Origin of the sequence: Sporosarcina sp. YIM B06819 (assembly GCF_033485175.1) — a bacterium.
In the GTDB taxonomy this organism is placed as follows: domain Bacteria; phylum Bacillota; class Bacilli; order Bacillales_A; family Planococcaceae; genus Sporosarcina.
On record NZ_JAWLIQ010000011.1, the window covers coordinates 57,259 to 114,929 of the forward strand.

Here is a 57,671-nt window from a genome sequence, read left to right on the forward strand (position 1 = left end):
TTACCAGCTGGCTTTTTTAACGCCTGGAATTTGTCCCTTGTACGCTAGTTCGCGGAAACAAATACGGCAAAGCTTGAATTTACGATATACAGAATGCGGACGACCACAACGCTCGCAGCGTGTGTATGCCTGCACTGGGTGCTTCGGTGTACGTTGTTGTTTTGCGATCATTGATTTTTTAGCCACGTTTACGCCTCCCTCTTATTTACTTTTGGAACGGCATGCCGAACTGCGTTAATAACTCACGTGCTTCTTCGTCGGAGTTTGCAGTTGTAACGATGACGATATCCATACCGCGTATTTTAGAAACTTTATCGTAGTCAATTTCCGGGAAAATAAGTTGCTCTTTTACGCCGAGCGTATAGTTTCCGCGACCATCGAATGCTTTCTTGGAAACACCACGGAAGTCACGTACACGAGGTAACGAAACCGAGATTAGCTTATCAAGGAACTCATACATACGCTCACCGCGTAGTGTAACTTTCGTTCCGATAGGCATGCCTTCACGGAGACGGAATCCCGCGATTGATTTCTTCGCTTTTGTGATGACCGGTTTTTGACCAGCAATAATTGTTAAATCTTCTACCGCTGCGTCAAGTGCTTTCGTGTTTTGAACAGCATCACCAACACCCATGTTGATAACGATCTTGTCCACTTTTGGTACTTGCATTACTGATGTATATTCGAACTTGCTCATAAGAGCAGGTGTAACTTCACTTTTGAACTTTTCTTTTAGACGGCTCATCTGTTGGACCTCCTTTCATCCGTTACTTATTTGTCCAGTAGTTCACCGGATTTTTTAGCAACACGAACTTTTTTGCCATTTTCAATCTTATGTCCTACGCGAGTTGGCTCGCCTGTCTTAGGATCGATTACCATGACGTTTGATACGTGAATCGCTGCCTCTTGGCTAATGATTCCGCCTTGAGGATTTTCTTGGTTAGGTTTCGTGTGTTTTTTAACGATATTAATACCTTCAACAAGTACGCGATCTTTTTTAGGGAAAGCTGCTAGGATCACACCAGTTTTACCTTTGTCTTTACCAGTGATCACCATAACTTTATCGCCTTTTTTAACATGCATTCTGTCGCACCTCCTTGATTGGCACTGTCATGTGGATTAAAGAACTTCTGGAGCTAGGGAAATGATTTTCATGAAGTTACTGTCGCGCAGTTCGCGAGCAACTGGTCCGAAAATACGAGTTCCACGTGGGCTCTTGTCGTCGCGGATGATAACACATGCGTTTTCATCAAACGTAATGTATGAACCATCTTTACGACGTACACCGCTTTTCGTACGAACGATAACAGCTTTTACAACTTCACCTTTTTTAACAACGCCACCTGGTGTTGCTTTTTTAACCGTAACCACGACTACATCACCAATGTTTGCTACTTTACGGCCTGAACCACCTAAAACCTTAATTGTAAGTACTTCACGAGCGCCTGAGTTGTCAGCGACTTTCATACGACTTTCCTGTTGAATCATTGAGGCTACCTCCTCCCGGATTTTGATCTCCGAACGTTATTAGATAATGACCGCTTTTTCGACGATTTCTAGAACGCGGAAACGTTTTGTTGCTGATAATGGACGAGTTTCCATAATACGAACAACATCACCGATTTTCGCTTCATTCAATTCATCATGGGCCTTGAATTTCTTAGAATACTTTACACGTTTGCCGTATAAGCCGTGTTTCTTTTGCGTTTCGATCATTACAGTAACTGTTTTATCCATTTTGTCGGATACTACACGGCCTGTATATACTTTGCGTTGGTTACGCTCAGTCATGGCTGCAACCTCCTTCATCAGTTATTTGCACTGATTTCTCTTTGACGTATTACAGTTTTCATGCGCGCGATCGATTTACGAACTTCGCGGATGCGCGCAGTGTTTTCTAATTGACCTGTCGCTAGTTGGAAACGAAGGTTGAAAAGCTCTTCTTTCAGTGATTTCACTTTTTGCTCAATCTCTGCAGTTGTTAAGTCACGGATTTCATTAGCTTTCATTAGATTCACCACCAATTTCTTGACGTTTTACAAACTTACATTTGATAGGAAGCTTGTGAGATGCGAGGCGAAGTGCTTCACGTGCAACTTCTTCAGACACACCTGCGATTTCAAACATTACTCTGCCAGGTTTAACAACTGCTACCCAGCCTTCTACAGCACCTTTACCGGAACCCATCCGGACTTCAAGAGGCTTTTTCGTATATGATTTATGCGGGAATATGTTGATCCATACTTTACCGCCACGTTTCATATAACGTGTCATAGAAATACGTGCAGCTTCAATTTGACGGTTTGTGATCCATGCAGATTCCATAGCTTGAATACCGAATTCACCAAACTGAACTGTTGCTCCGCCTTTTGTTGCTCCGCGCATTTTACCACGGAATACACGACGGTATTTAGTGCGTTTAGGCATTAACATATTAGTTGCCTCCTTCCTCAGAGTTCTTCTTCTTCACTGGAAGGACTTCTCCACGATAAATCCACACTTTAACGCCAAGCTTACCATAAGTAGTATCAGCTTCTGCGTGTGCGTAATCAATATCTGCACGTAGAGTATGGAGAGGGACAGTACCTTCACTGTAATGTTCCGCACGAGCGATGTCAGCACCGCCAAGACGTCCAGAAACTTGTGTTTTGATTCCTTTAGCGCCAGAACGAATTGTACGTTGGATCGCTTGTTTTTGTGCACGACGGAATGATACACGACTTTCTAGTTGACGTGCAATTGATTCTGCAACTAGTTTCGCATCAAGATCAGCACGTTTGATTTCTACGATATTAATGTGAACACGCTTGCCTGAGATATCGTTAAGCTGTTTACGAAGTACTTCTACCTCGGCACCACCTTTACCAATTACCATACCTGGCTTCGCAGTGTGAATAGTAACGTTAACACGTTTTGCAGCACGTTCAATTTCCACTTTGGAAACAGATGCATCTACAAGACGTTTTTCAATGTAAGCACGGATTTTTAAATCTTCGTGTAGTAGAGTCGCATAGTCTTTTTCAGCATACCATTTTGACTCCCAATCACGGATGATACCAACCCGTAAACCGTTAGGATGTACTTTTTGACCCACGAATTACCCCTCCTTTTTTTCTGATACCACTACAGTGATGTGGCTTGTGCGTTTGTTGATTGCACTCGCACGTCCCTGTGCACGTGGACGGAAACGTTTCATTGTCGGACCTTCGTCTACGAATACTTCGCTGATGATTAGGTTTTCGACATTCATTTCGTAGTTATGTTCAGCGTTTGCAATCGCTGAGTGTAATACTTTTTCTACTACCGGAGAGGCCGCTTTCGGCGTCAGGCGTAGAATCGCGACAGCTTCACCGATTTTCTTGCCCCGGATAAGATCAACGACTAAACGGACTTTACGAGGAGCAATACGGACTGTGCGGGCAATAGCTTTTGCTTGTTGCATCAGATTAACCTCCTCTCAATTAACGTCTTGTTTTCTTATCGTCAGCGCCATGACCTTTGTATGTGCGCGTAGGTGCGAATTCACCTAGTTTATGACCTACCATATCTTCAGTCACATAGACAGGTACGTGTTTACGTCCGTCGTAGACAGCAATCGTCATTCCGATGAACGACGGGAAGATAGTTGAACGGCGTGACCAAGTTTTAATAACCTGTTTTTTCTCGGCATCCTTTTGTGCTTCAACCTTTTTAATAAGGTGATCGTCTACAAAAGGTCCTTTTTTCAAGCTGCGGCCCATGTCGGAACCTCCCTCCGTGTTTGTACTACGGTCCAATCATTGAACCGCAGTGCGCTCACATTATTTTTTACGACGACGAACAATGAATTTGTCAGACTTGTTGTTTTTCTTACGAGTCTTGAATCCAAGTGTCGGTTTGCCCCAAGGTGTAACTGGTGATTTCATACCAATACCAGTACGTCCTTCACCACCACCGTGTGGATGATCGTTAGGGTTCATTACAGATCCACGAACTGCTGGGCGTTTGCCTAACCAACGTGAACGACCTGCTTTACCAATATTAATAAGTTCGTGTTGCTCATTACCAACGTGACCAATTGTCGCGCGGCATGTAGAAAGGATCATGCGAACTTCTCCAGATTGAAGACGTACGATAACGTATTTATCTTCGCGGCCTAGTAGCTGAGCAGATGTACCTGCTGAACGTACAAGTTGACCACCTTTACCTGGTTTTAATTCGATGTTATGGATAGTTGAACCCATTGGGATGTTTTCAAGTGGAAGTGTGTTACCCACTTTGATATCCGCATCTGGACCTGACATTACTGTCATGCCAACTTCCAATCCTTTTGGTGCGAGGATATAACGTTTCTCCCCGTCTACATAATTAATTAAAGCGATGTTCGCAGAACGGTTTGGATCGTATTCGATCGTAGCAACGCGTCCTGGTATACCATCTTTCCGGCGTTGGAAATCGATGATACGGTATTGGCGCTTGTGGCCTCCACCTTGGTGACGAACAGTAGTCCTACCTGTATTGTTACGGCCGCCTTTCCGTTTAAGCGGTGCAAGCAATGATTTTTCTGGTTTATCTGTAGTAATCTCAGCAAAGTCAGAAGAAGTCATGTTACGACGTCCGTTGGAGGTAGGTTTGTATTTCTTAATCGCCATTGGTGTTCCCTCCTTTGTATAATTAACTGTCTAAGTGATTAAATTAGATATCAAAAAGTTCGATGTCTTTTGAGTCAGCAGCTAGTGTTACAATCGCTTTACGGCGTTTGTTAGTATAACCAGCATGTTTACCCATACGCTTGAACTTACCTTTGTAGTTCTGTACGTTGACTTTTTCGACCTTCACTCCAAAGATTTCTTCAACAGCTTGCTTCACATGTGTTTTGTTTGCGCGCGTGTCAACTTCGAAAGTGTATTTTTTGAATTCCATTTGTTCAGAAGAACGCTCGGTAATGACCGGACGTTTTAGAATATCACGTGCTTCCATTAACCAAGCACCTCCTCTACTTTTTGAACTGCCGCTTTCGTCATAACAAGTTTGTTATGTCCGATAAGGTCAAGAACGTTAATGCCAGATGCAGTTACAACACTGATACCAGGGATGTTACGTGCAGATAACGCTACTGTTTCATCTAGGTCTGCAGTTACGATCAAAGCTTTCTTGTCGATTGCAAGAGCAGATAATACCTTGATGAATTCTTTTGTTTTTGGTGCATCGAATGTTAGTCCTTCAAGAACGATCATGTCCTCTTCGCGCACTTTCTGAGAAAGAGCTGAAAGAAGAGCTAGTCTACGAACTTTTTTCGGTAGTTTGTAGCTATAGCTTCTTGGATTTGGACCGAATACGATACCGCCTCCACGCCATTGCGGTGAACGGATTGACCCTTGACGAGCACGACCTGTTCCTTTTTGGCGCCATGGTTTACGTCCACCACCAGCGACTTCCGCGCGTGTTTTTACTTTATGGTTACCTTGGCGCAATGACGCACGCTGTTGGACCAATGCTTCAAATAAGACAGCTTCGTTCGGCACGATTCCAAAAATCGCATCATTTAGTTCGATGTCGCCGACAGAAGAACCTGTCTGGTTTAGTACGGATACTTTAGGCATTCCTATTTCCTCCTTTCTTTAATGGTCAGTTCCCTTTGATTGCGCTACGCACTTGTAGAAGTGATTTGCGTGATCCAGGAACGTTACCTTTTACAAGTAGTAAGTTACGTTCTACGTCTACTCGTACGATTTCAAGATTTTGAATCGTTACTGTTTTGCCACCCATACGTCCAGGCATTTTCTTACCTTTAAATACACGTTGTGCGTCAACAGATCCGATTGAACCTGGTGCACGGTGGAAACGTGATCCGTGGCTCATAGGTCCTTGTGAGAAACCGTGGCGTTTAACAACACCTTGGAATCCTTTACCTTTTGTTGTTCCTGTAATGTCGACGATATCGCCTTCAGCGAAAGTATCAACTTTGACTTCCTGACCAACTTCGTACCCGTTCACGTCTAATTCGCGGAATTCGCGAATGAAGCGCTTAGGTGCCGTAGCAGCTTTAGCAACATGTCCTTTTTCAGGTTTGTTAGCTAGCTTTTCTCGTTTATCTTCAAAACCGATTTGGATTGATTCGTAGCCGTCCGTTTCTTTTGTCTTCTTTTGAAGAACAACGTTTTGTCCAGCTTCAATCACTGTTACCGGGATGAGATCGCCGTTTTCAGCAAATACTTGCGTCATACCGACTTTTCTTCCTAAGATTCCTTTGGTCATTTGTCACACCTCCTGAATTAGTTTAAGTTTTATTTGGTAGCAATTAAAGTTTGATTTCAATGTCTACGCCCGACGGTAAGTCGAGTTTCATTAACGCGTCAACAGTTTGTGGTGTTGGGTTAACGATGTCGATAAGACGTTTGTGTGTACGCATTTCGAACTGCTCGCGCGAATCTTTGTATTTATGCACCGCACGAAGAATCGTGTAAACAGATCTTTCAGTTGGAAGTGGAATCGGACCCGACACACTTGCACCTGAACGTTTTGCTGTTTCTACAATTTTCTCAGCTGATTGATCCAAAATTCTATGATCATATGCTTTCAAACGAATACGAATCTTTTGTTTTGCCATTATTTTCCCTCCTTTTCGCCTATTTTGTTATAGACATTCTCCACGAAAATTTCCCACACACATGCCATGGCAAAGCGGCCTGGTGTGTCGGCAACCTCTCGCTTCATCGCAGTCAAAGACTAACATTAAATATTATACATAAAGAAAAAGAATTCCGCAAGTCTTTTGTGGAATTTCTTTTCTCAACTTTATTATTATAATTCTATTCGATAGAAAATGCAACTGGTACGCTAATAGTCGTAACATTTAACCAAACATCATTACTGTCGCCCAACCAAAAATAATGAGTGGAATGTTGTAATGAATGAACGTTGGCACACATGTATCCCAAATATGATTATGCTGTCCATCCACGCCAAGTCCAGCGGTTGGTCCGAGCGTCGAATCGGATGCTGGAGACCCTGCATCCCCGAGTGCAGCAGCAGTTCCGATTAGTGCGATGATTGCCATGCCACCAAATCCAAACTCCATACTGAGTGGAACAAAGATGGAAGCGATAATCGGAATCGTCGCAAATGATGAACCTATGCCCATCGTTACAATTAAACCAACAAGCAACATAATGAAAGCAGCCATTCCTTTATTATCGCCAAGCATTGCACTCGCACTTTCAACAAGCGTTGTGATGTGACCTGTTGCTTGAAGCACGGATGCAAAACCGTTGGCCGAAATCATAACAAATCCGACGAACGCCATCATGCGCATACCTTCATTAATTAATCCATCAGCTTCTTTCCACTTAAGCGCACCTGTTATATACAGTATCGCAATACCTGTCACCGCTCCCGCAACCATTGATTGAGTAGGAATTTGGACGATTAGTGTTCCGATAAGAGCGGCAATCGTGAAATAGATATTTCTTTTCTTAACTTGCACCTTTTCTTCGAACATATCTGTTTGCCTATCTTCATATTCCCGAGGTTTGCGATAGGAAAAGAATACTGCAATTAACAAGCCAACAACTAAGCCTAGTACAGGAAGTGCCATCGCTTTTGGAATATCAGCCATGTCGATTGCTAGACCAGCTGCCTTCATCTGAATCGCAATAATCTCTTGAAAGATAAAACCATAGCCATATGGCAGCAATATATACGGGGCTGTCAATCCAAACGTCAATACTGATGCGACGAGACGTCGATCCACCTTCAACAAATTTAAAATATGTAGAACAGGTGGTACGAGTAGTGGGATAAAAGCAATATGGATAGGAATAAGATTCTGTGAAAATATCGCCATCGTTAGAAGAATTAGTACGATAAGTACCTTCCCAAGGCCCGCACGATCACTTTCTCCATCCTTTTTAACAATCCGTAGTATAGCAGAGACGAGTAGTTGCGGAATACCTGTTTTTGAAATGGCAACCGCAAATCCTCCTAGCAATGCATAACTGAGTGCAATTGTTGCACCTGCCCCAAGACCTTCTGTAAATGAAGAGATTGTCGCTTCAAACGACAAGCCACCTGTGAGCCCACCTATAATAGAGCCAGCAACAAGCGCCAATACTACGTTAACCCGCATCAAGCTCAATATCAACATAACAAGTACTGCTATAATAACCGCATTCATGCATATTCCTCCCGAGTAACAACTTTTACTTCATCCTAGTAAAGCAATGAAGTAGAATACTTAATCTATCAGAAGATACGCCACCTGTCAATAAATATTTAGTTTTTCTCTCTATTAAAATCTATTAACGAAAAAAATCCCGCCACAAGGGCGGGATTTTCAAGAAAAAAGAATTATTTAATGATTGTTGCTACAACGCCAGCGCCTACAGTACGTCCACCCTCACGGATAGAGAATTTCGTACCTTCTTCAAGAGCGATTGGAGCAATTAGTTCGATTGTCATTTCAATGTTATCTCCAGGCATAACCATTTCTACGCCTTCTGGAAGTGCGATAACGCCAGTCACGTCAGTTGTACGGAAGTAGAACTGTGGACGGTAGTTAGAGAAGAATGGAGTGTGACGTCCACCCTCTTCTTTTGAAAGAACATATACTTCTGAAGTGAACTTCGTGTGCGGAACGATTGTACCTGGTTTAGCAAGTACTTGTCCACGTTGGATATCGTCACGAGCTACACCACGAAGTAGAGCACCGATGTTGTCGCCTGCTTCTGCATAATCAAGAAGTTTACGGAACATCTCTACACCTGTAACAGTTGTAGATTTTGGTTCTTCAACGATACCGATGATGTCAATAACATCCCCAACTTTAACTACTCCACGCTCAACACGTCCAGTAGCAACAGTTCCACGTCCTGTAATTGAGAATACGTCCTCAACAGGCATCATGAATGGTTTTTCAGTATCACGTGGTGGTGTTGGGATATACTCGTCAACAGCAGCCATAAGTTCCATGATTTTTTCTTCGTATGCTTCGTCGCCTTCAAGTGCTTTAAGAGCAGAACCTTTGATGACAGGAATGTCATCGCCAGGGAAGTCATATTCAGAAAGAAGATCACGAATTTCCATTTCTACAAGCTCAAGAAGCTCTTCGTCATCAACCATATCACATTTGTTCATGAAGACAACTAGGTATGGAACACCAACTTGACGTGAAAGAAGGATGTGCTCACGTGTTTGTGGCATCGGGCCATCAGCTGCAGAAACAACTAGGATTCCGCCGTCCATTTGAGCAGCACCAGTGATCATGTTTTTAACATAGTCGGCGTGACCTGGGCAGTCAACGTGTGCGTAGTGACGAGTTGCAGTTTCGTACTCGATGTGTGAAGTATTGATTGTGATTCCACGCTCTTTTTCTTCTGGCGCGTTATCAACGTCAGCGTATGAACGAGCTGTACCACCTAATTTTTTAGAAAGAACTGTTGCGATTGCTGCAGTTAGAGTTGTTTTACCATGGTCAACGTGACCAATTGTTCCAACGTTAGCATGTGTTTTGGACCGATCGAATTTTTCTTTACCCATTTGGGAATTCCTCCTTAAAATATGAAAGTTTTTTGTTTTTATTTGTAATTACGGGTGTCGGAGGGGCCCCTCCAACTACCCATATCTTACAAGTTATTTATTATGGAAACAAGTTCAATTTATAAATTATTCGCCCTTGTTTTTCTTGATTATTTCTTCTGCAATTGATTTTGGCACTTCTTCGTAGTGATCAAATACCATTGAGAAGTTTCCGCGTCCTTGTGTGTTAGAACGAAGAGCTGTTGCATAGCCAAACATATTCGCAAGTGGAACCATTGCACGAACTACTTGTGCGTTACCACGTGCTTCCATTCCTTCTACACGACCACGACGTGATGTAACATCACCCATGATATCTCCCATGTATTCTTCAGGAATAATTACTTCAACTTTCATCATCGGCTCAAGAAGAACCGGGTTAACTTTTGATACAGCGTTTTTCAATGCCATAGATGCAGCAATTTTAAACGCCATTTCATTGGAGTCAACATCATGATAAGAACCGTCGAATAGACGAGCTTTAATGTCAATCAAAGGATAACCAGCGATTACACCATTATCAAGTGAATCACGGATACCTGCTTCAACTGCCGGAATATATTCACGTGGAACTGTTCCTCCGACAACGTTATTAATGAATTCGAATCCTTTTCCTTCTTCGTTAGGAGAGAATTCGATCCAAACGTGACCAAACTGTCCGCGTCCACCGGATTGACGCACGAATTTACCTTCAACTTCCGCTGAAGCACGGAATGTTTCACGGTAAGATACTTGCGGAGCACCGACGTTCGCTTCTACATTGAATTCACGACGCATACGGTCTACAAGAACGTCAAGATGCAATTCACCCATACCAGCAATGATTACTTCTCCTGTTTCTTGGTCTGTGTGCGCACGGAATGTTGGGTCTTCCTCTTGAAGCTTAGCAAGTGCCATACCCATTTTATCTTGGTCGGCTTTTGTTTTCGGCTCAACAGAAAGTGAAATTACTGGCTCTGGGAACTCCATTGATTCCAGAATTACAAGTGCTTTGTCGTCACAAAGTGTATCACCTGTACCTGTATCTTTAAGTCCAACTGCAGCAGCAATTTCCCCTGCATGTACTTCAGCGATTTCTTCACGGGAGTTCGCATGCATTTGTAGGATACGTCCTACGCGCTCACGCTTACCTTTAGAAGAGTTTTGTACGTATGATCCTGATTGAAGAACACCAGAATACACACGGAAGAATGTCAATTTACCTACATAAGGATCCGTCATAACTTTGAATGCAAGTGCCGAGAATGGCTCTTCGTCACTTGAGTGACGTTCTACTTCTTCGTCATTTTCAGGATTTGTTCCTTTCATAGCAGGAATATCTAGTGGTGATGGAAGGTAGTCAATAACTGCGTCTAGGACGAGTTGGACACCTTTGTTTTTGAATGCAGTTCCACATACAACTGGGTAGAATTCAACAGCTAATGTAGCATTACGAATAGCTGTTTTGATTTCTGCAATTGTAATTTCTTCTTCATCCAAGAACTTGTTCATTAGATCTTCGTCGAATTCAGCAACTGCTTCAACTAGTTTCTCACGGTATTCTGTAGCTTGTGCAAGATATTCTTCAGGAATATCTCTCACTTCTGTGTTCATACCTGTGTCGTCAGCATAGAAAGTTGCTTTCATTTCTACTAAATCGATAATACCGTGGAATGTATCTTCCGCACCCATCGGCAATTGAATTGGATGTGCATTAGCTCCAAGACGTTCATGAAGCGTACCGATAGAGTATAGGAAGTCTGCACCGGTTTTGTCCATTTTGTTGACGAAAACTAGACGTGGAACGCCGTAGTTTGTCGCTTGACGCCAAACTGTTTCAGTTTGTGGTTCAACGCCCGATTGAGCGTCAAGTACTGTTACAGCACCATCAAGAACACGAAGTGAACGTTCAACTTCAACAGTGAAGTCCACGTGACCTGGTGTATCGATGATGTTTACGCGGTGAGCTTTCCACTCTGCTGTTGTTGCAGCAGAAGTGATTGTGATTCCGCGTTCTTGTTCCTGTTCCATCCAGTCCATTTGAGATGCACCTTCATGCGTTTCCCCGATTTTGTGGATTTTACCAGTGTAGTAAAGAATACGCTCAGTCGTAGTTGTTTTACCAGCATCGATGTGAGCCATGATACCGATGTTACGTGTATTCTCTAAGGAGAATTTTCTAGCCATGTATTTGATCTCCTTCCGTCTCGGATTAGAGTACTAAAGAACTGCTTGATTTTACCAGCGGTAGTGAGCGAATGCTTTGTTCGCTTCTGCCATTTTGTGCATTTCTTCGCGTTTTTTCACAGATGCACCTGTGTTGTTAGAAGCGTCAAGGATTTCGTTCGCAAGACGTTCTTCCATTGTTTTTTCTCCGCGTGTGCGTGAGTAGTTAACAAGGTAACGAAGTCCAAGTGTTGTACGGCGATCAGGACGTACTTCAACTGGTACTTGATAGTTTGCTCCACCTACACGGCGTGCTTTTACTTCAAGAACTGGCATTACATTGTTAAGTGCCGCTTCAAATACTTCAAGTGGCTCCTTACCAGAACGTTCTTTTACAAGCTCGAACGCACCATAGAGGATTTTTTGAGATGTACCTTTTTTACCGTCAACCATCATTTTATTGATGAGACGTGAGACGAGCTTCGAATTATAAATCGGATCCGGAAGTACGTCACGTTTAGCAACAGGGCCTTTACGTGGCATGTTGTTATCCTCCTTTCAAGAAACTAATTTAGATTTTTTAGATTAAGATTTTTTAACTTTAGGTCTTTTAGCTCCGTATTTAGAACGGCTTTGCATACGTCCAGTAACTCCGGCAGTATCAAGTGCTCCACGAACAACATGGTAACGAACACCAGGTAAGTCTTTTACGCGTCCTCCACGAATAAGTACTACGCTGTGCTCTTGTAGGTTGTGACCTTCACCAGGAATGTACGCATTGACTTCCATAGAGTTTGTCAAACGAACACGTGCATATTTACGAAGTGCCGAGTTCGGCTTCTTCGGTGTCATTGTACCGACACGTGTACAAACACCCCGTTTTTGTGGTGAGTTCACGTTTGTCATTGACTTTTTGAAGCTGTTATAGCTTTTCCCGAGTGCTGGTGATTTAGAACTTTCCGAGTTAGGTTTACGCGGTTTACGAACTAATTGATTAATTGTAGGCATCGGTTTTTCCTCCTTCCGTACTTCTTTTTTAAGACCACACATCCAGGTGGTTCATTTTTGGGGTAAAAACAAAGTCTTTGTGCTTTTTTCACACAAAAACCATTATCCAGTAATCGCAACCACGGCTGCACCGACTTGAATTCCACATGCATTTCCGAGTCTATCTTTCGAATCAACATATGTCACTTGGATGCTATGAAGCTTGGCTTCCTCCATTACTGGAGCGATAACCCGTTCTTCTGCATCTTGCGCGATAATGACTGCAGTCACTATCCCTGCACGGATCGCTTTCACTGTCTGCTTTGTACCGATGATTGTCTTCTTTGCCCGCTCGACTTTTTCATAAGACATTTCCATATCCTCCAAAGTACAGACATTCAACTATCAACCTTTTGTATATTATCATCTAGCGAGAAAATTGTCAACACATAAAGGATAAAACGGGGAGAATTGAATTCCCCCGTTTCAGCATTGATTTATTCAGCGATAACTTTCTTAGCCGAATTCTTCTCTCCACCTTGTTCCATAACGATGTGACGGTAACGTTGCATTCCCGTTCCAGCTGGTACAAGTTTCCCGATAATAACGTTTTCCTTCAAACCAAGTAGTTCGTCGGTTTTCCCTTTGATAGCTGCATCCGTCAAGACACGAGTTGTTTCTTGGAATGATGCTGCCGACAAGAAGGATTCTGTTTCAAGTGATGCTTTTGTAATACCGAGAATGACAGGGCGACATGTCGCTGGAACTTTACCAACTTTAAGTACCACTGCATTCGCATCTGAGAATTGATGGATATCAAGTAGTGAGCCCGGCAATAGATCCGTGTCACCCGCTTCAATAACTCGCACTTTACGAAGCATTTGGCGAACCATTACTTCTACGTGCTTGTCACCAATTTCAACACCTTGCATACGGTATACTTTTTGAACTTCTTTCAAGAGGTAATTCTGAACAGTGGCAACGTCTTTTACAACAATCAATTCTTTCGGATCGATAGAACCTTCTGTAATGACTTCACCGCGGTCAATAGAATCGCCGACTTCAACTTTCAAGCGTGCATTGTATGGCGCAAGATACTTACGCGTTTCAACATCGCCTTGAATTGTAATTTCTTTCTGACCTTCACGGATTTCATCGATTTCAATGATGCTACCTTTGATTTCCGAAATAACCGCTTGCCCTTTCGGATTTCGCGATTCAAAGATCTCTTGGATACGAGGAAGACCTTGTGTAATATCATCCCCAGCAACTCCACCTGTATGGAACGTACGCATCGTAAGCTGTGTACCAGGCTCACCGATAGATTGTGCAGCGATAATACCAACCGCTTCACCAACCTCGACTGTTTCACCTGTTGCCAAGTTGATGCCGTAACATTTCTTACAGACGCCGTGTTTCGTATTACAAGTAAACGCCGAACGAATTGTCACAGTTTCAAGACCCGCATCAAGTATGTTACGTGCAGCATCCGCTGTGATTAAACCGTCTTTTTCAAGAATCAATTTACCTGTTTCAGGATGGTAAATTGTTTTCTTCGTGTGACGACCTTCAATACGTTCATCCAGCCCTTCAATCAATTCCGAGCCTTCCATCAATGCACTAATTTCCAGACCACGGTCTGTTCCACAGTCATCTTCACGAACAATAACGTCCTGTGCAACGTCGACAAGTCGGCGTGTTAAGTAACCCGAGTCAGCTGTCTTAAGTGCTGTATCCGCAAGTCCTTTACGCGCACCGTGTGTGGAGATGAAGTACTCAAGTACTGTCAACCCTTCACGGAATGAAGATTTGATTGGAAGTTCGATAATACGACCAGCCGGGTTGGCCATCAGACCACGCATACCCGCAAGCTGCGTGAAGTTGGACGCGTTACCCCGCGCACCAGAGTCACTCATCATATAAATCGGGTTCGAGTGATCAAGAGAATCCATTAGCTTAGCTTGGATAACATCCTTCGCATGACTCCAGTAAGAAATAACACGATCATATCGTTCTTCTTCTGTTATGAGACCGCGGCGGAATTGTTGTAGCACTTTATCCACTTTATCTTGCGCTTCTTGCAAAATGTCATCTTTGTTAGGTAATACAACGATATCAGAAATACCGATTGTAATTCCTGCACGTGTTGAATATTTGAATCCAAGGTTTTTCATACGGTCGAGCATTCTCGACGTTTCCGTAATGTGGAAACGCTTGAAGATTTCCGCAATAATATTCCCAAGAATCTTTTTCTTGAATGGCTCCACAAGTTCCATTTCTGCAAAGTGTTTTTTCACATCTACAGTACCTGAAACGAAATATTTGTCGGGCGTTTCAACTTCCAAGTTGGAATTTGTCGGCTCGTTAATATATGGGAACGACTCTGGTAGGATTTCGTTAAAAATAACCTTTCCGACTGTCGTCAAAAGGAGTTTTCCATTTTGTTCTTCAGTAAATGTCGGGTTATTCAATGAACCTGCCTGAATAGCAATTCGCGAATGAAGATGCACATGACCATTATGGTAAGCAATAAGCGCTTCGTCCGCATTGTAGAACACAGTTCCTTCACCTGTTGCACCTTTACGTTCCAACGTAATGTAATAGTTCCCTAATACCATATCCTGGGACGGTGTAACAACCGGCTTTCCGTCTTTCGGGTTCAAAATGTTTTGCGCAGCTAGCATGAGTAAACGTGCTTCTGCTTGCGCCTCCGCTGATAAAGGAACGTGAACAGCCATCTGGTCACCATCGAAGTCAGCGTTATAAGCTGTACAAACGAGTGGATGCAGTGTGATTGCGCGCCCTTCTACAAGAATCGGCTCAAACGCTTGAATTCCAAGACGGTGAAGAGTTGGTGCTCGGTTCAGAAGGACTGGATGCTCTCTAATGACATCTTCAAGAACGTCCCATACTTCCGAATGAAGGCGTTCAATTTTACGCTTAGCACTCTTAATATTATGTGCAAGTCCTCGTTCAACGAGTTCTTTCATCACAAATGGTTTAAACAATTCAATCGCCATTTCTTTCGGCAAACCACACTGATACATTTTCAAGTTAGGTCCTACGACGATAACGGAACGACCAGAATAGTCAACACGTTTTCCAAGTAAGTTTTGACGGAATCGTCCTTGCTTACCTTTCAACATATGAGAAAGAGATTTCAATGGACGGTTACCTGGTCCTGTAACAGGACGACCACGACGACCATTATCAACAAGTGCATCCACTGCTTCTTGCAGCATCCGCTTCTCGTTCTGAACGATGATGCCTGGAGCTCCAAGGTCAAGTAAACGTTTCAATCTGTTATTCCGGTTAATAACCCTCCGGTATAAATCATTCAAGTCAGAAGTTGCAAAACGTCCACCGTCAAGCTGTACCATCGGGCGTAGTTCTGGCGGAATAACCGGCAGTACTTCAAGTACCATCCATTCAGGTTTATTGCCTGAGTTACGGAATGATTCAACAACTTCAAGTCGTCTAATCGCACGCGTACGACGTTGTCCTTGAACAGTTTTCAATTCTTCTTTCAAGAATTCCATTTCTTTATCCAGATCGATTGCCATCAAAAGTCGTTCAATAGCTTCAGCACCCATAAGTGCTTGGAACTTAGAACCATACTTTTCACGGTAAATACGATATTCCCTTTCAGAAAGCAATTGCTTTCTTTCAAGTGGTGTATCTGCGGGATCTACAACAACATAAGATGCGAAGTAGATGATTTCTTCCAAAGCACGTGGTGTCATATCGAGAATAAGTCCCATACGACTTGGAATTCCTTTGAAATACCAAATATGTGTTACCGGAGCTGCAAGTTCAATATGCCCCATACGTTCACGGCGCACTTTTTGACGAGTTACTTCGACTCCACAACGATCACAAACGACGCCTTTATAGCGTACACGTTTATACTTACCGCAATGACATTCCCAATCTTTCGTAGGTCCGAAAATACGTTCACAGAACAGACCATCTTTTTCAGGTTTTAATGTACGGTAGTTGATTGTTTCTGGCTTTTTCACTTCACCATATGACCATGAACGAATCTTATCTGGTGAAGCGAGGCCGATTTTCATATACTCAAAATTGTTTACATCTATCAAGGAGCCTACCTCCCTTTAGTCTTATCGCTGCAATTGGCTTTTCCGAGCAAGCGCACACCTTTTATTATAAAAAAATATGAAGGGGGAACATCATATTCCCCCTAAAAAATCAGTTGTATCTTCACTAGGCAAATCAGACAGGCTGATCTTCTTTTATCAGATTCAGAGCGTCCGTTGGTTGCATATCATCATCTTCATCAAGATCACGTAACTCGATTTCTTCTAAGTCGAGTGACAACATCTTCACGTCCAGCCCAAGGCTTTGAAGTTCCTTAATAAGAACCTTGAATGATTCCGGAACACCTGGTTGAGGAACGCTTTCACCTTTGACAATCGCTTCATACGTTTTCACGCGTCCTACAACGTCATCGGATTTCACAGTTAGAATTTCTTGAAGCGTATAGGCTGCCCCGTATGCTTCAAGCGCCCAAACTTCCATCTCCCCGAAACGCTGTCCACCAAACTGAGCTTTACCACCCAGCGGCTGTTGCGTAACGAGTGAGTAAGGTCCTGTTGAACGAGCATGAAGCTTATCGTCAACCATATGCGCCAGTTTAATCAAGTACATGACACCGACTGATACACGGTTGTCGAACGCTTCACCAGAACGACCATCATACAGAATTGTTTTTCCGTCGCGATCCATTCCAGCCTCTTCCATCGTTTCCCAAACATCTTCTTCATTAGCTCCGTCAAATACAGGCGAAGCCATATGAATACCAAGACTACGAGAAGCCATACCTAAGTGCATTTCCAGAACTTGTCCGATATTCATACGTGATGGTACACCCAATGGGTTAAGCATGACATCGATCGGTGTGCCATCCGGTAAGTAAGGCATATCCGATTCAGGCAAGATACGAGAAATTACCCCTTTGTTTCCGTGACGCCCGGCCATTTTATCCCCGACAGAAATTTTACGTTTCTGGACGATATAAGCACGAACTAGCTGGTTAACGCCCGGTGGCAATTCGTCACCGTCTTCACGATTAAACACTTTCACATCAAGTACAATCCCACCTGCACCGTGTGGAACACGTAGGGATGTATCGCGAACTTCACGTGCTTTTTCGCCAAAGATTGCGTGTAGTAGTCTTTCTTCAGCTGTCAGCTCTGTAACACCTTTTGGAGTCACTTTACCAACAAGAATATCGCCATCACGAACTTCAGCACCAACACGGATAATTCCGCGGTCGTCAAGATTACGAAGCGCATCTTCACCAACGTTTGGAATATCACGCGTAATCTCTTCAGGTCCTAGCTTTGTATCTCGTGCTTCAGATTCGTACTCTTCGATATGAACCGAAGTGAATACATCATCCTTCACAAGACGTTCACTCATGATGATAGCATCTTCATAGTTGTAACCATCCCATGTCATAAACGCCATTAGAACGTTACGACCAAGAGCAAGCTCTCCTTGTTCCATTGAAGGTCCGTCCGCTAAAATTTCAAGCGGCTTGACACGATCTCCAACACTAACAATCGGACGTTGGTTATAACATGTTCCTTGGTTCGAACGGATAAAGTTTTCAAGACGATAAATTGTAAGATCACCTTGCACTTCTTTGCCATCCACCGTCTCAATACGTCGAACGCGAATTTCTTTCGCTTCAACATGCTCTACAATCCCATCGTATTTCGCAAGAACTGCGGCACCTGAGTCACGTGCTGATACGTGTTCCATACCCGTTCCGACGAAAGGCGCTTCTGGATTAAGTAAAGGTACTGCTTGACGTTGCATGTTCGCTCCCATTAGGGCACGGTTGGAGTCATCATTCTCAAGGAATGGAATACATGCCGTTGCCGCAGAAACAACCTGCTTTGGTGATACATCCATATAATCGATCTGTTCACGTTTAAATACAGTGTTATCCCCTTGGAAACGACCTACGACTCCCTCTTTGACGAAAGAACCATCTTCTGCAAGGATTGCATTTGCCTGTGCTACGACATAGTTATCTTCCACATCGGCAGTTAAATAATCGATTTGGGCAGTTACTTTACCTGTCGTAGGATCAACTTTTCGGTATGGTGTTTCAATGAATCCGAACTTGTTTACTTTTGCAAATGTTGAAAGTGAGTTAATCAGCCCGATATTTGGTCCCTCTGGCGTCTCAATCGGACACATACGTCCATAGTGAGAGTAGTGAACGTCTCGGACTTCCATCCCAGCACGTTCCCGTGTCAATCCACCGGGCCCAAGTGCAGATAGCCTACGTTTATGTGTCAGTTCCGCAAGCGGGTTCGTCTGATCCATGAACTGGGAAAGCTGCGAGCTTCCGAAAAACTCTTTAATCGACGCAATAACCGGACGAATATTAATCAGTTGCTGCGGTACGATTGATTGTGTGTCATTAATAGACATACGTTCTTTTACAACACGCTCCATACGAGAAAGTCCGATACGGAACTGATTTTGCAGAAGTTCTCCAACTGAACGAAGTCGACGATTACCAAGATGATCAATATCATCCGTGTTGCCCACGCCATGAAGGAGGTTGAAGAAATAACTAATGGATGCAACGATGTCCGCAGGCGTTACATGCTTAATAGACTCATCGACATATGCGTTGGAGATAACATTAATAACTTGTTTCTCTTCGCTTTTTGGAGAATATATTTTAATGGATTGAATTGTAATTTTCTCATCAAGCACTCCACTTGAATGGGTAATCTCTTCGAAACCAATTCCCTTTTCCAAATGCGGAAGAAGGCGGTCCAATGTACGACGATCAATGAGTTGATCTTTCTCCAGTAAAATTTCTCCTGTTTCAGGATCAACTAGCGTTTCTGCAACAGTTTGATTGAACAAACGGTTTTGCGCATGCAGTTTTTTGTTCATTTTATAACGCCCAACATTCGCTAGGTCATACCTTTTCGCATCGAAGAAACGAGAGAACAACAAGTTCTTCGCGCTATCAAGTGTTGGTGGTTCACCTGGACGAAGGCGCTCGTATATTTCAAGTAATGCCTTTTCAGAGCTTTCGGTATTATCTTTTTCAAGCGTGTTGCGTAAATACTCATTGTCACCGATTAACTCGATAATTTCCTGGTCGGATGAGAATCCGAGCGCACGAAGGAGTACAGTAACCGGCAGTTTTCGCGTTCGATCAATTCGAACGTGAACAACATCTTTTGCATCTGTTTCATATTCAAGCCAAGCACCACGGTTCGGAATGACAGTTGCGCCAAATCCGCGTTTCCCGTTTTTGTCGGTCTTATCGCTGTAATAAACGCTTGGTGAGCGAACAAGCTGCGAAACAATTACCCGTTCCGCACCGTTAATAACGAACGTCCCGTTTTCTGTCATGAGCGGGAAATCACCCATGAAGACATCTTGCTCTTTTACTTCTTCTGTTTCTTTGTTATGCAAGCGAACTTTTACGCGCAGCGGTGCTGCATACGTTACGTCACGCTCTTTCGATTCATCAACTGGATACTTAGGATCTCCTAGCTGATAGTCGATAAATTCCAACGAAAGATTTCCCGTAAAATCTTGAATCGGGGAAATATCGCGGAACATTTCGCGTAGCCCTTCTTCCATGAACCACTCATAAGATGCCGTCTGGATTTCAATCAGATTCGGCAGATCCAGCACTTCGCTGATCCGTGCGAAACTTCTACGCTGACGGTGTTGACCATACTGAACTAAATGACCTGTCAACTCTTTCACCCCTCATAAAACAATATTAGTCCTTTGCGAAACCATAAAAATAGTGTATGATATCGAAAAAAACAAAAAGAAAACGAGTTCCGGTAAGAGCTCATTTTCGGTTTGACAATCTTTTATACATCGCTAGTATACCTTTTGTTTCCATTTCTCATACAAATGGGCATACGAACGCACTATAATAATTTATGCATTTTACAACATTACCATATCATCACTCTGGAGTCAAGACTTTTTGACTCTCAAAATATAATAACCCCTCTTTTTTACGACTACCTCAACGTTACCGAAAAGTTCTTCCAAACGATCTATCGTCGAAGGCGCTCCTTGTTTCTTCTGGATGACTACCCACAGTTCGCCACCAACTACAAGTTTCAAAAAAGCTCCCTCATAAAAATTGAATACCGTCTCTTTTCCTGCACGGATTGGCGGATTCGTCAAAATCGCGGCAAACCCTTTTGTTGTGACCGCAGATAATGCATCGCTCGGATAAATTTCTGCATTCGCAATATCGTTTTGTCGCGCATTATGCACAGCAAGAGAGAGCGCTCGTTCATTCACATCAATCATGTGAATACTCCGTTCCGGAAAAGATGCGGCAATCGACAAACCAATTGGACCATAGCCACAACCGACGTCCAGAATAGCTCCTTCCGTTTCCGGCATAACAAAAGCTTCAGCGAGGAGTCGCGAACCAAAATCCACTTCACCTTTACTGAATACCCCAGCATCCGTCTTAAAACGTAGTGTTTTTCCACGCAACACCGCGGACCACTCTTTCGGATCACTTTTCACTTTCGGATCTCTCGAGTAATAATGTTCAGACATGTAAGTCCTCCTCTCGAATAATCACTTGCAGATAAAAAAACGAAGAAAAGCCCGTCCATATCCGACGAGCTTCCCTTCATTTATTCAAAAAAATTATTTAAGTTCGATTACTGCGCCAACTTCTTCAAGTTTAGCTTTCATTTCTTCTGCTTCTTCTTTAGAAGCGCCTTCTTTGATTGCTTTTGGAGCGTTATCAACTACTTCTTTCGCTTCTTTCAAGCCTAGGCCAGTAAGTTCACGAACAGCTTTGATAACTTTGATTTTTTGATCTCCAGCAGATGTAAGAACTACGTCGAATTCAGTTTGCTCAGCAGCAGCTTCTCCGCCACCAGCACCCATCATTGCAACTGGAGCTGCAGCTGTTACGCCGAACTCGTCTTCGATTGCTTTTACAAGGTCGTTTAGTTCAAGAACTGTCATTTCTTTGATTGCTTCAAGGATTTGTGCGTTAGTCATTATATTTTCCTCCTAATAATTGTTTTTGTCGAGCTTTAGCTCGCAAGTTGTATTTCAGGCCGCTTGATTAAGCGCCTTGTTCTTCTTTTTGTTCTGCAACGGCTTTCGTAACAAGCGCGAAGTTGCGCATTGGAGCTTGAAGCACGCTGAGAAGCATAGAAAGTAGACCGTCGCGTGATGGAAGTTCCGCCAACGCTTTAATGTCTGCTTCTGATGCAACTACACCTTCGATGACACCAGCTTTAATTTCTAGTTTGTCATTTTTCTTTGCAAAATCGTTAAGGATTTTTGCAGGAGCAACAACGTCTTCGTTTGAGAATGCAATTGCGTTTGGCCCTGTAAGGTATTCGTTCAACCCTTCAAGTCCTACAGCTTCAGCAGCACGGCGTGACATTGAGTTTTTGTAAACTTTAAAGTCAATACCCGCTTCACGAAGTTGTTTACGAAGTTCAGTAACTTGGCCAACATCAAGACCACGATAATCAACAACAACAACGGATGCTGATGCTTTTAACTTGTCAGAAATCTCACCAACTACCGCTTGTTTCGCTTCTAGTATCTTGCTCATCTGGACACCTCCTAAAAAATTTGGGGTCACTTATACCGATATGAAAAAGCCCTCGTAGCTACATAATGTAGAAACGAGGGCAGAAAAGTCGTCATCTTTAAAATAAAAGAGCGTCTTGTCCTCGGCAGGAATTTTAAGCGGCATGCCGCACCTACTGTCTACGGTACAAATGGTTATATTCACAACAAAAGTCATCTTACCAGAGGACTAGTTATTTGTCAATGTTAGTTTTTAATAACTACGCTTGAAGGATCAATTTTAACAGCAGGGCCCATTGTAGATGTCACATTAACAGACTTCATGTATGTGCCTTTTGCTGATGCAGGTTTCGCTTTTTGCACTGTTTCAAAAACAGTTGCAAAGTTTTCTACAAGCTTTTCGTTGTCGAATGAAGCTTTTCCGATTGGAGCATGGATAATTCCAGCTTTGTCTGCACGGTATTCAACTTTACCTGCTTTGATTTCTTCGATAGCTTTTGTAACATCAAATGTTACTGTACCTGTTTTCGGGTTCGGCATAAGTCCTTTTGGTCCAAGAACACGACCAATTTTACCTACTTCACCCATCATGTCAGGCGTCGCAACGATAACGTCGAAATCGAACCAACCTTGTTGGATTTTAGTGATGTACTCTGCGTCTCCAGCATAGTCTGCACCAGCAGCTTCCGCCTCTTTAAGTTTTTCGCCTTTAGCGAAAACAAGAACACGTTGAGTTTTACCAGTACCGTTCGGAAGCACTACTGCTCCACGGATTTGCTGATCGTTTTTACGAGTGTCGATTCCAAGACGGAATGCAACTTCGATTGTTGCGTCAAAATTAACTGTGCTAGTTTTTTTCGCAAGTTCAATCGCTTCGTTCACGTCGTATGCTTTCATACGTTCTACAAGCTTTGCAGCTTCTGCGAACTTCTTACCTTTTTTAGCCATTTAAAATTTCCTCCTCGATTGTGGTTTTAACGGATTAAACCTCCCACGAATAAGGGTTGCGTGTTCCAGAGAACGAGCGCAACCCCCACTACAAAGAAACAGCACTTCATGAAATCAAGATCAGTCCTCGATCGTGATACCCATGCTGCGTGCAGTACCTTCAACCATTGCCATCGCTGCTTCAACTGATGCTGCGTTTAGATCTTGCATCTTTGTTTCTGCAATTTCGCGAACTTTATCGCGTTTTACAGTAGCAACTTTCTTTTTATTCGGCTCACCTGAACCTTTTTGAAGATTAGCTGCAACCTTCAGCAATACTGCTGCCGGTGGAGTTTTTGTAATGAATGTGAATGAACGATCTTCGAACACAGAAATCACAACAGGAATAATTAGACCTGCTTGATCAGCTGTACGCGCATTGAATTCTTTACAGAATCCCATGATGTTCACACCTGCTTGTCCTAGCGCCGGTCCAACTGGTGGAGCCGGGTTCGCTTTTCCAGCAGGAATTTGCAATTTAACAACTTTAATGATTTTTTTAGCCACGAGACACACCTCCTTAAGTCCGTGATGTGGTAATAGGGTTACCCCTCCCACTCAATATGTGCCTGCCGGCTTACGCCGGTAGAATTTGGTTAATCCGTTCAGATTACTTAGTCATAGTCTGACCTTTGAAATGATACCACAATTTTGCAATGTACGCAAGTGGCAATCGATTATAATTTTTCAACCTGTTCAAAGTCGAGTTCCATTTTCGTTTCCCGACCAAACATATCGACAGATACTTTCACTTTCGCCTTCTCTAGATCAATCTCTTCCACTTTACCTTGGAAATGCGCGAATGGCCCTTCAAGTACTTGAACCATTTCACCAAGAACGTAGTCAACTTCTATCTTACGCTCTTTCACACCCATCTGCTTAAGGATGAAAGTGACTTCCTCAGGCAGCAACGGTGTTGGCTTCGCCCCTCCACCAGAAGAACCGATAAAACCTGTAACTCCAGGTGTATTGCGGACAACATACCATGAATCATCCGTCATAATAATTTCCACCAAGACATAACCAGGGAATGTTTTTTTCATCATTACCCGCTTCTTGCCATCTTTGAAGTCTGTTTCTTCTTCTTCTGGGATGACGACGCGGAAAATTTTATCTTGCATCCCCATCGTTTCTACACGTTTCTCCAGGTTAGCTTTTACTTTGTTTTCATAACCGGAATACGTATGAACGACATACCAATTTTTCTCCATATCCATAATAACGAGGACTGTACGTCCGTCCCTCCTTTTTCCATACAAATTAAGAATAGCGCAAGGCGCTTGAATTCGAGACAATTGAAAAAACCCGTTCATACTGTCAGACGGGATATTTTTTCAAAGTCTTTATTCATACTGCTTTATTATAACGCGAGATACCATTCCATTACTCGTGAAATGCCAAGATCAATAAGTCCGAAGTATACAGCCATAAAAACAACCGTTGAAAGAACAACAATTGTATAGCGTGTCAATTCTTTACGTTTCGGCCAGCTGACTTTTCTCATCTCCGAGACGACGTCTTTAAAAAAACTGATTAACTTGCCCATTATACCGTAAACCCCCGAATATAAATATGATACTGCTATCAGACTAACGATATTACGCTGTCTGCTTATGCATTGTATGTTCGTTGCAATGGCTGCAAAACTTTTTAAGCGACAACCTTTCGGCGGACTTATTGCTCCGTGCTGGCACGGAATAATTTCGTGATCCACATCTATCGCAACTTAAACTAACTTTTTTAGACATTTACTCACCCTATATGACTCATAGTCTTGCTAAAGAGTACCATCTAACTTTAGTGATGTCAATACGATGGGAATTTGCAATTAACGCACCGCGTCGACTTGCATATAACGCTCAAGTTTGCGCTTAATACGTTGAAGCGCGTTATCGACCGACTTCACCTGTCTGTTTAACTCTTCCGAAATCTCCTGATAGGACTGCCCATCTAAATAGAGCGCCAACACTTGCTTCTCAAGACCACTTAACACCTTATTCATCTCTTCTTCCATCTGAATAAAATCTTCCTTGTGGATAATAAGACCTTCTGGGTCATCCAAAATCGGTCCTGCAATTACGTCCAGCAATGTGCGATCGGACTCTTCGTCGAATACAGGCTTGTCCAACGATACTGATGTATTGAGCGGAATGTGCTTCTGCCTTGTCGCTGTTTTAATAGCCGTAATGATCTGCCGCGTGATGCACAGTTCTGCAAACGCCTTGAATGAACTTAGCCGATCCTCTTTAAAATCCCGAATCGCTTTGTATAGACCAATCATACCTTCTTGGATGATATCTTCCCGATCTCCACCGATTAAAAAGTATGAGCGCGCTTTCAATCTAACAAATGATTGGTACTTAGTAATAAGAAAATCAAGTGCATCCGTGTTCCCTTCATGGATAATTGCAATAATCTCTCCGTCAGATAACCCGGTGAAATCCGATATGCCACCTTCAACGTATGTCCTCTCCACCAACTGGATCACCCCGGTTCGCTATCACTATTATATTACAAGTATACCGTAAGAATTTTTTTTACGTCAACCGTTCATTTTATCCCACGCCGCCACTTTTCAAATATTTCCGCAACTTCGTCAGTTAAGGGGATCTTCGAAAACGGGCGCTGCTCTTGGAATTTCTTCACTTTTCCCGAGATAATTTTATCGATTTCATCCATTTCAATTTCTAATTCTCTGGATGATTTTCGAAGTGCCCCTTGCGCAAAAATAACCCATTGCTCTGTCAAATCTGATGTTGCCACATGTATTTGCACCCGTCGCCCACTCAATTCGGAGACTAGTTTTTCTATCCTCTCATCCGCAGTTTCGTTTTCCCTCGTAAAGACAAGCTCAACATCGTGATGCCGCTTCTTCTTTTCAACACCAGGCACAAGATGCGCATCGAAAACGATGATAACACGCCATCCTGTATGTGCCTTGTATTCCGCCATTCGCTCAATAAGGCGATCACGTGCATCAGCTAACCGTTTCGCCTTTAGTTGGCGCAACTCCTGCCATGCGCCGATGACGTTATAGCCATCGACAAGGAGTACATCCGTTTTCATCTGCCGGACTTATATGGCTGACGTTTGCGTAACACTTCGTACATAAGTAAAGAAGCTGCGACAGAAGCATTCAGTGACGTCACATGCCCTACCATCGGCAAATGATAAAGAAAATCGCATTTCTCTTTCAAAATACGTGACATCCCCTTGCCTTCGCTACCGATAATAACTGCAAGCGGTAACGTGGCATCCATCAGCCTATAGTCTACAGATTTAGCAGCATCCGTGCCCGCAATCCAAACACCGCGCTTTTTCAGCTCCTCCACTGTCTGCGAAAGATTATTCACACGCACAACCGGGATATGTTCAATTGCACCTGTTGACGCCTTCGCCACAACACCTGTCAAGCCGACAGCGCGACGCTTCGGAATAATAATGCCATGTGCGCCTGATGCATCTGCCGTCCGCAGGATAGAACCTAAGTTATGAGGATCTTCAAGTTCATCGAGGATAATGAAGAACGGGTCCTCCCCTCGCTCTTTCGCGACGTTGAACAAATCCTCAAGCTCCGCGTACTCGTAAGCCGCAACCGATGCAATAATCCCTTGATGATTTATATCCAGCATGCCGTCTAACTTCTGCTTCGGCACCGCCTGAACGATAACACCTGCTTCTTTTGCCAATGACAGGATTTCTCCAATCCCTTTTTTGTTCAGTCCTTCAGCAATCCAAATCTTATTCAATTCCCTGCCAGAGCGCAACGCTTCAACAATAGGGTTTTTTCCGCCAATCAATTCTGCTTCAATTTCTGTCATGACTTCCCCTCCTCCTTCAATTTTTCGATATAAGCTATCGATTCACCAATAAATTCTGCGACGCGTTCTGTCCTGCCTAGTAAATGCAACCATCCTACAACCGCCTCAAACCCAGAACTGTAATTATACGTCACGACATCGGTGTTTTTAGGGACCGACCCCGATTTCGCATTGCGGCCACGTCTCATGACCGCTTCTTCTTCCTCTGTCATAAACCCAGTTTGTTGCATCATTTTTACAACCGCCGCCTGTGATTTCGCAGACACATAGCTCGTCGCTTCTTTATGTAGCACATTGGGTTTCACTCGCCCCGAGCGCAGGAGATGCTCGCGAACCACTTGTTCGTACACTGCATCCCCCATATACGCAAGAGCTAGGGCATTTAATTGTTTAACGTCTATATCACGCAAGTTATACATGCTGTTTAGTCCCTCTTCCAGCGTGTACCTTGGGCTGTATCTTCTAAGAGAATTCCCTTCGCCTTCAATTCATCACGGATATCATCTGAGCGCTTGAAGTCTTTATTGCGGCGCGCTTCTAGTCGTTCTTCAATCAACACTTCGATGTCTTCATCCAGTAAATCGACTGCACTCATAAACGGTAGCCCAAGAACTGTTAACAAACCATCAAATGTCTGGATGAAATGCTGAAGCACGTCAGCTTGTGTATTCTTCTCTAACAGATAGACGTTTGCTAACTTCACAAGTTCGAAAATCGCTGCAATTGCGTTGGCCGTATTGAAATCATCATCCATTGCCAGTTCAAAAGCCTGTTTGAATTCATCCACTTTGTGAAGCCAGACATCTCGCTGATCGCCAAGGTCCGCGGACGCTCCGAGTCGGTGTTGCAAATTGTTGTACGCTGTGCGAATACGCTCCAAACCATTCGCTGCCCCTTCAACAAGATTTTGCGAGAAATTGACTGGATGTCTGTAATGAACAGATAAAATAAAGAAACGCAATACTTGTGGATCAATTTGCTTGCGGATATCGTTTACCAGCACAAAGTTTCCGAGTGATTTCGACATTTTTTCATTGTCGATATTAATATAACCATTATGCATCCAGTAGCGTGCAAATTGCTTACCCGTCATCGCTTCGGACTGCGCAATTTCGTTTTCGTGATGCGGGAACGTTAAATCTTGACCACCCGCGTGAATATCAATCGTATCACCCAGATGCTCACGTGCCATCACTGAACATTCGATATGCCACCCTGGGCGTCCAGCACCCCACGGGCTCTCCCATGAAATCTCGCCTTCCTTCGCCGCTTTCCACAACGCAAAATCAAGTGGGTTTTCTTTCTTAATCCCTTCCTCAATACGCGCGCCGATTTTTAACTCATCCGTTGATTGTTGTGACAGCTTTCCGTAACCTTCAAATTTCTGCGTACGGTAGTAAACGTCTCCCTGTGACTCGTAAGCAAACCCCTTATCGATGAGGGCTTTGACGAACTCGACAATGTCTTCAATATGGTCAGTCACGCGCGGATGAACATCAGCCTTACCGCAACCAAGTGCCCCAACATCTTCAAAATAGGCTTTAATGAACCGCTCTGTCAGCTCACCAACTTCTTCCCCTAACTCATTAGCCGCTTTAATAATTTTATCGTCAACATCTGTAAAATTCGACACGTAGGAAACATCAAAACCGCGATACTCAAGATAGCGTCGAACTGTGTCGAACACAATAACCGGACGGGCATTGCCGATATGGATGTAGTTGTAGACAGTTGGCCCGCAGACATACATCTTCACTTTTCCCTCTTCCATCGGGATGAAAGGTTCTTTTTTTCGCGTAAGCGTATTGTAAATTTGAATCGTCATAATAAGTTTCCTTCCTTCTTAGCAGATTTCTCTATTTCATCAAGTCGCTCTTTCAAACTTTCAAGTTCATTTTCAAGCATTCTACATTTATCGGCCACCGGATCCGGCATCGCTTGATGATCATACTTCCCTTTTACTTTAACACCATTCGTAATGACAATCGTCCCTGGGATTCCAACAACCGTTGAATCTGCCGGTACATCCTTTAGCACAACTGACCCAGCTCCCACTTTACTATTCTCCCCAATCGTGATGGAACCAAGCACTTTCGCACCTGACGCAACGAGCACATTATCACAAAGTGTCGGATGGCGCTTCCCCTTTTCTTTACCCGTTCCACCAAGCGTCACACCTTGGTAAATCGTGACGTCGTTACCGATTTCACATGTTTCGCCCACCACAACCCCCATCCCATGGTCAATGAAAAACCTTCGCCCAATTGTTGCACCAGGGTGGATTTCAATCCCCGTGAAAAATCTGCTAATTTGCGACACAATTCGAGCTAAAAATAACAATCTTTTTTTATACAATGCATGTGCAATGCGATGAGACCAAATGGCATGAAGACCTGAATACGTAAGCATAACTTCTAGTGTACTACGCGCTGCTGGATCTTGTTCAAATATGCACTGAATATCTTCTTTCATAAGACGAAACATGTTCTCTCCCCCTTCTTTTCATCAAAAAAAATAAAAAAATACGCCTCTGCCAAAAATGACAGAGACGCATTAAATGCGCGGTTCCACTCCGCTTGGAAGGTGTTCCCTTCCCGCTTAACGTCCATAACGCTGACGATGCGTCCGGCCTACTCACGTTCGGCACGGCACTCAAAGGTGCATTTCCACATTGCAGCGGCACGGATCACTTACAGCCGGTGATGATCCTCTCTGAAGAGCTTGCAATATGTACTTCTCCTTATCAAAGCTTTAGGCCTACAGGATGTAGGTCATGCAGTTGTTGCGAATCGAACTGCGAAGGGTTCGATTTGCCGTATTTCTGTGCTTTTGCAGAAATTAAGGCACGTGATTAGGATGTCGCGTCCTTAAACTGCGTTCCTTAAGATAATTTATATATGCCGAGCTAAATCTTCATAGCTGTTAATCAATTATTTTACACGTTGGATCACTTTAAAGTCAATGCAATTACTTCGCGTACTTATCGACGCGTGCAATCGACTTCTCTTTACCAATTAGCGCAATCGAAGCCTGTAATTCAGGACCATGCATTTGACCTGTCGTCACAACACGGATTGGCATAAATAAGTTTTTCCCTTTATGACCCGTTTCCTTCTGAACTGCTTTAATAGCATCTTTAATAGAATCTGCATCGAATATTTCAAGCGCTTCTAATTGAGTTTTGAACGAAGCCATTACTTCCGGTACTTGCTCTCCCGCTAATACAGCAAGAGATTCTTCATCGTATTCAAGTTCGTCCGTGAAGAACTGGGCTGACAATTCAACAATTTCAGCTCCAAAGCTCAGTTGATCGTGGTAAAGGGCTATCAAATCGCGTGCCCATGCACTTTCCTGCTCCGTCATTTCTTCCTTCACAAGGCCTGCCGCTTGTAGATGCGGCAAGACAAAATCGACCACTTCGTCAAGGCTCATCTGTTTCATATATTGATTGTTCATCCACGTCAATTTCTGTTTATCGAACATAGAAGGTGATTTCGATAAACGACTTTCGTCGAATAACTTAACCAATTCTTCATGAGAGAAGATTTCTTCTTCCCCACCCGGCGACCAGCCAAGAAGGGCAAAGAAGTTGAACATCGCATGTGGTAAATAACCTAGGTCTTTATATTGTGAAATAAATTGAATAATGGATTCATCACGTTTGGAAAGTTTTTTACGATCCTCATTGACAATCAATGTCATATGTCCGTAACGTGGGTATTCCCATCCGAAAACGTCGAATATCATTAATTGTTTCGGCGTGTTCGTCAAATGCTCCTCACCACGGAAAACGTGAGAGATTTTCATGAAATGATCATCAAAGACAACCGCGAAGTTATACGTCGGAATGCCATTTGCTTTAACTAGTACCCAATCACCAATATCCTTCGATTCGAATGATACCGTACCACGGACAAGATCTTCCACTTTATACGTAATATTTTCCGGAACTCTCATACGAATGGTATGCGCAAGGCCTGCCGCTTCTTTCGTCGCAACTTCATCAGCCGTCAGGTTACGACAAGTTCCGCCATACATTGGAGCTGCAATGCCAGATGCCTTCTGTTTTTCACGCTCCGCTTCAAGCTCATCCGTCGTGCAGAAACATTTATAGGCATGCCCACTAGCTAGCATTTCCTGTGCATGCTTTGTATAAATATCGAGGCGCTCCATTTGACGATAAGGAGCGTATGGCCCACCGATATCAACAGATTCATCATAATCGATACCTAACCATTTCAAATTGTCGAGTTGTGACAACTCGCCAGCTTCGATATTACGTTCAATATCCGTATCCTCTATACGCACGATGAATTTCCCACCGTGATGGCGTGCAAATAAATAATTGAAAAGCGCTGTTCGCGCCCCACCGATATGTAAATGGCCAGTTGGACTTGGCGCATAGCGTACACGTACTTCTGTTGTCATAGTTCGTACATCTCCGTTCTCATTTGATTACATGCCATTCTACCACTTGCTAGACCCCTTATCAATGACGCCTAGTTATGACTTCACAAGTAAAATTGTAGCCATCGATGCGATACCTTCTTCACGTCCTACGAAGCCCAATTTCTCCGTCGTTGTCGCTTTGATATTCACCTGCGTAATATCCGCATGTAACAGTTGTGCCACACGTTCACGAATTTTATCAATATGGGGTGCCATCTTTGGCTTTTGGGCCATAATCGTACAATCAATATTGCCCAGCTTGTACCCTCTATCTTCAACAAGCTTCCAAATTTCTTCTAAAAGTACCGCAGAATCAGCATCTTTAAACGCCGCATCTGTATCAGGGAAATGTCTCCCGATATCCCCCTCACCAATCGCCCCAAGTGCCGCATCGGTAATTGTATGTAGCAATACATCCGCGTCAGAATGCCCCGTCAATCCCCTATCATGCGGAATCGTAATTCCCCCAACAATAAGCGGACGTCCTTCCGCGAATTCATGCACATCAAATCCTTGTCCAATTCGAATCATCTTTCTCCACCTACCGTCTATTTAATAAAATTTCTCCAAAAACAAGATCTTCCTGCGTTGTCATCTTGACATTGTCATAGGTACTTTCCACAATCCTCACAGGATGACCTAGTCGCTCAACTAGCATTGACTCATCCGTGCCAAGAAAGCCCTCATCTTCAGCCTTATTAGAGGCCTCTTGCAATAACGTATAACGGAATGCCTGCGGTGTTTGGATAATCCACAACTTGTCTCGATCTACCGTGTCCTCCACTACACCCGCCGAAGCAAATTTCATTGTATCTTTCGCCCGAACACCCGCAATTGCCGCGCCATGCTCAGCCGCAACTTGAACAAGTTCGTTAATAACTGCACGGCGAATAAATGGCCTTGCGGCGTCATGAACAAGGACGATTCCACTCCCTTTATACGCTCGAATACAGGCGGCGACACTATTTTGCCGCTCGCCCCCTCCATCTACCATCGCGGTCACTTTCGTGATGGCATACTGTTCAAGCATGGACTGAATAGCCTGCCGTTCATCTGGCTTTACCGCCAAAATAATTCCTTCACACGCCAGATCTCCTTCAAACACATCAAGTGTATGCGCAAGAATTGGCTTATCATCTAATTTCAAAAAAAGTTTATTGTAGCCGGCACCCATCCGCTGTCCGCTTCCAGCTGCCGGCATCATGACTGTATACTTCACGACTGATCTTCCTCTTCTTTCAATAATGCTCAATTCGCTCTTGCAGATTTGCCGTTTTTCGGTTTCGCAAAAATCATTCTTCCTGCCGAAGTTTGTAACACGCTTGTCACGACAACATCGATTGCATTACCAATATGGTATCTTCCATCTTCGACAACAATCATCGTCCCATCATCCAAATAAGCAATGCCTTGATTATGCTCTTTACCATCCTTAATAACGACAACATGCATATCTTCACCCGGAATAACTACTGGTTTCACTGCATTCGCCAAGTCGTTAATATTCAACACCGATACTCCGTGCAAATCCGCTACTTTATTAAGATTAAAGTCATTGGTAACGACAATTCCACCCATTTTTTTCGCCAAGCGCACAAGTTTCAAATCAACTTCTGAAACATCGGCAAAATCCTCATCTGTGATTAAAATATTGGGACCATCATCTGTTTGCATGCGCTTTAAGACATCCAGCCCACGTCTACCTTTAGTCCTTTTCAACGTATCCGAAGAGTCTGCAATATGCTGTAATTCTGTCAAGACAAACTGAGGCACTACGAGTACCCCCTCAAGAAAACCAGTTGCTGAAATATCCGCGATTCGACCATCAATAATGACACTTGTATCCAATATCTTATTGAGCTTACCGTTCGTTTTCACAGACACTTCTTCGGTATCTTTCTTTTTCAATCCGCTACTTTTTGTAGATTGCACGGCATGTATGAACTCTTCACGCTTTTTAAAACCAACCTGGAACCCTAAGTAACCGAGAAGAATCGACATTAGAATAGGTAAGACAGACGTGATAATCGGAAGCTGGATACTATTTAAACCGAAACTAACAAGAAACGCCAAACTTAAACCAACCATCAGACCAATCGTTCCAAACAACAAATCAAAAATCGGCGCCTTCAGTAAACGTTCTTCCATCCATTTGATAAAATTAACGATTGGTTCAGTTAGAAAGAGACTTAACACAAATAAAATTGCTGTTCCGACAGTGGCGAAAACATACGGATTATTGATAAATGGATTTGAAGCGAAAGAAAATAATGTGAATAAATGCGGTAAAAATAAGACGCCGAGTGTTCCACCGATAAGCAAGAATGACACTTGAACTACTCTTTTCAACATATGAACCACCTCCTTTTAAATAATTATACATGTTTCCTCTACAAACCGCCTTGATAAGCATTGAGTGCACGGAAATTCCCTTTCATACAGGATAAGACTCCACAGTATGCATCAAAGTTTCTTTAGTACTCTGCCATTTACTCACAACAGAGACAGGACTGCCTTCACGACAATCCCACACGCCGTTAGTTTGAAAAAGTAAGCTTTAAGGCTTCGCCAACAGTTTCAACACCTACTACTTGAATGCCTTTTGGATAATCCCAGCCACCTAGATTTGAGGCGGGAATAATCACTCGTTCAAAACCTAACTTTGCCGCCTCCGTTACACGTTGTTCAATTCGAGAAACACGACGCACTTCACCCGTTAGTCCAACTTCTCCAATAAAACAATCGGACAAGCCAGCCGCTGTATCTTTATAACTTGAGACGATACTCATCAGCACAGCTAAGTCGATAGCAGGCTCATCTAACTTCACTCCGCCAGCCACTTTAATATAAGCATCCTGCGCCTGCAGTAACATGCCCATCCGTTTCTCCAGCACAGCCATGAGCAGTGACACACGATTTTGGTCAAGCCCCGTCGCCATTCGCTTCGGATAGTTGAAGCTCGATGGAGTCACAAGCGCTTGAATCTCTACTAGAATTGGACGTGTACCTTCCATAGATGCGACGACCGTTGAGCCGGCCCCTCCCTGTGATCTTTCCTGCAAAAACAGTTCAGAAGGATTTAACACCTCTTTTAAACCCGACTGCAACATTTCAAAAATAGCAATTTCATTCGTTGAGCCAAATCGATTTTTCACACTACGCAAAATCCGGTATGTGTGGTGCCTTTCTCCCTCAAAATAAAGGACGGTATCCACCATATGTTCAAGCAATCTTGGTCCTGCAATTTGCCCATCCTTCGTGACATGCCCAACAAGGAAAATAGCAATATTCTTTGTCTTGGCGATACGCATCAATTCCGCTGTACACTCACGTACTTGCGATACACTTCCCGGCGCTGAAGTCACTTCAGGATGATGAACTGTTTGAATAGAGTCAACAATGACAAACTGAGGTTCCACACTGGCAATCGTTTCATGGATTTGGCTCAAATCCGTTTCCGCATAAATATAAAGTTCGTCTGATGCTACACCAAGCCGCTCTGCACGGAGCTTCGTTTGACGAATCGATTCCTCACCCGAAATATACAGCACACGCTGACCTTTATTGGCAAGCAGTGATGACACTTGAAGTAACAGCGTTGACTTACCAATTCCCGGGTCACCACCAATAAGGACGAGCGATCCCGGAACAACCCCACCGCCAAGTACTCGGTTTAACTCTTCTAAATCCGTATCAATCCGTGGTTCTTCTACCGTTTCAATCGCACTAATTGGCAAAGCCTTCTGCCGGATGTTGTCTGTATGCTGGAAAGCACCACGCGGACCTTTTTGAACGATTTCAACTTCTTCGTCCATCGTATTCCATTCGCCACATCCCGGACAGCGCCCCATCCACTTCGGCGATTCATAGCCACAGGATTTACACATGAACTTCGTCTTTCTTTTCGCCATAAAATCCTCCGTATATATCAATTATGCCTCGGCGTAATTGCGTCCAGATTTTGAATCGAGCAAGTGCCCGCAGGATGCGGGTATGCAACCATTGCCGCAGGACGCGGCGCTCTTTGGTTGCCTTCTCACTCCTTTAAAAATCTGTGACATCCGCCGGAGGCTTCATCTTTATTCATCTGAAGTTTGAACTTCGGATGAATGAAGATGAAAAGGACAGTCCAATTCCGTCGAAAAATATTTTCGACGGATGGACTATCCGGTTCGCTCTTTATTTTTCCAGTACAACTTGTTCTTTCTGCTCCTCTGTAACTGTCTGGACGGTAAATTCACCATCTTCCACATCAACGAGCACTTTTCCACCTGTCAAAACAGTCCCTTTCAGGAGTTCTTCAGATAATCTATCTTCAACATGTTTCTGAAGGGCACGACGCAGTGGACGAGCACCATATTCAGGGTCATATCCCGCATCTACAATTTTCAATTTCGCCTCATCCGTTAACACCAGTTCAATATCTTGTTCACCTAGACGCTTCGTTAATTCAGTGGACATCAGTGTAACTATTTTACGTAAATGCTCTTTTTCCAGCGAATGGAACACAATCATTTCATCCACACGGTTTAAGAACTCCGGTCGGAATGCTTTCTTCAACTCGCCAAGCATCGTCTCTTTCATACCTTCATAATCGCGACTCGTATCTTGCAGATTAAAGCCCACATAACGATTTTTCTTCAATGCCTGCGCACCTACGTTAGATGTCATAATGACAACCGTATTGCGGAAATCGACTGTGCGCCCTTTTGAATCTGTCAATCGACCATCTTCCAATACTTGCAGAAGAATATTAAAAACATCCGGATGCGCTTTTTCAATTTCATCGAGCAGTACAACAGAGTACGGTTTGCGACGAACTTTTTCCGTCAACTGACCGCCTTCGTCATAGCCGACATAGCCAGGAGGCGAGCCAACGAGACGTGATGTAGAGTGCTTTTCCATATACTCAGACATGTCGACGCGAATCATCGCATCTTCATCACCAAACATCACTTCTGCTAGCGCCCTTGCCAATTCTGTTTTCCCGACACCCGTAGGTCCTAGGAAAATGAACGACCCAATTGGACGTTTCGGATCTTTTAAGCCAGCACGCGCCCGACGTATTGCCCGGGAAATAGCCGTTACAGCCTCCGATTGACCAATGACACGTTCGTGCAGCACTTCTTCCATATTGAGCAATTTCGCCGTTTCTGTTTCAGCAATTTTAGAAACCGGAATTCCCGTCCACATTGCCACAACTTCTGCAATTTCGTTGACTGTCACTTCCGACTCTGTTTGCCCTTGTTTTTCTTTCCAAGCCGTTTTCGTCGTTTCCAGCTCTTCTTTCATCTTCTGTTCCTTGTCACGGAAAGAAGCGGCTTTTTCAAACTCTTGACTTTGGACAGCTGCATTCTTTTCAGATCGAATCGCTTCCAACTTCAATTCAAGCTCTTTCAAATTCGGTGGGGTTGTATAAGAACGAAGGCGTACTTTCGAACCTGCTTCATCAATCAAATCAATCGCTTTGTCCGGAAGAAATCTATCAGAAATGTAGCGGTCTGACATTTTTGCCGCCGCTTCAACTGCTGCATCCGTAATTTTCACGCGATGATGCGCTTCGTAACGGTCACGCAATCCGTAAATAATTTGAATTGTTTCTTCCACAGTTGGCTCATCAACTTGAATCGGTTGGAAACGTCTTTCAAGCGCAGCATCTTTTTCAATATATTTTCGGTATTCGTCAAGCGTTGTCGCACCGATACATTGCAATTCACCCCGTGCTAAGGAAGGCTTCAAAATATTAGATGCATCGATTGCACCTTCAGCTCCACCCGCGCCAATAAGCGTATGCAGCTCATCGATGAACAGAATGATATTGCCGGCTTGTCGAATCTCTTCCATTACTTTTTTCATACGATCTTCAAATTCGCCACGGTATTTCGTACCCGCAACAACTGTTCCCATATCAAGAGTCATAACTCGTTTGTCACGAAGAATTTCCGGTACTTCATTATTAACAACTTGTTGCGCCAGACCTTCTGCAATAGCCGTTTTCCCAACACCCGGTTCTCCAATAAGCACAGGATTGTTTTTTGTACGGCGTGCCAACACCTCAATGACACGTGTTATTTCTTTACTTCGACCAATGACCGGATCAAGCGTACCCTCACGCGCGATTTCTGTTAAATCACGCGCCAAGCTATCCAACGTTGGCGTCGATGCAGAATTCGTAACACCTTGACTCCCCGTCGTACTGTCGTTGCTACCTAACAACTGTAGCACTTGTTGACGTGCTTTGTTCAAGCTGACTCCCGCATTGTTTAAAACACGCGCTGCAACCCCTTCACCTTCGCGAATAAGTGCAAGTAAAATATGCTCCGTACCGATATAAGAATGACCCAGCTTACGTGACTCATCTACTGATAATTCAATGACCTTTTTAGCCCTCGGCGTATAATGAACGATTGGACCGACATCCTTTGTCCCAGCACCGACAAGTTTTTCCACACCTTGTTCGATCGTTTCAAAGCTAACATCAATCGCTTCAAGCGCTTTTGCCGCAATGCCTCCGCCTTCCCGTATAAGTCCAAGCAAAATATGCTCTGTCCCGATGGATTCGTGTTTCATACGAATCGCCTCTTCTTGGGCAAGTTGCAACACTTTTTGCGCACGCTGTGTAAATCGATTAAACATCATATTCAGTCCTCTCCTTCTATCTGTATGATCAACCCGTTAACTCATCCGCCGAAAGGGTTTATCAATTACGCCTTCGCGTAATTGCGTCCAGAATTTTTCGAGCTTGCTCGAAAATCTCCCCCTATTTATACGTATTCCACTGAACAGATAAGAACTCCTTTATTATAAAAATTGACTTTGACCATATTTGACCTTACTATACTAAAGTGGTTGGACATGTGCAAAACACCTGCTCACTCTTCCCCACTTTTTTCTACTGAAGCTGATGTACGCTCTGCATGGAGTCGTTCTCTGAATAGTTTCGCTCTAAATATATCCCGTTCTTCTTGGGATAATTCCACATCGGCATATTTTTGTAAAAAGCCAGGCTGCATAAAAATCATGAGTTCATTCAAAATGGACATATCAATATCCTCAATGATACCCATATCAATACCCAATCGAACATCTGACAAACAACGCGCTGCTTCTCCTGACGGCAACAAACGAGCATAGCTAATCGTACCGAGTGAACGGAAAAGCCTATTCTCAAGCGCAATCCTTGATTTAGCCAATAGCAATTCACGTGCATTGCGTTCATGCGCGATTAAGCGTGATGTGATATTCCCCAAATCAACGAGAATCTCCTGTTCTGTTTTCCCTAGTGTTGTCTGATTAGACACTTGGTAAACATTACCCGGCGCCTCGCTTCCTTCACCATAGCTACCACGAACAACCATACCGAGCCTTGAAATTGCCGGAATAATACGGTCAATTTGCTTCGTCATCGTCAACGCCGGTAAATGCATCATGACCGATGCCCGCATGCCTGTTCCCGTATTCGATGGACAGCTTGTCAAATAGCCAAAATCCTCATCAAATGCATAAGGAAGTTCTTTTTCCAAATGATCATCTACCACATTCGCCTGATTGTAGGCATCCTCAAGCTGAAGCCCCGGGTAAATACATTGGATACGAATATGATCTTCTTCATTCACCATGACACTTATTGTTTCGTCTTCCGATAAAATGACCGCGCCTTGACGATCGGGATTAGCCAAATGCGGGCTAATTAAGTGCTTCTCTACAAGGACTTGACGTTCAAGTGCAGGGAGTTCAGCCATTTTAGTATAGGAATACTCACTTTCACCAATATCCAGCAGGACACCCGCAACGGCTTTGTCAACCGCCAGTGCGTCTTCTTCCGTGAATGCAATTGGGAAATGATAGCCTGTTAGATTGCGCGCCAAGCGGATTCGTGTCGACATAACAATGTCAGAATGCTCACCATGAGTTGTCATCCAGCCTGTCACTGCATTACGCATAAACTTTTCAATCGACATCGCTATTTCCACCTCCATGGGCAAGGTGTTGCTTTAGTGTATTCGCCTCGTCACGTAAAGCTGCAGCTTCTTCAAAATGCTCGGCTTCAATTGCCACTTTCATCTTCATGCGAATTTCTTCGATTTTCTTTTTAATAGCATACAATTCATTGAAAGACACCGGAACTTTTCCTCCGTGGATTGAATGACCATTGTGAAGTTTTCTTAACACATGCGGCAATTTCCCACGAAATGTGTCGTAACACGTGGCGCAACCAAACTTTCCGATATCGAGAAACTTTTGAAATGTCAAACCACATGAAGGACACTCCAGCCCTATTTGCGATTCTCCGCGCGTTTGTTGCTGCGCCTGAAATGGATCCGTCCCGCTAAACCAGTGGGATAGAAACTGCTGGATGGACAACGGTTCCTGATTCGGATTAAAGTGGAATGTCTGTGCATGAAAAGCACATTTATCACATAAATGACGCTCGGCCGACCCCGCCATGCTTTCTTGAGTAATAATGACGGAGGCCGGCCGTTCTTTACAATTTTCACATATCACAAAAATCACCTCGTTGTAGTTAGATTGACAGTCAGTCTAGCTGCTCATATATGAGCGTTACGAGCATCGCCTGTAAAATCCGCGCGCGCAGGATATCGCGTTCCGGGAGCGGCTGATAAAGTGTTGTACGATCGATAGCAGCTAGAATAAGCTTCGATTCTCTTTCCGATATGACTTCCTCCTCCATCAGCCTATAAATAACATCCTCAGCCATCGTAAAGGAGACTCCTGTGCGAATACCTTCTAAAATATGTTCGATCAATTCCTTACGCGAATTGGTCTGCACACGAAAAATACGGATATAGCCACCGCCACCACGCTTCGATTCAACTGCATAGCCGCGTTCTGCTGTAAAACGGGTTTTAATGACGTAATTGATTTGCGAAGGAACACATTGGAACTTCTCAGCAACTTCACTGCGCTTAATTTCAATTATGCCTTTTTGTTCTTCTTCGATGATTGCCTTCAAATAACCTTCTATAATATCAGAAATATTTCTCATGTTTTCACCTCTTTCATACCGGGTGATAAGCCGTTGACTTTGACTATCTTTGACTTAATTGTACATGACATTCTGTTTAATCTGCAAATAAAATGCGCCTCAGCGCATTTTTGTCTAGGGCTTGAACTTCTGCTGAATAAAGTTAAAAGCACTACGCTTCGATAGTATCGTCATGAATGAGTAATATTTAGTCATCAAATAAAAAACGGAGTACGCGAGGAATTCCCCTGTACTCCGTTAATCATTACTTCATACTATTATTCGTCAATTTCTTCACTGGCAAAAACAGTTCACCCGTCTCTAGATACGTAATCATCAACTGATCACCTTCTTGGATATAAATGGAAAGCAGCGCAGTTTCAGAGGATACGCTGAAGTTTCGTCCATCAGTAGCCAAAAACGAGACGAGCGTAAAGTCGCCGATGCGTTCCTTAAAAACACGTACGACAGTCACTGCTACTTGCGCCTCTTCAGCGCTAGAATTACCATCGACAGTATTGCCTCCGCGTTGAAGTGCCGCTTTGTACAATTTCAATGCTTCATTTGGAGAATTTCCATACACCGATATTTCCGGATTTGCAGCCGATACGATGAAGTAATTTTGCAAGAATCCGTTTGAATCAAGCACCGGCGTTAACCAACTTGCTTCCCCGTAAAAGTTGTACAATACTGGCATTTCACCAGACCATTTCTTTTCGATAAATTTCTTTTCAATAATCTGAAGAGCACCTTGTGAATCCATATACGCTTCTTCCAGATTGCCCGTATAATACGTTGCTTCACCTGTTCGTCCATCAGTCAAGGCATAACCAAGCATCGAATCAATACCTTCTTTCGGACTTGTGAAATCAGTGAAATAATACATATGACCGTTCTCGTCAAAAATCGGACTTACATTCGATTCGGTCCCTTCATCCGATGGTAATTTCACATCTTTTTTCCCAAATACAGAATTCCAGAATCCGTGTACGTAATTACCAAAATAACTATTCTGCAAACTAACTGCCTCAGGAGAAACGGCACCATCGATAAATGCAGGTACATCTGCAATTGCATATTGCTTTACATCACCTGACTCCGGGTCGACCACTACAATCCCTTGAACATCAAAGCCGTCACGTGCCGTAATAAAGTTCCCATATGAGCGGATATAATATGGTTTCCCCTCATCATTAATTTCTAACTGAACATCGCCATAGAAAATAAGACTCGGCATTTCCATCCGTATATGACGCTCCACTTGCTTATGGAAAAAAGACGACGGCGTATAAGCCATTTCAGCCTTCACGAATTTCGGATTGTCTGCCGAGTCAGTCGCACTCATTGTGAAGTAGCCTGGTGTCGTTTTACCAGCCCACCACTTGAAAAGACTCGAAAATTCAACAGGTGCGATGTAGACAAAATCATCGCCAACTTTTTGAATTTGTAAATTGCCGAGTTCATAATAACTTGGATTCGGAACTTGAACGAACGCCTTCTTCATCTTGTTGCGCGCAAACTTCGGCGGTACGCTTGCAGGCGTTTTGGTTTCATCAAACGCTTTGATTTCCACCTGTTGTTCCATTTCAACCGCCTTGTATTTCTGATTCGCGTTGAATAAAGGTGCACTTAAGATATATGCCCCGAAAGCGATTGCTCCCAACAATAAAACAATCTTCAATCTGCGATCCTTACTCCCTGCCACAATTGCCCCCAACAAAGTGACCACGAGTAGCGGCCCCCATAAAGACGTCCAATTACGATCCATATTCGTTACATAATAAAAGACGAAAATGATGACTGTGCATAAAATAGCAGTGCTAGTAATGGCTGCAACTCTGTTAAACGTCACCTTCACTTTTGTCTCCTTATTGTTCAACACAAACGGGACAATAATTAGGCTAGACACAACACCTGTAATAATTGAAAAGATAAGTAAATTGATCATCTAAATACACTCTTTTCTATTGCAAAGATTTTTTTACATACTCCTTATACGATTAACCTACGGAATTGTTTCACTTTTTATGTATGAAACCTAGACAAATGGCCCTGCTCCCTAGCAATTCCGCTAAACATATACACTGCCTAGAAGCTAAAAAATCGTTAGCACACTCGCTAACGATTTCTCATCAATTCTTTTCTTCATCTTTCGGAAATAAAAAATAAGAAATAATCCCACTCACAACCATCGCACCTAGCGTAATATAAATGCGCGACATAGGTGGAACATCTTGGTGACTCTTGTTTAACATCATGATACTAACCGTCCCGACAATCATCATTACGGGAATAATATATTTAAAAGCTCTCAATTCGTTCACCTTCTGTTTATCATATTATCCCTATCCTACCATAGACTTTCTTGCTTTCTACCCAGGACGGCTTGACGGAAACCATTTATAACGTTATGATGATTTCTACTATTCAACCAACTTAATATTATATTCTTATCAAGAGAAGCAGAGGGAACTGGCCCTATGAAGCTTCAGCAACCTGCCGACAAGGACTGGTGCTAATTCCAGCAGAACCCCCGTGGTTCTAAAGATGAGAAGGGACAACTACGTATATTCGTAAAGCCTTCTTTCTAGGAAGGCTTTTTTTATTTTTCAAGTAGATTTAACAAAATAATTAGTACAAAGAAAGAGAGTGATTCGTTATGTCGAAATATGTTATTGAAGAGCAGCTCCAAAAAAGAATACTCATCATGGATGGTGCGATGGGGACTATGTTGCAAAATGCTAATCTTTCTCCCGAGGATTTCGGTGGCGAAGAATATGACGGCTGTAATGAGTACTTAAATATTGTAAGGCCCGATGTCTTGGATCGCATTCACCGTGAATACTTGGAAGCTGGAGCAGATATCATTTCGACAAATACGTTTGGTGGAACGCCAATCGTTCTCGATGATTATGATTTAGGTGAACACGCACATGAAATTAATTTCCGTGCAGCACAAATTGCCAAACAATGTGCACAAGACTTTTCCACTTCTGACTGGCCTCGCTTTGTCGCAGGTGCAATGGGACCCACAACAAAAACATTATCCGTCACAGGGGGGGCTACATTTGACGGCTTAACACATGACTTTTACATACAAGCCAAAGCGTTGATCGAAGGGGGCTGCGATCTGATACTGATGGAAACAAGCCAAGACATGTTGAATGTCAAAGCGGGTACTCTCGGCATCAAGCGCGCATTTGAGGAAACAGGAATCGAATTGCCTGTGATGATTTCTGGAACCATTGAACCGATGGGGACGACGCTTGCAGGGCAAAGCATCGAATCATTTTACATTTCTATAGAACATATCAAGCCACTTTCCGTTGGCCTAAACTGTGCAACAGGACCTGAGTTCATGACGGATCATCTGCGTTCGCTGTCAGAGTTAGCAACGAGCTATGTCAGCTGTTATCCGAATGCTGGACTGCCAGACGAAGAAGGTCATTACCACGAATCACCTGAATCACTTTCTAAAAAACTACAAGGTTTTGCTGATAAAGGTTGGTTGAATATCGTAGGGGGTTGTTGTGGAACTACACCAGAACATATCCGCGCGATTCGTGAAGCAGTGGCTGATAAAAAACCTCGACAAGGTTCAGAAACTGTTCATGGTCATGCTGTGTCAGGTATTGAGCCTCTGCTTTATGATGACTCTATGCGCCCACTATTAATCGGCGAGCGGACAAACGTTATCGGTTCTCGGAAATTCAAACAGCTGATTGTTGATGGCAAATTTGAAGAAGCATCCGAAATTGCGCGTGCCCAAGTAAAAGGCGGCGCACATGTTATCGATATTTGTTTAGCAAATCCAGACCGTGATGAGCTAGAAGATATCACGAAGTTCATGCAAGAAGTCGTCAAAAAAGTAAAAGTGCCGCTCGTCATTGATTCCACAGACGAAAAAGTGATTGAAGAGGCTTTGAAATATTCACAAGGGAAAGTCATCATTAACTCCATCAATTTAGAGGATGGCGAGGACCGCTATGATGCTGTCTTGCCGCTTGTCAAAAAGTACGGGGCTGCCGTCGTTGTCGGGACAATCGACGAACCAGGAATGGCGGTTACGCGTGAACGCAAACTTGAAGTAGCCCAACGTTCTTACGATCTCCTCGTCAATAAATGGGGACTAGCACCGGAAGATATTATTTTCGATCCACTCGTCTTCCCAGTAGGTACAGGTGATGAACAATATATCGGCTCTGCCGTGGAAACCATTGAAGGCATTCGCCTCATTAAAGAAAAAATGCCACGTGCATTGACCATTCTTGGTGTCAGTAACGTGTCATTCGGTCTTCCTCCAGTTGGTCGTGAAGTGTTGAATGCTGTGTATTTATATCACTGTACACAGGCAGGTCTTGACTATGCGATTGTCAATACGGAGAAACTAGAGCGCTATGCTTCTATCCCTGAAGCAGAAATCAACATGGCCAATGATTTACTGTTCAATACAACCGATGAAACGCTTGCAGAATTCACGAACTTTTATCGCGGCAAGAAGAAAGAGAAAACGGAAGATGATATTCCGAAAACCGTTCCAGAGCGCCTTAGCTATTATATAATCGAGGGAACGAAAGAGGGCCTGATTCCTGACTTGGAAGCTGCTCTTAAGATGTATGATACTCCCCTCGATATCATTAACGGACCTTTGATGGATGGAATGGCTGAGGTTGGACGTTTATTCAACACGAACAAACTGATTGTGGCGGAAGTACTGCAAAGTGCTGGAGTGATGAAAGCATCCGTAGCATTTCTTGAGCAATTTATGGACAAAGCCGAGGGTGACACAGGCAAAGGGAAAATCGTTTTGGCAACTGTTAAAGGTGATGTCCATGATATCGGGAAAAACCTGGTGGAAATCATCTTAAGCAATAACGGCTTCACAGTCATCGATATCGGTATTAAGGTGACTCCTTCAACACTGATTGAAGTTATTCGCAAAGAAAAGCCCGATATTATCGGATTATCTGGACTACTCGTTAAATCTGCACAACAAATGGTTATCACCGCTCAAGATTTTAAAGCAGCAGGCATTGATTTGCCGATCATGGTTGGTGGGGCAGCACTTACTCGTCGATTTACGGACACAAAAATTGCCGCAGAATATGACGGTCCAGTGCTATATGCCAAAGATGCGATGTTTGGACTTGAACTGGCTAATCGACTTCAGGATAAAGATGAAAAAGCTGCATTGCTCATTGAATTGGATGAACAACGAGCAAAGCGCGCGGAAAACGATGCCATTAAAGCAGCGAAAAAAGCGGCGAATCCAGAGTCGGAAGAGACTGCGCCACGACCTATCAAAACAGTCCGTGAAGACGTGCCTGTTCAAGTCCCAAAGGACTTGCGTCGCCGCATTCAAAAAGATTATTCGGTTTCCCATCTTTACCCGTACGTCAACATGCGGACATTGATCGGTCACCACCTCGGATTACGAGGCAATGTCAATAAAATGCTAGAAAACAAAGAGCCACGTGCAATAGAGTTGCATGAAATGGTCACCGGATTTTTAGAATCAGGTAACCTCTCAGCATCTGGACTCTATCAATTCTTCCCAGCACAATCCGATGGAGATGATGTTATTGTTTACGATCCAGAAGATGCAAAAACAGAAATTGAGCGTTTCACATTCCCACGTCAAAGCAAAGAACCATTCCTTTGCCTTGCTGACTATTTGAAACCAGTTTCGAGTGGCGTGATGGATTATGTTGGCTTCATGCAAGTGACGGCAGGACATGGCGTTCGGGATTTCGCTAACAAGTTTAAAGAGGAAGGCAAGTTCCTTGAGAGTCATGCTTTCCAAGCAACTGCACTTGAACTTGCGGAAGGGTTTGCAGAACGAATTCACCAAGAAATGCGCGACCACTTAGGCACTCCAGATGCAACGGACTTTACAATGCTCGACCGTTTTGCAGCCAAATATACTGGACAACGCTTCTCATTCGGCTATCCAGCATGTCCGAACCTGGAAGACCAAGCGAAATTATTCAAACTGTTAAAACCAGAAGACATCGGTGTCCATTTAACGGAAGAATTCATGATGGAACCTGAAGCATCGGTGTCCGCAATTGTTTTTGCCCATCCAGATGCAAGATACTTTAATGTAGATTAACTTGAACCAACAGTAGAACGCAGGCTAAGTTCTGCACGTCTCGTGGCAACAAGGAAGGATGTAGTTCAATCCTTCCCCACTGCATGACCTGCATCGTGCAGGCCCCAAATCTGGATGCAATTACGCCTGGGCGTAATTGCTCTAACAAAGAGGCCTTCATCAGTCGCAAAAATGACTGATGAAGGCCTATCTTTCTTTTTCTATTACAAATACTCATTTTCAGTTGTACATACTAATTTTATCGTCAGCGGCCAAATCCACGGCCGAATCCAGGACCTCCGAACCCGGGACCTCCAAAACCAGGGCCTCCAAAACCAGGACCTCCAAAACCGGGACCTCCAAATCCGGGGCCTCCAAATCCGGGGCCACCCATTCCAGGGCCTCCCATTCCAGGACCACCAAACTGCTGATTCCCTCTAGGGAATATCGTTGAACCTGGCACTGTTCTAGTCGTTTCTGTCACGTAATTACGCGGCACCACCACAGTGTGTTGTCGGTTCACGTTGACAATTGGATGAATAACAGGAACTTCCTGCCGAACGAACGTATCGTGGCATCGGTACTGCGTTGGACACACAATTGGTTGCATCTGATTGCTTGGCCGCATCTGGTTACAACCACATTTTCCATGCATCTTATTGCAGCCACACATTCCGTGCATCTGATTAGCGTTCCATTGTCCATTTTGCATCATACTATCACCTCCTCCTTCTATTACATGTCAGAAGAAGAAGGACAAACGGGCGAGCAACTAGAGCGAAAAGAAAATGCTTTGACCTGCGATTAAGCTTTTCGCATTCTAATAGCATATTTCAACGTGCGAGCCATATTTAATAGGTGAAATACAAATGCCACGACCAACAAACCTACTAGAATCCCGCCATACAATGTCCAGCCATTTCCCTGATACATTGAATAGTTAGCCGAAAGAGTAAATAAAGTAAGTACAATTAAATACACAAAAAATGTAACTGCAGATAGCACTACTTTTCGAACTTGTGCTTTCTTTTCCTTAGAATCATAGGTAAATCGTGGATAGTCAGCCCCTTCGTCATACGGTTTTGCCCATAAAGAATATTTCGTGAATGAATAAGGAGAAGTGTATTTCAGCTGCCAACCCGCACTTTTATGAACATCGAAGTAAGAGGGAGCTGTTTTCAATTGATAATCAAAAACATACGATACACGTTTTGGTGTACCTTTTTCAAAGACAAATCTGAGGCCCGGTTGCCCAACCCGGACAAGATGATTTCCTTCCGCCGCCATTTCAGCCAACCAGCTTTCCAGTATATCTGGGGCATACATCCAACCAAACTTCCATTTGGTAAATGTTTCACCAACCGACTCCTTCACATCCACAGCCCCGCCAAAAAACTTCTTCTCAAAGCCCCTTAGCTTTTGATTAATAAAAACAGCAAGACCCATGACGATTAATATCTGCACGAAAAAAACGACTGTCACTGACCAAAATGGGCTAGGTTCAACTGTTGTAGCACCCTTTATTACCATCAATAGAGTGATGAGCATCATAAGTAGTGGCATAACATAGAAGAAAGCTAATCCAGTCAACACATAGAAGTGTATTCGATTCCTTTTCAGTACGCCTTCACGTGATGGAAAAATACTTACTTCCTCGGATTTATTTTTCATGAACTTCCACTTTTTCTTCGATAGTGTTCCTTCCCACCCCGCCTCTTCTAACTTTCGAGGAAACGCACTCTGCGATTTGTCATAGACAACTTGAAAGTGAGCGATTTCAGCGGCCGCTTGATCAAATGTAAACATTCTTGTCATTCGATTTACATCCGTCAAGTTATTCCCCTTTGCCGCCATTTCTTTCAGCCAACACTCTGTCTTTTCCACATCATAACTCCAAAGTGGTCGCCATTTTTTTATCGTCAATGAAATTCCCCCTCGTGCTTGATCACATTCGCAAGTAACTCCTTTAATCGTGCCATCTCATGTCGCATTAGTGCTTTCCCGACATCCGTAATTTCATAAATCGTTTTGCGCTTTTCATCTGCGTAGACCGTAATAACTTCATCACGTTGCATTTTGGTCAGCGTACCGTAAATCGTTCCAGATCCAAGTACCAGTCGTCCTTCTGTTAATTCTTCCACATGCTTAATAATCCCGTAGCCATGGCGTGGTTCAATTAGTGACAACAAAATATAGAATGCCGTCTCCGTCATCGGGCTATATGATTTAATCACTTTTTCTATTTTCAAGCGGAATCACATCCGTTCTGTATACTACTATGTCACAACTCGACTATATCACGTCGTGATATAGTGAGTCAATAATATTCTGACAACTTAATCACTCTAGTTATTTCCAAACAAAAATCCCCACATCTCTGCGGGGATTACGATTATTGGTAGTCACGTGGCAGCTCTTCTGCGCCGAAGTCGCCCCGTTCTCGCCATTTTTTCTCGACTGGCTCGTCTTCTTCAAAACGTTCGTAAATGGGGGCGCCTTCAGCAATCATTCTCATGGAATCGATGAAATCTCGGTTATGCCGTAGCTCCACCTCTACTGGATCAATAGGTAAGCGTTCCATATCCATCATCCTCCTCTACATATTAACCGTGGCTACATGCGGTGGAAAATAACTCACTTACTTGACTCTCTCTATTATTATACTAAATTTTCTGTCTAATGTAAATGCTTGCGCCTATATTATGTAATTATTTGTCCAACAAGGCTATACTACCTATATAGAGGGAGGTCGTCCTATGAAGCGTATCGTATTATTTGACGGCGTTTGTAATTTTTGTGATTCGAGTGTGCAATTTATCATTAAACGTGACCCTGCTGCCCATTTTCTTTTCACTTCATTGCAAAGTGACAAAGGAATGGAGCTAGTAAAGCAATATGCTATACCAGCGGATGTTGATAGCTTGGTGTTAATCGAAAACGGCAAAGTGTTTACAAAATCCTCCGCGGCACTGCGCATCGCCAAAAAGCTAGATGGTCTATGGCATCTATTTTTCTTATTCATCCTTGTACCAAGCACAATCCGTGACATCTTTTACGACTACTTCGCGAAAAATCGCTACAAGTGGTTTGGCAAAAAGGAAGACGCTTGCACGCTGCCATCGCCCGACATTCGCAAAAGATTTATCTAATACTTTCATAGCGTTATCACCGTCCGCGTCTTTTCAGACAATAAAAAGTGGCTATCTCGTCAATCCAAACGAGACAGCCACTTTTGTTCTTTCACACCTGTAACTCCTTATTTTCGTCCGCAGTAAACGCCCGTGATCTTGTCAAAAAGCGTTTACCTTCAACCCCTTCGAGCGAAAACATACCACCACGGCCATCGACGACGTCAATGATAAGCTGCGTATGCTTCCAATACTCAAACTGGTTTTTATGCATATAAAACGGAGTCCCTCCAATTTGTCCAAGAAGAATGTCTTGATCACCAATAATGAGTTCTCCGTCTGGATAACACATCGGCGACGAGCCATCACAGCAACCGCCCGATTGGTGAAACATAAGCGGACCGTGTTTCTTTCTTAAAAAATCAATGAGTTCAAGTGCAGCGTCCGTTGCAAGCACTCGTTCAGTCATCCACACTTTCCTCCTATCCAATCAAATACGCCTCAGCGTATTTGCGTCCAGATTATTTCGAACTTGAGGCCTACAGGAGGTAGGTTATGCAGTGGGGAAGGATTGAACTACATCCTTCCTTGTTGCGAATCGAACAGCGAAGGGTTCGATTTGCCTTAATTTCTGCGTTCTTCGCAGAAATTAAGGCACTTTCAGGACGTCGCGCACTTAGACTGCCTTCTTAAGCTCCTTTGAAAATCTGTGACATCCGCCGGAGGCTTTAACTGAATTTCTGCCGGGGGTGAGCCCCGGCTGGATTAAGTTAAAAGAAACCTAACTTATTTTCACTATAACTAACAAGCATATTTTTCGTCTGCTGATAATGGTTCAACATCATCAGGTGATTTTCACGGCCGACGCCGGACGCTTTGTAACCACCGAATGCAGCATGCGCTGGATAAGCATGATAACAGTTCGTCCACACACGACCTGCTTGAATACCGCGACCAAAGCGGTACGCTGTATTCATATCACGCGTCCACACACCTGAACCTAAGCCATATAATGTATCATTGGCAATTTCAAGCGCTTCTTCTTTCGTTTTGAACGTTGTCACGGACACGACAGGGCCAAAAATCTCTTCTTGGAAAATCCGCATTTTATTGTTGCCTTTAAAGACAGTTGGTTTGACGTAATAGCCGCCCTCCAACTCGCCTTCCAGCTTATTTTGCTCCCCACCAATTAGGCATTCTGCGCCTTCTTGTTTGCCGATATCCAAGTATGACAGGATTTTCTCCAACTGTTCCGTCGATGCCTGCGCGCCCATCATAACCGTCGGATCTAGCGGATTACCCACTTTAATCGCTTTTACTCGTTCGAGTGCACGCTCCATGAATTTATCGTAAATCGATTCTTGAATTAAGGCACGTGATGGGCATGTACATACTTCCCCTTGGTTCAAAGCAAACAGTACAAACCCTTCGACAGCTTTATCTAAAAACGAATCGTCTTCGTCCATGATGTCTTCGAAGAAGATGTTTGGTGATTTACCACCGAGCTCAAGCGTAACTGGAATGGCCGTTTGTGAAGCATATTGCATGATGAGTCGACCCGTTGTTGTCTCACCTGTAAACGCAATTTTGCCAATACGTGGGCTCGATGCAAGCGGCTTCCCTGCTTCCAAACCGAAACCATTTACAATATTGACAACACCTGCCGGCAGCAAGTCTTCAATTAATTCCATCAACACCAAAATAGATGCAGGTGTCTGTTCCGCTGGCTTCAACACGACGCAGTTTCCTGCCGCAAGTGCCGGTGCCAGTTTCCACACTGCCATTAAAATCGGGAAGTTCCACGGAATAATTTGTCCAACAACACCAATCGGCTCATGGAAATGGTACGCCACTGTGTCGTTATCAATTTGGCTAACTCCGCCTTCTTGAGCACGAATTGCACCTGCGAAATAACGGAAATGGTCAATGGCTAGCGGCAAGTCCGCATTCAACGTTTCCCGGACTGCTTTACCATTTTCCCACGTTTCTGCAACTGCTAGCATTTCTAGGTTTTGCTCTATACGATCGGCAATTTTCAATAAAATATTGGAGCGTTCCGTAACAGACGTTTTCCCCCAATCGTCTTTCGCGGCATGTGCAGCATCCAGTGCAAGCTCAACATCTTCTGCAGTCGAACGGGCTACTTGCGTAAATACCTTGCCCGTTACTGGAGTCGGATTGTCAAAGTATTGACCGTTTACTGGAGCTGTCCATTTTCCGCCTATAAAGTTGTCATAACGTTTCTTGAAATTCACCTTCGCGCCTTCAGTGTTCGGAAAAGCATAAACTAGATTTTCTACTGCTTGAACCATTCTCCATTCCCCCTTGTATGATGAACTTTTTACACCCCGCTACTATACGCTGCAAGCTCCGACTGTATGCCCCCTCATAACAATGCCGAAATTAATGTATCCGCTTACATTTTTAACGAAATAAAAAAGTAGCTTGCCCTTTGACTCTATCAAACGGTATCAGATAATTCAATCACTTTATTTCGCAGTAATTCGACAAGCCATTCACATCTTCATCAATTGTTAACTTCCCGGTAATAATTTGTTCATATTTACCTTTTAGAATAAAGGTAATCAGATTATACGGGAGGAATTCATATGGACAATGAATTAGAAACAGTACAAGAGACAAAAGTAGAAACTGTACAAGAAATTGTGAAAGCGCCTAAGAAAAAAAGTGCATCAGCCAAACGATTGTTATCGACCATTGGAGCGGGTGTCATTGGATCAGTACTAACATTGGGCGTTGTCGCAAATACCGATATTTTACAGGCAAGCCCTCAAGGAACAATACCGGTGACTGCACCTAGCACTCCTTATAACGTGCAGCAAACAACCGTAAAAAATCCAGCTTCACTGGCAGACATGGTTGAGCAAGCATCCAGTGCAATTGTCGGTATCGTCAATTACAAAAGCTCTGGCAATCGCTTCGCCCAAAACACGGAAGCAGTGAAAAGCGGAACAGGCTCGGGTGTCATTTACAAGATTGAGGGCGACAAAGCTTATATCGTCACCAACAATCACGTCATCGATGGAGGAGAAAAGCTTGAAATTTCACTAGAAAGTGGAGATAAAACAACCGCGGAACTTGTCGGCAAAGACGCGCTGAGCGATTTGGCGGTCCTCACCATTGATGCGAAGTATGCAAAATCAGTACTCGAATTCGGCAACTCTGACCAGTTGCGTGCAGGAGATGCAGTCGTTGCAATCGGTAACCCACTTGGACTTGATTTTTCAGGTACTGTAACACAAGGGATTGTCAGCGCCGTCAATCGGGCCATTAATGTTCATACATCAGCCGGCGAATGGGAAATGAACGTCATTCAAACAGATGCGGCCATTAACCCCGGAAACAGCGGTGGTGCACTACTGAATTCAGCTGGGCAAGTCATCGGCATTAACAGTTTGAAAATTTCTGAAAGCGGCGTTGAAGGACTCGGCTTCGCTATTCCGAGTAACGAAGTCATACCGCTTATTGAAGAAATGACATTGCACGGGCAAGTTGAACGTCCGTACATCGGTATCGGACTTGCTGATCTGGCACAAGTACCCCCTATGTACTTGCAACATCTTCCGCAAGAAGTAAAAGGCGGCGTGATGGTCGCCAGCGTCGATCCATTATCAGCCGCCGGCAAGACTGGACTTGCAGTAGAAGACGTCATCACCGCTATCAATGGCACTGACATCACTAGCCCAACAGAACTACGCAAGTTTTTATATTCACAATTAAAGGTTGGCGATACCGCTACATTTACGGTTTACCGCGGTGCGCAATTAAAAACAATCGATGTTACACTGACTAGCAATAAAACAACTACTGAATAATCACTAAACAAAGACCTTTGCCCCCCAAAGCAAAGGTCTTTCCAGTTGCATATTTTCTCTTTTCAATTTACCTTGAATATAGCTACTATTTAACGAAAGGAGATGCGACCCATTGAAAATCTTAGTAATTGAAGACAATGAAAGTGTCTCCTCGATGATTGAACTGTTTTTTTCAAAGGAAGGCATCGAAGGGGAATTCGTGAAAGATGGTCTTGAAGGCTATCGCCGCGCAAGTGAGGCGCATTGGGACTGCTTAATCGTCGATTGGATGCTGCCCGGAATGGATGGCGTGTCCATTTGCCGAAAATTAAGGCAAGAACAATACGCGGGTCCGATTATAATGTTGACGGCGAAAGACAGCGAGTCAGACCAAGTACTCGGACTCGAAATGGGTGCGGACGATTATGTCACAAAACCTTTTAGTCCACTCGCTCTGATGGCGCGCATTAAAGCCGTGACACGCAGGTATTCGCCAAAGCAAGTCATTGAACACCAAAAAGAAGGCATCATTGAGACTGCACACTTTACAATCAATCACAACACACGCGAAGTACTATTAGACGGCAAGCCCGTCCTTAATTTAACACCAAAAGAATTTGATTTACTGTCCCATTTTGCCCAACATCCGAAACAAGTCTTTTCACGAGAGCAATTATTAGACAATGTTTGGGGCTATGATTTCTACGGCGATGACCGTACTGTCGATGTTCATATTAAGCGACTTCGCACAAAAATCGCCACAGACGGACAGCCTTTTTTCCATACTGTATGGGGTGTTGGGTATCGGTTTGATGAAACAATAGGTGAATCTAAGTGAAAATCAAATACTTCTATCAACAACTGACAAGCCATGTCAGCGTCATCCTTATCGCCTTCTTAATTTTAAGCGTACTGTTCTCTCATTACGTCGAACAATTTGTCTATGACAATAAAACTGAGGAACTCGCGACGTATGGGCAGACAATTTTACATGACCTTGATCGCAATCCACGTTATTCAACAAATACCCTGCAAGTGTATGAACATGTGCTAAACGGTCGAGACATTCAATACATTTTATTCGATGAACAATCTGCTATCATTTATTCAACCGAGCTAAAAGCACCGGTCATTGGGTTATTGAGTGAAGATGAATGGCAGGAGATTAAAAACGGCAAAACCGTCACGGTCAAACAAGACTTCAAGCGATTCAACGAAGCCGTCACATTCGTCCTGCTTCCCTATGTCCAAAACAATCAATTTGTCGGCGGGATTCTGCTGACATCCCCTATTAAAGGCTCACGGGAAGTGATTTCACAGATGAATACCTATCTACTATTCACAATGGTACTTGCATTGGCGGTCGCTCTATTACTCAGCTGGATCTTATCGAATTTCCACGGCAAACGCATCAAAAGGCTACGTGAAGCTACTTCACTTGTTGCACAAGGGGATTACTCCGTGCGTATTCCTTCTGCCAATGTCGATGAGATCGGTGAACTGGCTGAAGACTTCAACAAAATGGTCGAGAAATTAAATGTGTCAATGGAAGAAATCCAAAGCCTGGAAAACCGACGTCGCCAGTTCATGGCAGACGTTTCCCACGAATTACGGACACCACTAACAACCATTCGCGGCATTATCGAAGGCATGAGAAATGACATGATATCGGAATCAGAAAAAGAAAAAGGCTTCCAGCTTGCCAGCAATGAAACGATGCGACTGATCCGCCTGGTCAATGAAAACCTGGATTACGAAAAAATTCGTTCTAACCAAATTACATTGTTCAAACAAGATATGCAACTCGTTGAACTGCTAGAGATTATTAAAGACCAGCTCGAAGGTGTCGCAGCTGAAAAGCACAATCACATCCTTGTCGATGTTGAACCTGATGTAATTGTGCATGCCGATTACGATCGGCTCACCCAGATTTTGATTAACATCACGAAAAACAGTATTCAATTTACCGACAATGGATCCATCTATTTGCGCGGCTATGTGCGGGATGATATGACCATTATCGAAATTGAAGATACCGGCATTGGCATTGACCCGGATGATATTGAAAAAATATGGGGTCGGTTTTATAAGGCGATTGTGTCGAGGACTACGAATCCATACGGAGAATTCGGACTCGGTTTATCCATCGTCAAACAGCTTGTCACTCTGCATAACGGGACGATTAACGTGTCCAGTGAACAAGGTAAAGGTACAAAATTTACAATTCTCATACCTAATTATTAGCCCTCCGTAATAATTTGTTCATATTTACAATGTACCATGAGGGTAATCAATGATTTTGGAGGAGAATACATGACTAAGAAATGGCTATTCCCGCTAGTAATTGCCGTCATCCTTGTGATGGCAACGGGGTGTTCAAAAGAAAAAGAAGAAATCGTAGCAACTGTTGGCGGTGAAAAAATCACCAAAGAGGAATTGTACGACACGCTTGTCAAAGCGTCTGGACAACAAGCTCTCGATGCAATGATTGAAGATAAAGTGATTGCAATGGAATTGAAAAAAGAAAAAGTAACCGTTTCTGATGAAGAAGTAGAAGCTGAGTTTGCAACGCATGTCGAAAGTAACGGTGGAGAAGAAGCCTTTGCCACAGCGTTAGAACAAAGCGGCATCACCGAAAAGGACTTCAAAGACAGCATTACTGAATATTTATCTATCCGAAAAGTCGTTGAACCACGCATCGAAATCACAGACGAGGATATCAAAGCCTATTTCGATGAAAATAAGGAAACGCTTAGCACTGAAGACCAAGTTGAAGCCAGTCATATTTTAGTGAAAGATGAAGCAACAGCGAAAGAAGTTGCGAAAAAACTAGCCGATGGTGAAGATTTTGTAGCACTTGCCAAGGAATATTCGATGGATACAGCAAACGCTTCAAAAGGCGGAGAATTAGGCTATTTTGGGCGCGGTAAAATGGTTGCTGAATTTGAAGAAGCTGCATTTTCAATGGAGATTGGTGCAGTGAGCGAACCTGTGAAAACAGAACATGGTTACCACATCATTCACGTCACCGATAAAAAAGCAGCAAAAGAAGCTGTTTATGAAGATAGTAAAGAAGACATCAAAAAGCTATTGATTGAAGAACAAATGCAGACCGAGTATGTTAATTGGTTGGATGAAGTGAAAGCGGATTATGATATTAAGAATATGTTGTTGGGGAATAAGTGAAGAGTGGAACGGAAAAGCCGAAATGGCTTTTCCGTTTTTTTTGCGTCGCAGTCATAGTAAACCTATTTATAAGCCATCGTTGCACGAACGGCTTTTTGCCAGCCGCCATAAATTTCTTCACGTACTTCTTGCTCCATTCCCGGCTGGAACTGTTGATCAAGATGCCAATGCTTTGCGATTTCAGAACGGTCCTTCCAGAATCCAACAGCCAAACCTGCCAAATAAGCCGCACCTAATGCCGTTGTTTCATTAATGACCGGGCGTTCCACTGGCACATTCAACAGATCACTTTGGAACTGCATTAAGAAATTATTCGCGACAGCGCCGCCGTCTACACGCAATGCTTTCAATGTAATCCCTGAATCTGCCTCCATTGCATCCAGCACATCTTTTGTCTGATAAGCCAGTGATTCCAAAGTTGCCCGAACGAAATGTTCCTTCGACGTGCCTCTCGTTAATCCAAAAACAGCTCCTCTGACATCACTGTCCCAGTACGGTGCGCCTAGCCCAACAAATGCCGGCACTACATAAACACCTTCCGTTGAATCTACTCGATCTGCATAGCGTTCGCTATCTGCAGAATCTCTGAACATCCGTAGCCCATCCCGAAGCCATTGAATTGCTGAACCCGCCACAAAGATACTACCTTCGAGCGCATATTCCACTTTGCCGTCAATTCCCCATGCCAGCGTCGTCAACAAGCCATGCTCAGACTTCACTGCTTTTTCACCTGTATTCATTAGCATGAAACAGCCTGTTCCGTATGTGTTTTTCACCATACCACTATCAAAGCACGCCTGACCGAACAACGCGGCTTGCTGATCGCCTGCAATTCCCGCGATAGGCGCTGCGTGACCAAAGAACAAATCGCTATCTGTATGCGCATAGATTTCAGAGGAAGGGCGAACTTCAGGAAGC

The 57,671-nt window shown here is 43.5% G+C and carries 62 protein-coding genes, 1 riboswitch and 2 other annotated features (1 of these 65 running past the window's edge); of the genes, 7 read left to right on the plus strand and 55 right to left on the minus strand.

Translation table 11 applies throughout. The annotated features are described in order from the left end of the window. The 48 genes from R2B72_RS08960 to R2B72_RS09195 all read right to left on the minus strand — a co-directional run bounded on the left by R2B72_RS08960 (nucleotide 1) and on the right by R2B72_RS09195 (nucleotide 42,848). Entirely contained in the window at nucleotides 1-186 is a 186-nt protein-coding gene (locus R2B72_RS08960; RefSeq protein ID WP_203247884.1) for a type Z 30S ribosomal protein S14, read from the minus strand. Nucleotides 187-205: 19 nt separating this feature from the next. Further along, a complete protein-coding gene (rplE, locus tag R2B72_RS08965) occupies nucleotides 206-745 on the minus strand; it encodes a 50S ribosomal protein L5 (RefSeq protein ID WP_203247883.1) in 540 nt (179 codons plus the stop codon). A gap of 26 nt (nucleotides 746-771) precedes the next feature. Then, complete coding sequence (gene rplX / locus R2B72_RS08970) at nucleotides 772-1,083, minus strand: 50S ribosomal protein L24 (RefSeq protein WP_318616134.1); 312 nt, start codon at nucleotides 1,081-1,083, stop codon at nucleotides 772-774. A 36-nt stretch (nucleotides 1,084-1,119) separates the two neighbouring features. Next, nucleotides 1,120-1,488 carry a 50S ribosomal protein L14 gene (gene rplN, locus R2B72_RS08975; RefSeq protein WP_067204773.1) on the minus strand — a complete coding sequence of 123 codons (369 nt, stop codon included), beginning with the start codon at nucleotides 1,486-1,488 and terminating at the stop codon, nucleotides 1,120-1,122. A gap of 39 nt (nucleotides 1,489-1,527) precedes the next feature. After that, the gene (rpsQ, locus tag R2B72_RS08980) at nucleotides 1,528-1,791 is read right to left on the minus strand and encodes a 30S ribosomal protein S17 (RefSeq protein ID WP_318616135.1); all 264 of its coding nucleotides are present in this window, start codon (nucleotides 1,789-1,791) and stop codon (nucleotides 1,528-1,530) included. Nucleotides 1,792-1,808: 17 nt separating this feature from the next. Beyond that, nucleotides 1,809-2,009, minus strand: coding sequence for a 50S ribosomal protein L29 (rpmC, locus tag R2B72_RS08985; protein ID WP_025783856.1), 201 nt, complete (start codon nucleotides 2,007-2,009; stop codon nucleotides 1,809-1,811). Next, nucleotides 1,999-2,433, minus strand: coding sequence for a 50S ribosomal protein L16 (gene rplP / locus R2B72_RS08990; protein ID WP_318616136.1), 435 nt, complete (start codon nucleotides 2,431-2,433; stop codon nucleotides 1,999-2,001). The genes rpmC and rplP overlap by 11 nt, the downstream gene beginning before the upstream one ends. 1 nt (nucleotide 2,434) lies before the next feature. Then, a complete protein-coding gene (gene rpsC / locus R2B72_RS08995; RefSeq protein WP_318616138.1) occupies nucleotides 2,435-3,094 on the minus strand; it encodes a 30S ribosomal protein S3 in 660 nt (219 codons plus the stop codon). Nucleotides 3,095-3,097: 3 nt separating this feature from the next. Further along, nucleotides 3,098-3,442 carry a 50S ribosomal protein L22 gene (gene rplV / locus R2B72_RS09000; protein ID WP_318616139.1) on the minus strand — a complete coding sequence of 115 codons (345 nt, stop codon included), beginning with the start codon at nucleotides 3,440-3,442 and terminating at the stop codon, nucleotides 3,098-3,100. 19 nt (nucleotides 3,443-3,461) lie between these two features. Further along, on the minus strand, nucleotides 3,462-3,740 hold the full coding sequence (gene rpsS, locus R2B72_RS09005) for a 30S ribosomal protein S19 (RefSeq protein WP_318616141.1): 279 nt from the start codon (nucleotides 3,738-3,740) through the stop codon (nucleotides 3,462-3,464). A 60-nt stretch (nucleotides 3,741-3,800) separates the two neighbouring features. Then, nucleotides 3,801-4,631 carry a 50S ribosomal protein L2 gene (gene rplB / locus R2B72_RS09010; RefSeq protein ID WP_318616143.1) on the minus strand — a complete coding sequence of 277 codons (831 nt, stop codon included), beginning with the start codon at nucleotides 4,629-4,631 and terminating at the stop codon, nucleotides 3,801-3,803. 43 nt (nucleotides 4,632-4,674) lie between these two features. Continuing rightward, a complete protein-coding gene (gene rplW / locus R2B72_RS09015) occupies nucleotides 4,675-4,959 on the minus strand; it encodes a 50S ribosomal protein L23 (RefSeq protein WP_318616144.1) in 285 nt (94 codons plus the stop codon). Continuing rightward, a complete protein-coding gene (gene rplD, locus R2B72_RS09020) occupies nucleotides 4,959-5,582 on the minus strand; it encodes a 50S ribosomal protein L4 (protein ID WP_318616146.1) in 624 nt (207 codons plus the stop codon). Before rplD ends, rplW begins: the two co-directional genes overlap by 1 nt. Before the next feature lie 25 nt (nucleotides 5,583-5,607). Next, on the minus strand, nucleotides 5,608-6,237 hold the full coding sequence (gene rplC / locus R2B72_RS09025) for a 50S ribosomal protein L3 (protein WP_318616147.1): 630 nt from the start codon (nucleotides 6,235-6,237) through the stop codon (nucleotides 5,608-5,610). Between the two features lie 43 nt (nucleotides 6,238-6,280). Further along, nucleotides 6,281-6,589: a 30S ribosomal protein S10 gene (gene rpsJ / locus R2B72_RS09030; protein WP_042478628.1), complete on the minus strand. Its 309-nt coding sequence runs from the start codon at nucleotides 6,587-6,589 to the stop codon at nucleotides 6,281-6,283. 246 nt (nucleotides 6,590-6,835) lie between these two features. Continuing rightward, the gene (locus tag R2B72_RS09035) at nucleotides 6,836-8,155 is read right to left on the minus strand and encodes a Na+/H+ antiporter family protein (RefSeq protein ID WP_318616148.1); all 1,320 of its coding nucleotides are present in this window, start codon (nucleotides 8,153-8,155) and stop codon (nucleotides 6,836-6,838) included. A gap of 173 nt (nucleotides 8,156-8,328) precedes the next feature. Beyond that, on the minus strand, nucleotides 8,329-9,516 hold the full coding sequence (tuf, locus tag R2B72_RS09040; protein ID WP_318616149.1) for an elongation factor Tu: 1,188 nt from the start codon (nucleotides 9,514-9,516) through the stop codon (nucleotides 8,329-8,331). 126 nt (nucleotides 9,517-9,642) lie between these two features. Then, a complete protein-coding gene (gene fusA / locus R2B72_RS09045; protein ID WP_318616150.1) occupies nucleotides 9,643-11,721 on the minus strand; it encodes an elongation factor G in 2,079 nt (692 codons plus the stop codon). A gap of 51 nt (nucleotides 11,722-11,772) precedes the next feature. Beyond that, nucleotides 11,773-12,243: a 30S ribosomal protein S7 gene (rpsG, locus tag R2B72_RS09050; RefSeq protein WP_318616151.1), complete on the minus strand. Its 471-nt coding sequence runs from the start codon at nucleotides 12,241-12,243 to the stop codon at nucleotides 11,773-11,775. A gap of 42 nt (nucleotides 12,244-12,285) precedes the next feature. After that, nucleotides 12,286-12,708: a 30S ribosomal protein S12 gene (rpsL, locus tag R2B72_RS09055; protein WP_318616152.1), complete on the minus strand. Its 423-nt coding sequence runs from the start codon at nucleotides 12,706-12,708 to the stop codon at nucleotides 12,286-12,288. Between the two features lie 102 nt (nucleotides 12,709-12,810). Next, a complete protein-coding gene (locus R2B72_RS09060) occupies nucleotides 12,811-13,059 on the minus strand; it encodes a ribosomal L7Ae/L30e/S12e/Gadd45 family protein (protein ID WP_318616153.1) in 249 nt (82 codons plus the stop codon). Nucleotides 13,060-13,184: 125 nt separating this feature from the next. Beyond that, nucleotides 13,185-16,787: a DNA-directed RNA polymerase subunit beta' gene (gene rpoC / locus R2B72_RS09065; protein WP_318616154.1), complete on the minus strand. Its 3,603-nt coding sequence runs from the start codon at nucleotides 16,785-16,787 to the stop codon at nucleotides 13,185-13,187. 133 nt (nucleotides 16,788-16,920) lie between these two features. Continuing rightward, the gene (gene rpoB, locus R2B72_RS09070; RefSeq protein ID WP_412177814.1) at nucleotides 16,921-20,454 is read right to left on the minus strand and encodes a DNA-directed RNA polymerase subunit beta; all 3,534 of its coding nucleotides are present in this window, start codon (nucleotides 20,452-20,454) and stop codon (nucleotides 16,921-16,923) included. A gap of 231 nt (nucleotides 20,455-20,685) precedes the next feature. After that, entirely contained in the window at nucleotides 20,686-21,288 is a 603-nt protein-coding gene (locus R2B72_RS09075) for a class I SAM-dependent methyltransferase (RefSeq protein WP_318616156.1), read from the minus strand. Between the two features lie 93 nt (nucleotides 21,289-21,381). Next, nucleotides 21,382-21,744 (minus strand): 50S ribosomal protein L7/L12, encoded by a 363-nt coding sequence (gene rplL / locus R2B72_RS09080; protein ID WP_318616157.1) that lies wholly within the window; start codon nucleotides 21,742-21,744, stop codon nucleotides 21,382-21,384. A 67-nt stretch (nucleotides 21,745-21,811) separates the two neighbouring features. Next, on the minus strand, nucleotides 21,812-22,312 hold the full coding sequence (rplJ, locus tag R2B72_RS09085) for a 50S ribosomal protein L10 (protein WP_318616158.1): 501 nt from the start codon (nucleotides 22,310-22,312) through the stop codon (nucleotides 21,812-21,814). Between the two features lie 32 nt (nucleotides 22,313-22,344). Continuing rightward, nucleotides 22,345-22,494 (minus strand) — a sequence feature (ribosomal protein L10 leader region). A 42-nt stretch (nucleotides 22,495-22,536) separates the two neighbouring features. Beyond that, the gene (gene rplA / locus R2B72_RS09090; RefSeq protein ID WP_318616159.1) at nucleotides 22,537-23,238 is read right to left on the minus strand and encodes a 50S ribosomal protein L1; all 702 of its coding nucleotides are present in this window, start codon (nucleotides 23,236-23,238) and stop codon (nucleotides 22,537-22,539) included. A gap of 120 nt (nucleotides 23,239-23,358) precedes the next feature. After that, nucleotides 23,359-23,784 (minus strand): 50S ribosomal protein L11, encoded by a 426-nt coding sequence (gene rplK / locus R2B72_RS09095; protein WP_318616160.1) that lies wholly within the window; start codon nucleotides 23,782-23,784, stop codon nucleotides 23,359-23,361. A gap of 170 nt (nucleotides 23,785-23,954) precedes the next feature. Then, complete coding sequence (gene nusG / locus R2B72_RS09100; protein WP_318616247.1) at nucleotides 23,955-24,488, minus strand: transcription termination/antitermination protein NusG; 534 nt, start codon at nucleotides 24,486-24,488, stop codon at nucleotides 23,955-23,957. A gap of 149 nt (nucleotides 24,489-24,637) precedes the next feature. After that, a complete protein-coding gene (gene secE, locus R2B72_RS09105) occupies nucleotides 24,638-24,823 on the minus strand; it encodes a preprotein translocase subunit SecE (RefSeq protein ID WP_318616162.1) in 186 nt (61 codons plus the stop codon). 52 nt (nucleotides 24,824-24,875) lie between these two features. Further along, entirely contained in the window at nucleotides 24,876-25,025 is a 150-nt protein-coding gene (gene rpmG / locus R2B72_RS09110) for a 50S ribosomal protein L33 (protein WP_318616163.1), read from the minus strand. A gap of 80 nt (nucleotides 25,026-25,105) precedes the next feature. Continuing rightward, on the minus strand, nucleotides 25,106-25,726 hold the full coding sequence (gene sigH / locus R2B72_RS09115) for an RNA polymerase sporulation sigma factor SigH (RefSeq protein ID WP_412177817.1): 621 nt from the start codon (nucleotides 25,724-25,726) through the stop codon (nucleotides 25,106-25,108). Nucleotides 25,727-25,827: 101 nt separating this feature from the next. Next, complete coding sequence (locus R2B72_RS09120) at nucleotides 25,828-26,343, minus strand: NYN domain-containing protein (protein WP_318616166.1); 516 nt, start codon at nucleotides 26,341-26,343, stop codon at nucleotides 25,828-25,830. After that, nucleotides 26,340-27,098: a 23S rRNA (guanosine(2251)-2'-O)-methyltransferase RlmB gene (gene rlmB, locus R2B72_RS09125; RefSeq protein WP_318616167.1), complete on the minus strand. Its 759-nt coding sequence runs from the start codon at nucleotides 27,096-27,098 to the stop codon at nucleotides 26,340-26,342. The genes R2B72_RS09120 and rlmB overlap by 4 nt, the downstream gene beginning before the upstream one ends. Continuing rightward, nucleotides 27,095-27,517 (minus strand): Mini-ribonuclease 3, encoded by a 423-nt coding sequence (locus tag R2B72_RS09130; protein ID WP_318616168.1) that lies wholly within the window; start codon nucleotides 27,515-27,517, stop codon nucleotides 27,095-27,097. Before R2B72_RS09130 ends, rlmB begins: the two co-directional genes overlap by 4 nt. Nucleotides 27,518-27,522: 5 nt before the next feature. Then, nucleotides 27,523-28,923, minus strand: coding sequence for a cysteine--tRNA ligase (gene cysS / locus R2B72_RS09135; RefSeq protein ID WP_318616169.1), 1,401 nt, complete (start codon nucleotides 28,921-28,923; stop codon nucleotides 27,523-27,525). After that, nucleotides 28,920-29,582, minus strand: coding sequence for a serine O-acetyltransferase (gene cysE / locus R2B72_RS09140; protein WP_318616171.1), 663 nt, complete (start codon nucleotides 29,580-29,582; stop codon nucleotides 28,920-28,922). Before cysE ends, cysS begins: the two co-directional genes overlap by 4 nt. 57 nt (nucleotides 29,583-29,639) lie before the next feature. After that, nucleotides 29,640-29,854 (minus strand) — a binding site (T-box leader). Between the two features lie 211 nt (nucleotides 29,855-30,065). Further along, nucleotides 30,066-31,526: a glutamate--tRNA ligase gene (gene gltX / locus R2B72_RS09145; protein ID WP_318616172.1), complete on the minus strand. Its 1,461-nt coding sequence runs from the start codon at nucleotides 31,524-31,526 to the stop codon at nucleotides 30,066-30,068. Between the two features lie 75 nt (nucleotides 31,527-31,601). Next, complete coding sequence (gene ispF, locus R2B72_RS09150; protein ID WP_318616173.1) at nucleotides 31,602-32,078, minus strand: 2-C-methyl-D-erythritol 2,4-cyclodiphosphate synthase; 477 nt, start codon at nucleotides 32,076-32,078, stop codon at nucleotides 31,602-31,604. Between the two features lie 10 nt (nucleotides 32,079-32,088). Then, a complete protein-coding gene (ispD, locus tag R2B72_RS09155) occupies nucleotides 32,089-32,766 on the minus strand; it encodes a 2-C-methyl-D-erythritol 4-phosphate cytidylyltransferase (protein ID WP_318616174.1) in 678 nt (225 codons plus the stop codon). Between the two features lie 29 nt (nucleotides 32,767-32,795). Next, nucleotides 32,796-33,899 (minus strand): PIN/TRAM domain-containing protein, encoded by a 1,104-nt coding sequence (locus tag R2B72_RS09160; RefSeq protein WP_318616175.1) that lies wholly within the window; start codon nucleotides 33,897-33,899, stop codon nucleotides 32,796-32,798. A 185-nt stretch (nucleotides 33,900-34,084) separates the two neighbouring features. Next, a complete protein-coding gene (gene radA / locus R2B72_RS09165; protein ID WP_318616176.1) occupies nucleotides 34,085-35,458 on the minus strand; it encodes a DNA repair protein RadA in 1,374 nt (457 codons plus the stop codon). A 268-nt stretch (nucleotides 35,459-35,726) separates the two neighbouring features. Further along, nucleotides 35,727-38,186, minus strand: coding sequence for an ATP-dependent Clp protease ATP-binding subunit (locus R2B72_RS09170; RefSeq protein WP_318616177.1), 2,460 nt, complete (start codon nucleotides 38,184-38,186; stop codon nucleotides 35,727-35,729). Nucleotides 38,187-38,419: 233 nt separating this feature from the next. After that, nucleotides 38,420-39,508: a protein arginine kinase gene (locus tag R2B72_RS09175; RefSeq protein ID WP_318616178.1), complete on the minus strand. Its 1,089-nt coding sequence runs from the start codon at nucleotides 39,506-39,508 to the stop codon at nucleotides 38,420-38,422. Further along, nucleotides 39,498-40,052, minus strand: coding sequence for a UvrB/UvrC motif-containing protein (locus R2B72_RS09180; RefSeq protein ID WP_318616179.1), 555 nt, complete (start codon nucleotides 40,050-40,052; stop codon nucleotides 39,498-39,500). The genes R2B72_RS09175 and R2B72_RS09180 overlap by 11 nt, the downstream gene beginning before the upstream one ends. Before the next feature lie 31 nt (nucleotides 40,053-40,083). Beyond that, nucleotides 40,084-40,554: a CtsR family transcriptional regulator gene (locus R2B72_RS09185; RefSeq protein ID WP_318616180.1), complete on the minus strand. Its 471-nt coding sequence runs from the start codon at nucleotides 40,552-40,554 to the stop codon at nucleotides 40,084-40,086. A gap of 244 nt (nucleotides 40,555-40,798) precedes the next feature. Then, nucleotides 40,799-42,481: a hypothetical protein gene (locus R2B72_RS09190; RefSeq protein WP_318616181.1), complete on the minus strand. Its 1,683-nt coding sequence runs from the start codon at nucleotides 42,479-42,481 to the stop codon at nucleotides 40,799-40,801. 184 nt (nucleotides 42,482-42,665) lie between these two features. Then, the gene (locus R2B72_RS09195; protein ID WP_318616182.1) at nucleotides 42,666-42,848 is read right to left on the minus strand and encodes a histidine kinase; all 183 of its coding nucleotides are present in this window, start codon (nucleotides 42,846-42,848) and stop codon (nucleotides 42,666-42,668) included. A gap of 132 nt (nucleotides 42,849-42,980) precedes the next feature. Continuing rightward, a riboswitch (SAM riboswitch) is annotated at nucleotides 42,981-43,087 on the plus strand. Nucleotides 43,088-43,192: 105 nt separating this feature from the next. On the opposite strand from R2B72_RS09195, the gene metH reads away from it, so the two are divergent. Continuing rightward, nucleotides 43,193-46,645 carry a methionine synthase gene (metH, locus tag R2B72_RS09200; protein ID WP_318616183.1) on the plus strand — a complete coding sequence of 1,151 codons (3,453 nt, stop codon included), beginning with the start codon at nucleotides 43,193-43,195 and terminating at the stop codon, nucleotides 46,643-46,645. Between the two features lie 244 nt (nucleotides 46,646-46,889). Here the strand turns inward: metH and R2B72_RS09205 are convergent, their stop codons facing one another. From R2B72_RS09205 to R2B72_RS09220, 4 genes are all read right to left on the minus strand, one after another. Continuing rightward, nucleotides 46,890-47,339 (minus strand): spore coat protein, encoded by a 450-nt coding sequence (locus tag R2B72_RS09205; protein ID WP_318616184.1) that lies wholly within the window; start codon nucleotides 47,337-47,339, stop codon nucleotides 46,890-46,892. An 89-nt stretch (nucleotides 47,340-47,428) separates the two neighbouring features. After that, nucleotides 47,429-48,547: a DUF2812 domain-containing protein gene (locus R2B72_RS09210; protein ID WP_318616185.1), complete on the minus strand. Its 1,119-nt coding sequence runs from the start codon at nucleotides 48,545-48,547 to the stop codon at nucleotides 47,429-47,431. After that, the gene (locus R2B72_RS09215; protein WP_318616186.1) at nucleotides 48,544-48,873 is read right to left on the minus strand and encodes a PadR family transcriptional regulator; all 330 of its coding nucleotides are present in this window, start codon (nucleotides 48,871-48,873) and stop codon (nucleotides 48,544-48,546) included. Before R2B72_RS09215 ends, R2B72_RS09210 begins: the two co-directional genes overlap by 4 nt. Nucleotides 48,874-49,016: 143 nt before the next feature. Continuing rightward, a complete protein-coding gene (locus tag R2B72_RS09220) occupies nucleotides 49,017-49,205 on the minus strand; it encodes a hypothetical protein (RefSeq protein WP_318616187.1) in 189 nt (62 codons plus the stop codon). A 175-nt stretch (nucleotides 49,206-49,380) separates the two neighbouring features. On the opposite strand from R2B72_RS09220, the gene R2B72_RS09225 reads away from it, so the two are divergent. Next, nucleotides 49,381-49,773 (plus strand): thiol-disulfide oxidoreductase DCC family protein, encoded by a 393-nt coding sequence (locus R2B72_RS09225; protein ID WP_318616188.1) that lies wholly within the window; start codon nucleotides 49,381-49,383, stop codon nucleotides 49,771-49,773. A gap of 91 nt (nucleotides 49,774-49,864) precedes the next feature. Here R2B72_RS09225 and R2B72_RS09230 read toward each other — a convergent pair whose 3' ends face one another. Beyond that, nucleotides 49,865-50,221, minus strand: coding sequence for a DUF779 domain-containing protein (locus R2B72_RS09230; protein WP_318616189.1), 357 nt, complete (start codon nucleotides 50,219-50,221; stop codon nucleotides 49,865-49,867). A gap of 86 nt (nucleotides 50,222-50,307) precedes the next feature. Between R2B72_RS09230 and R2B72_RS09235 the strand changes: the two genes are divergently transcribed. After that, on the plus strand, nucleotides 50,308-50,445 hold the full coding sequence (locus R2B72_RS09235; RefSeq protein WP_318616191.1) for a hypothetical protein: 138 nt from the start codon (nucleotides 50,308-50,310) through the stop codon (nucleotides 50,443-50,445). A gap of 77 nt (nucleotides 50,446-50,522) precedes the next feature. Here the strand turns inward: R2B72_RS09235 and adh are convergent, their stop codons facing one another. Continuing rightward, nucleotides 50,523-52,064: an aldehyde dehydrogenase gene (adh, locus tag R2B72_RS09240; protein ID WP_318616192.1), complete on the minus strand. Its 1,542-nt coding sequence runs from the start codon at nucleotides 52,062-52,064 to the stop codon at nucleotides 50,523-50,525. 297 nt (nucleotides 52,065-52,361) lie between these two features. Here adh and R2B72_RS09245 point away from each other — a divergent pair, with 297 nt between their 5' ends. The 4 genes from R2B72_RS09245 (at nucleotide 52,362) to R2B72_RS09260 (ending at nucleotide 56,753) form a co-directional block, all read left to right on the plus strand. Further along, on the plus strand, nucleotides 52,362-53,588 hold the full coding sequence (locus tag R2B72_RS09245) for a S1C family serine protease (protein ID WP_318616193.1): 1,227 nt from the start codon (nucleotides 52,362-52,364) through the stop codon (nucleotides 53,586-53,588). Nucleotides 53,589-53,700: 112 nt separating this feature from the next. Then, nucleotides 53,701-54,405, plus strand: coding sequence for a response regulator transcription factor (locus R2B72_RS09250; RefSeq protein ID WP_318616194.1), 705 nt, complete (start codon nucleotides 53,701-53,703; stop codon nucleotides 54,403-54,405). Next, nucleotides 54,402-55,811: a HAMP domain-containing sensor histidine kinase gene (locus R2B72_RS09255; RefSeq protein WP_318616195.1), complete on the plus strand. Its 1,410-nt coding sequence runs from the start codon at nucleotides 54,402-54,404 to the stop codon at nucleotides 55,809-55,811. The genes R2B72_RS09250 and R2B72_RS09255 overlap by 4 nt, the downstream gene beginning before the upstream one ends. Before the next feature lie 69 nt (nucleotides 55,812-55,880). Beyond that, nucleotides 55,881-56,753: a peptidylprolyl isomerase gene (locus tag R2B72_RS09260; RefSeq protein WP_318616196.1), complete on the plus strand. Its 873-nt coding sequence runs from the start codon at nucleotides 55,881-55,883 to the stop codon at nucleotides 56,751-56,753. Nucleotides 56,754-56,815: 62 nt separating this feature from the next. Here the strand turns inward: R2B72_RS09260 and glpK are convergent, their stop codons facing one another. Continuing rightward, nucleotides 56,816-57,671 carry the 3' portion of a glycerol kinase GlpK gene (glpK, locus tag R2B72_RS09265; RefSeq protein WP_318616197.1) on the minus strand. 638 nt of this gene lie beyond the right edge of the window, so only the last 856 of its 1,494 coding nucleotides appear in the window; its start codon lies beyond the right edge, outside the window; it ends in the stop codon at nucleotides 56,816-56,818.

What these genes read in the sequence shown, in the direction of transcription:
- rplE (WP_203247883.1), bottom strand. Translation starts at nt 745, where the DNA reads ATGAGCCGTCTAAAAGAAAAGTTCAAAAGTGAAGTTACACCTGCTCTT.
- rplX (WP_318616134.1), bottom strand. Translation starts at nt 1,083, where the DNA reads ATGCATGTTAAAAAAGGCGATAAAGTTATGGTGATCACTGGTAAAGAC.
- rplN (WP_067204773.1), bottom strand. Translation starts at nt 1,488, where the DNA reads ATGATTCAACAGGAAAGTCGTATGAAAGTCGCTGACAACTCAGGCGCT.
- rpsQ (WP_318616135.1), bottom strand. Translation starts at nt 1,791, where the DNA reads ATGACTGAGCGTAACCAACGCAAAGTATATACAGGCCGTGTAGTATCC.
- rpmC (WP_025783856.1), bottom strand. Translation starts at nt 2,009, where the DNA reads ATGAAAGCTAATGAAATCCGTGACTTAACAACTGCAGAGATTGAGCAA.
- rplP (WP_318616136.1), bottom strand. Translation starts at nt 2,433, where the DNA reads ATGTTAATGCCTAAACGCACTAAATACCGTCGTGTATTCCGTGGTAAA.
- rplV (WP_318616139.1), bottom strand. Translation starts at nt 3,442, where the DNA reads ATGCAACAAGCAAAAGCTATTGCCCGCACAGTCCGTATTGCTCCTCGT.
- rpsS (WP_318616141.1), bottom strand. Translation starts at nt 3,740, where the DNA reads ATGGGCCGCAGCTTGAAAAAAGGACCTTTTGTAGACGATCACCTTATT.
- rplB (WP_318616143.1), bottom strand. Translation starts at nt 4,631, where the DNA reads ATGGCGATTAAGAAATACAAACCTACCTCCAACGGACGTCGTAACATG.
- rplW (WP_318616144.1), bottom strand. Translation starts at nt 4,959, where the DNA reads ATGGAAGCACGTGATATTCTAAAACGTCCGGTCATTACCGAGCGTTCT.
- rplD (WP_318616146.1), bottom strand. Translation starts at nt 5,582, where the DNA reads ATGCCTAAAGTATCCGTACTAAACCAGACAGGTTCTTCTGTCGGCGAC.
- rplC (WP_318616147.1), bottom strand. Translation starts at nt 6,237, where the DNA reads ATGACCAAAGGAATCTTAGGAAGAAAAGTCGGTATGACGCAAGTATTT.
- rpsJ (WP_042478628.1), bottom strand. Translation starts at nt 6,589, where the DNA reads ATGGCAAAACAAAAGATTCGTATTCGTTTGAAAGCATATGATCATAGA.
- R2B72_RS09035 (WP_318616148.1), bottom strand. Translation starts at nt 8,155, where the DNA reads ATGAATGCGGTTATTATAGCAGTACTTGTTATGTTGATATTGAGCTTG.
- tuf (WP_318616149.1), bottom strand. Translation starts at nt 9,516, where the DNA reads ATGGGTAAAGAAAAATTCGATCGGTCCAAAACACATGCTAACGTTGGA.
- fusA (WP_318616150.1), bottom strand. Translation starts at nt 11,721, where the DNA reads ATGGCTAGAAAATTCTCCTTAGAGAATACACGTAACATCGGTATCATG.
- rpsG (WP_318616151.1), bottom strand. Translation starts at nt 12,243, where the DNA reads ATGCCACGTAAAGGCCCTGTTGCTAAACGTGACGTACTTCCGGATCCG.
- rpsL (WP_318616152.1), bottom strand. Translation starts at nt 12,708, where the DNA reads ATGCCTACAATTAATCAATTAGTTCGTAAACCGCGTAAACCTAACTCG.
- R2B72_RS09060 (WP_318616153.1), bottom strand. Translation starts at nt 13,059, where the DNA reads ATGTCTTATGAAAAAGTCGAGCGGGCAAAGAAGACAATCATCGGTACA.
- R2B72_RS09075 (WP_318616156.1), bottom strand. Translation starts at nt 21,288, where the DNA reads ATGTCTGAACATTATTACTCGAGAGATCCGAAAGTGAAAAGTGATCCG.
- rplL (WP_318616157.1), bottom strand. Translation starts at nt 21,744, where the DNA reads ATGACTAACGCACAAATCCTTGAAGCAATCAAAGAAATGACAGTTCTT.
- rplJ (WP_318616158.1), bottom strand. Translation starts at nt 22,312, where the DNA reads ATGAGCAAGATACTAGAAGCGAAACAAGCGGTAGTTGGTGAGATTTCT.
- rplA (WP_318616159.1), bottom strand. Translation starts at nt 23,238, where the DNA reads ATGGCTAAAAAAGGTAAGAAGTTCGCAGAAGCTGCAAAGCTTGTAGAA.
- nusG (WP_318616247.1), bottom strand. Translation starts at nt 24,488, where the DNA reads ATGGAGAAAAATTGGTATGTCGTTCATACGTATTCCGGTTATGAAAAC.
- secE (WP_318616162.1), bottom strand. Translation starts at nt 24,823, where the DNA reads ATGGGCAAGTTAATCAGTTTTTTTAAAGACGTCGTCTCGGAGATGAGA.
- rpmG (WP_318616163.1), bottom strand. Translation starts at nt 25,025, where the DNA reads ATGTCTAAAAAAGTTAGTTTAAGTTGCGATAGATGTGGATCACGAAAT.
- R2B72_RS09120 (WP_318616166.1), bottom strand. Translation starts at nt 26,343, where the DNA reads ATGAAAACGGATGTACTCCTTGTCGATGGCTATAACGTCATCGGCGCA.
- rlmB (WP_318616167.1), bottom strand. Translation starts at nt 27,098, where the DNA reads ATGACAGAAATTGAAGCAGAATTGATTGGCGGAAAAAACCCTATTGTT.
- R2B72_RS09130 (WP_318616168.1), bottom strand. Translation starts at nt 27,517, where the DNA reads ATGTATAACTTGCGTGATATAGACGTTAAACAATTAAATGCCCTAGCT.
- cysS (WP_318616169.1), bottom strand. Translation starts at nt 28,923, where the DNA reads ATGACGATTCAAATTTACAATACGCTTACGCGAAAAAAAGAACCTTTC.
- cysE (WP_318616171.1), bottom strand. Translation starts at nt 29,582, where the DNA reads ATGTTTCGTCTTATGAAAGAAGATATTCAGTGCATATTTGAACAAGAT.
- gltX (WP_318616172.1), bottom strand. Translation starts at nt 31,526, where the DNA reads ATGACAACAGAAGTACGTGTACGCTATGCGCCAAGTCCAACTGGCCAT.
- ispF (WP_318616173.1), bottom strand. Translation starts at nt 32,078, where the DNA reads ATGATTCGAATTGGACAAGGATTTGATGTGCATGAATTCGCGGAAGGA.
- R2B72_RS09160 (WP_318616175.1), bottom strand. Translation starts at nt 33,899, where the DNA reads ATGTTGAAAAGAGTAGTTCAAGTGTCATTCTTGCTTATCGGTGGAACA.
- radA (WP_318616176.1), bottom strand. Translation starts at nt 35,458, where the DNA reads ATGGCGAAAAGAAAGACGAAGTTCATGTGTAAATCCTGTGGCTATGAA.
- R2B72_RS09170 (WP_318616177.1), bottom strand. Translation starts at nt 38,186, where the DNA reads ATGATGTTTAATCGATTTACACAGCGTGCGCAAAAAGTGTTGCAACTT.
- R2B72_RS09175 (WP_318616178.1), bottom strand. Translation starts at nt 39,508, where the DNA reads ATGTCGATTGAAAAGTTTATGCGTAATGCAGTGACAGGCTGGATGACA.
- R2B72_RS09185 (WP_318616180.1), bottom strand. Translation starts at nt 40,554, where the DNA reads ATGAGAAATATTTCTGATATTATAGAAGGTTATTTGAAGGCAATCATC.
- R2B72_RS09190 (WP_318616181.1), bottom strand. Translation starts at nt 42,481, where the DNA reads ATGATCAATTTACTTATCTTTTCAATTATTACAGGTGTTGTGTCTAGC.
- metH (WP_318616183.1), top strand. Translation starts at nt 43,193, where the DNA reads ATGTCGAAATATGTTATTGAAGAGCAGCTCCAAAAAAGAATACTCATC.
- R2B72_RS09205 (WP_318616184.1), bottom strand. Translation starts at nt 47,339, where the DNA reads ATGATGCAAAATGGACAATGGAACGCTAATCAGATGCACGGAATGTGT.
- R2B72_RS09220 (WP_318616187.1), bottom strand. Translation starts at nt 49,205, where the DNA reads ATGGAACGCTTACCTATTGATCCAGTAGAGGTGGAGCTACGGCATAAC.
- R2B72_RS09225 (WP_318616188.1), top strand. Translation starts at nt 49,381, where the DNA reads ATGAAGCGTATCGTATTATTTGACGGCGTTTGTAATTTTTGTGATTCG.
- R2B72_RS09230 (WP_318616189.1), bottom strand. Translation starts at nt 50,221, where the DNA reads ATGACTGAACGAGTGCTTGCAACGGACGCTGCACTTGAACTCATTGAT.
- R2B72_RS09235 (WP_318616191.1), top strand. Translation starts at nt 50,308, where the DNA reads ATGCAGTGGGGAAGGATTGAACTACATCCTTCCTTGTTGCGAATCGAA.
- adh (WP_318616192.1), bottom strand. Translation starts at nt 52,064, where the DNA reads ATGGTTCAAGCAGTAGAAAATCTAGTTTATGCTTTTCCGAACACTGAA.
- R2B72_RS09245 (WP_318616193.1), top strand. Translation starts at nt 52,362, where the DNA reads ATGGACAATGAATTAGAAACAGTACAAGAGACAAAAGTAGAAACTGTA.
- R2B72_RS09260 (WP_318616196.1), top strand. Translation starts at nt 55,881, where the DNA reads ATGACTAAGAAATGGCTATTCCCGCTAGTAATTGCCGTCATCCTTGTG.